Here is a 57,048-nt window from a genome sequence, read left to right as displayed (position 1 = left end):
TTGTACAGCAGACACAGAGGGTCGAGTCTGAGCATAACTGAATTGAGCGATGACCCCGAATGTGATGAGTATCCAAACACCTATTAGCACCTTATAGCGTGGTTGCATAAGTCTGGCTGTCCTTATTTTTGCGCTTAGAGCTAGAAACCTACTTTCACTACGTTTGCACAGCTACTTCTAGCCGTAAAATCCTATCATTTAAGCTCAAACTATTTAACAATAATTTTTCGTAACCAATTAAACACATTAAACACAAGGAAAGCGATCGTATCTTAATAATTTTTTAAGGTACAAAATAAAAAGATCATGTTAACGTTCTTATCGCAGCGGAGTGATTTATCTCTGCTGCTATTCTATTGTTGCAATTACAAAACCAAAAAACACAGCAAGTATAAAAGGAAACAAATGCTGTTACAGAATCGCCGAGTTGCGGCAATGAATCAGAGCTTTGATCAATGTGTAAAGAGCCATTCTTTGAAGCGACTCCTTCTGCGTTGCTGTGGTCTATCATTTGTTGCGATCGCACTTTCAATCACTCCAGTACAAGCAGCCGATCAAGTCGATCGCGTCGATTCTGAAATTGAGACTCCTTCCAATTTAGAGACACCGAAGATTCTCAACAAAGCGGAATTTGCTCAAAAAGAGGTGCGTTCAGTACAGTCGAGTGATTTACTTCCTGAAGTATTGACTCAGCCAAAACAGATTGCTCAAACTGATAGTTCGATCGCTCAATCTGTTTCTCAACCTGAACAGAGCGATCGCTGGCAATTTTCAGTAGAACCTTACTTTTTTGTCCCTCTGAATGTGAAAGCGGACATCACAGCCGCAGGACGAGGTGCAAGCATCCGCGCCGGACTGGGATCGATTTTGAATCTCGATCGAGCTTTTGATATTGGTGCACGATTGGAAGCGCGGAAAAACAAATTTGGCGTAACCCTGGACGCTTTCTACCTCTCGGCAGGACAGAGCGGCAATTTGGGCGTGACATTTCCAGCCGGAAGTTTGCAAAGTCTTGGCATCCCAACTGCGGCGAGGGTGAGTGCGGATGGCAATGTTTCACTACGGCAGGGCACGATCGACTTAGCTGCCTTTTATCGTGTGGTGGATACTCCTTTGAACCGTTCAGCGAGTGTTTATCCTCGATTAGTCGTTGAACCAACAGTAGGGCTGCGAACCAATATTTTTAGGCAAAAGCTAGAAGTCGATACGATTCGCATCGCTAACATTCCTATACCGTTCAATCGGGAATTTAGTGTGTCTAGAACAACGGTCGAACCGTTAATTGGCGCACGCATTGGAGTGGATCTCTCCTATCGCTGGACAGTGGGAGTTCGTGGGGATGTGTCAGGGTTTAATCTCAATGCTGATCGAGATATTACCTGGAATCTCCTGGTAGGAGCGCGATACCGTTTATCTCCCAAGACATCCCTTCAGCTTGCTTATAGTTTGAGCAATTTCCTGTTTGAGGAGGAAGGAAGACTAACACGCGCCAGACTGAACCTACGCCAAGAAGGATTATGGTTAAGTGCTTTGTTTGAATTTTGAGAGTGCGATCGCTGATCGTGTAGGTCGGGTGGAGCAGAACGAAACCCAACACAAGCTCTGAAGCCAACGCTCTGCTCTCCAGACTAAAGTGGAGGGGTCAAGTTGCAACGAGGTCAAACCTGTAGCAATTCGTCAACGACGCTACAGCGAAGAAGAGTTGGCTCGGCGCGGGCAGGCACTCTACAAATCTCAGATTCGACAGCAAGTTGAAACTGGCAGCGAAGGCAAAATCGTGGCGATCGACTACGTTTAATTTCACTCAGCTACTTATGGATGTATAGCCGAATGGCACGGACTTAAGGAAAGTGCTGTCGGAGTCGCCCCCTAAATCCCCCAATTCTGGGGGACTTTGAAGGTTTTACTCCCCCAGAATTGGGGGTCGGGGGGCAGGTTGGATCGTTATTTCAGTGCCATTCATGTATAGCCATATTTCCAAATTGTTGTCAAAACCAGCGTTTGGAACGTATCTATCCCGTAGTAAATAGACTTTCAGAACATAAAAAACAATCCTCCGGATGCCGCCGTAGATGAGCTGCAAAAGTATCTACGTTAGATGGTTTTTGGTCATGAGTTCTCTTTTCACCTTGACTGCCCCTCAAAAACTGACGCTTGGCGTATTAGGTGCTGTTTTTCTTGGTCTCAGTACCGGAAACGCTACTCAAGCAGCAGTTCTTTTTAACAACAATGCACCAGATTTACAAAATGCAGTTAGGAGCGACTTTAGCTTTCCGGTAGAAGCTGGTGATGACTTCAGGTTCACCACCAGCAATGACATCAGAAGCATTACCTGGAGTGGCACTTACGCTACTAACAGCGAATTTCCACTGCCAGCAAATGCGCCAGCCGCAGATAATTTCTCTATTCGCATTTTTTCGTTCATACAAGATCCGCGAGGGCTTGAAACGCCAGCGATCAACCCATTGCTTGCGTTCAACCCAAGTGCTATCAACCGAAATATCTCAGGGACACAAATCCAGAGTCAAGGGAATAGGTACGATGTCTATAACTACGCTTTTAACTTAGCAACACCGTCCACGCTTGGGGCTGGAAATTATTTCTTATCGATCGTGAACAACACCAGCGCACCTGGTATTAACTGGTTCTGGGCAACGAGTAGTCAAAATGGCGACGGCTTTGGTCGTGAACGTCCCGGTGATGACTGGTTTCGAGACGGGAACAATGTCGGACTGTCTTTTACAATTAGAGACGATACTACACCCGCTCCGCCAACCTCACAGCCTGCACCAGTGCCACCAGAAGCAGTGCCAACACCTGCATTGTTGCCAGGGCTGATTGCTTTTGGCTTAAGCGTGTGGCGAAAGCGTCGATCGACTGACACTGTGCGATCGACCGAGGCGAATTAAGTACATAAGCTACTGATTTATCAAAGAGCAGGGAGAAGACGATCGTCCTCCCCCTGCTCTTTGCCTATTCAAGGATATCAGAATTTACTTGAGTGAAACCAAACGTTGCTTTAACGAGGGCGAGATTAAAACGCGATTAATGGCATGAACAACGCCATTTGAGGCTTTGATATCTGGTTGAATCACGCTTGCATCATTCACAACGACTTTACCCGCACTAACATTTACAGCTAGCCCACCACCTAATGTTTTCACTAAACCAGTTTTAAGCTCACTGGACGGTAGATTGCTGGGAACAACGTGATAAGCCAAAAGTTGTCTCAGGAGTGCTTTATTTTCTGGCTTCAGCAATTTTTCAAGTGTGCCTGCAGGTAAGGCAGCAAAGGCTGCATCGGTGGGTGCAAAGACCGTGAAGCTGCCGCTGCTTTCTTGCATCGTTTGCGCTAGTCCGGCTGCCTGCACTGCTTTAGCAAGGGTTTTGAAAGAGCCAGCGCTAGCGCCTCGTTGCAATAGTTCTGAGAGCGTCAGATTGCTGGTAGATGGTGTGGCAGGTGCCTCCGTTGCAGGAACCTGAGCAGGAGGGGATTGCATCGTGCCAGAAGGAGCCTGCATGGGGGGAGTCGGTTGCACTTCAACCGGAGCTTGACTCGGTGACGTTGGCATTACATCCGCTGGAGTCCGCGTTGGGCTGGGAGACATCTGAGCGATCGCAGGAACGATAGCAACTCCTAATCCAGCGACACTTGCTAGAACAGATAACGCTTGGAGTAGCGCTGGACGATAACCGCTTTTCATCTTGACCATTCCTTGGAGTGCTAACAAATATGAACAATGTTTACACTAACGATGCTATGCAAGTAAACGCTCTACCTTGGGACAGATTCTAATGCAGTGAAATTGGATTGATAAAATTGATTTCTTACTTTGATGGTGCAATCTAATTTCTGTGAAGCCAGATAGTTAACTATTGTTGTATGGCTGCTGTTTAACGCCAAAAATGTTGAAGTCACTTCTAATGGTGTCTATATACTTGCGTCACCCGATGCGCCCTCACCCTAGCCCTCTCCCACAGGAGAGGGAACCGGAAGCTCCTTCTCCCCGGGGAGAAAGGGTTGGGGGACGAGGGCAAGTAACACGGTGCGTTAAGTATATAAATGCCCTTCTAATCACAGTAAAAGTTTTAGCGTTTGCTACGCTTCTTAGCTATCTTTCAGGTGCGATCGCTTTTGCCAGTAGAGACATTATTTACTTCTCAAGTAAGGCTTTTTCTGAAGTGTTGCGACCCTCGATATTTTGCTCATACCACTTCATGAGAGGAGTTGCACTGATCCCATGTAGTACAACCGACAGCACAATTGTGATGAATGTAATCCAGGCAATTAATTCGCCTATATTGCCACTGAGTCCATGTCCAAAAGCGTAAGTCAGGTAATAGAGAGAACCAACACCACGAATTCCAAACCAACCAAAGAGCCAGCGGGTAGCGGGATGAATAGGGGCACCGATCGTGCTTAGCCAGCTTCCTAACGGACGAATAATAAAGAGCAGTAACCCCGCGATTAGTAGACCCGGAGCAGCAAACCGCACGATCGGCTCCAGGCGCAGTAGGGAGCCTAGCAGCAAAATTGCGCCCACCTCAGTCAGTTTTTCGAGACGTGCAATAAAGCGAAGCTGCGAGTTGGACTTGTCAGGATTGTCCACGCGGCGCTGCATGGCGATGCCAGAAACAAAGACGGCTGCAAAGCCATAACCATGAATCAGCTCAGTTAGCGAGTACGTGATCAGAATCGTGGCAAGAGCAACGAAGTCTTCAATCAGATCGTCGGCTGGGCGATAGCGTTGCAGCCGTTGATCAATCCACGCGATCGCCCGCGCGACCCCAATACCCATCGCAACACCAGCAGCGATCGCCCAGATTAGATCGACGGCTGCCCACTGCACAAACCAGGTTTGCCAATTGTCATTTTCAAGCCACCGTAACCCAAAGTAGACGAACGGGAATGCCAGTGCGTCGTTCAAACCGCCTTCGGATGTTAAGCCAAAGCGTAATTCGTCTTGATCGCGAAGACCATCCAACTGCACTTCTGATGCCAGCACCGGATCAGTGGGTGCCAGAATTGCGCCTAGCAAAACAGCAGCGCCCCAATTCAACTGTAAAAACCAGTGCGCGATCGCGGCTACGGCTATGATTGAAAACGGCATCAAAAAGCCAATCAGCCGAATCGTTGAACCCCACGCCCGCGCCTTAAACGGACGATTCATCTTCAATCCGCAGCCGAAGAGCGAAATTAACACGGCGAATTCTGTCAGACGCTCTAGAAACCTCGCATCAGGACGTAATTGAATCAGATTGAAGCCATACGGACTGAGCGCGATACCAACAACCAAGTAAATGAGAGCGTAAGAGAGCGGCAGACGAGCGATCCATCCCGACCCCAGCGTGATTAGCAGCAACAGTAAGCCAATGACCAACAGGTCAAGAATGTAAATATCCACACACGTTTTATAAGCGAGCTTCTCAACTTTAGAGAGCGGCTGAGCGATCGTTATGTAACCTGTGGTGGATTTTGTCGGTTGCTACGACGATCGTGTCACAGCCTTTTATGGAAGCAGTAGTAAGGTCTGTGTTATACCATTTCACTCAACTGTGGCTACACAGGCAAGCTTCGGCTGGCAGTCAGCGGTCAGCGGTCAGCGGTCAGCGGTCAGCGGTCAGCTTGAAGAATTAGCGGTCAGCGGTCAGCGGTCAGTAGCAAAAACGAACTGTAGGGCGATTTAGTAGAATTGGTATTACTAGTTTGTCGCACTCAAGATTGATTGATGGCACGTATTCCAAAAAAGGCATACATCGCATCATTCGTCTCGGCTGAAAAGCTTACCCATCTTGTCAGCGAACCAGTTTGCTCATGTAGGTGCCCCAGATGCGGGCTGCCTCACCACTACTGCCCGATGTGGGTGAATTGTTGTCGTTGCCTAACCAGATGCCAGTTACCAAACCATTAGGGATATAGCCAACAAACCAGAGGTCTACGTTGTCGTTGGTGGTGCCCGTTTTGCCCGCTTCGCCCTGCCCGATCGCAGCCGCTTGTCCAGTGCCACCACGCACGACACCCTGGAGCAGCGTTGTCATGGTTTCTGCTACTTCAGGTTTGAGCACAGGCTGATTGAGTCGTGGATCGCGATCGGCGCTGTAGATTACTCGACAGGTCTTTAAGTCCTTCGGGTTTTTGCAGTCGCCCCCATCCAAAATCTGTCGAATGGCACGGGGTGGATTACTCACTCCTCCATTAGCAAAGATGCTGAATGCGCCTGTTAACTCTAACGGCGTGACTTCGCTTTCACCAAGCACTAATCCCGGTGTCGCTTTCAAGGTTGAGTTAATGCCCATGCGTTGAGCGGTGCGAATCACGTTGTTCAAACCAACTGCTTGAGCAATCCGTAGAGCGACGACATTCTCCGATTGCGCTAAGCCCGTGTACATATCTAGACTGCCGCCACCTGACCGACAACCTGCAAACGACTGCCCGTCCCAGTTAAGCGAGGCACAGGAGTAGGCGCTGCTGGGTGGAATGCCTTGCTCGATCGCCGTCGTATAAGCAAACACCTTAAACGTCGATCCAGGTTGCCGCATTGCCTGCGAAGCCCGATTGAACTGGCTTTTCTTGTAATCCACACCACCAACTAGCGCAAGCAGCTCGCCTGTTTTGGCATCCATTGTGACGATCGCCCCTTGCGAAAAGCCAGCGCTGATGCCAGCACTGCTCACCCCATCGCGTAGAGTCGCCTCGGCTTTGGACTGCATTTGCGGATCGAGTCCTGTTTTGATAATAAAGTTGCCTTCTTCGGCAAGCTCTGCGCCCAGTAGCTGCTGAAGTTCGGTGAAAACGTAGCTGTAATAATAGGGTGCGATGACGTTATCCAACTCGGCTTTTGCCTTGGGGTTCACGTCAATCCGCGATCGCCGCGCCCGTTGAAGGTCGTCTGCACTTGCCATGTTCAGCGCTGCCATGCGGTCTAACACGCCATTGCGAAGCTCGATCGCCTTGTCATAGTTTCGCACCGGGTTAAAGCTGTTCGGTGCAGGCAGAATACCGACCAACATTGCCGCTTCCGAAAGGGTTAAGTCCTTCGCCGATTTATTCAGATAAAGCTGAGCCGCGTCTTCAAAACCGTATGCCTCGTTGCCTAAATACACTCGATTCAGGTACGTGAGCATTAAAAAATCTTTGCTGTAGACCGTTTCTAACTTCAGGGCAACCGCTGCTTCGCGCAGTTTACGTCCCGCTGAATCTTGTGTGCCCACATACTGACGTAACACACTGCGGGCAAGCTGCTGAGTGAGCGTACTGCCACCTTCCCGAATGCCACCTCCCCGAACGTTCGCAACGAGTGCTCGCAAGGTGCCGATCGGGTCTACGCCCAAATGCCAGTAGTAGCGAGAGTCTTCAGAGGCGATCGCTGCCTTTGCTAGAAAGGGCGAAAACTCTGACAGGTTCTTAAACTCAGTATGGGTGCGGTTCGTCACTGGGCTGAGTGGCGTTTGCTCGTCACGCGCATAGACCACAAACGGACCCTGCACCGACGCAGGCAACGGCTGCACGGAAAACTTCTGCCACTCAATCAGCACACCCACCACTGCCAGAGCCGTTACGCCACCAAGTCCATACATGCCGTAGCGAACCGCACGTACATACCAGGGTGGCGGATCGATGAACTGAATGCGAACAGCCGCTGCCAGTTCTGGTGGACCAAGGGTATAGACAGCGTTGTGCCGCAGTTGGGTCGATCGCACCCGCCGCTTGCCCCGATAGATGCCGTTGGTCGAGTTTTCGTCTTTGAGAAAGAACGGCGGACGAAAGAGTGCTCCCAGAAGGCGCGATCGCTGGCTATCGCGGTTCAGTGACAGATGCACCTGGCTCACGACTGGATTCCGCACCACGATGTCACATGTTCTAGAACTACGCCCCAGCATATAGCGATCGCCCAATAGCGGATACACATCTGCCTGATCGGCTCCAGCATCTTGTACCCGCAGTTCTGGCACCCGTGCATTCGGCTTCAGCTTCAACTTAGAAAAATTGATTTTTGCCTGAACAGTTTGCACTGCCTGAGTAATAGCACCGACAAGCGTTTGCGATCGACGGGGAGGCTGGGGCGGAGTCATTGAGTCGTCCAATCAAAGAATGGCTGAGTTCAGAATCACAACCTTTTTGGTGCGTTCCGGTCAGCTTCAGCCTTATTCTAGACAACGACTGCCGGATCAGCTATTAGCTATCAGCTATCAGCTATCAGCTATCAGCTTTCATTCTGATTACTGACCGCTAACCACTGACGGCTGACGGCTGACGGCTGACGGCTGACGGCTGACCGCTGACCGCTGATTACTGACCGCTGACCGCTGACCGCTGACCGCTAATTTAGTGGATTTGCTTGCACTAGGATAGATCATTGGCAGCATACGCTATAAACTTTAAAATAGAGAGCAATAGGTATAGTTGCTTACTGTTTGTCATTTATCTTATCGTTGATGCCGATCGCTCGTCCCTTGCCGTCTGCCCACACCCACGCCGTTATTAAGTAGAAGAAGTTATGGCTGTCGCAACCACCCAAACCCTCGAAGAACTCTGTATTAATTCGATTCGTTTTCTGGCAGTCGATGCCGTTGAAAAAGCGAAATCTGGTCATCCTGGTTTGCCAATGGGCGCTGCGCCGATGGCGTTTGTCCTTTGGGATCAGTTTTTGCGGTTCAATCCCAAAAATCCTAAGTGGTTCAACCGCGATCGCTTCGTGCTGTCTGCGGGTCATGGCTGCATGTTGCAGTATGCGCTGCTGTACTTGACTGGTTACGACAGCGTGAGCATTGACGACATCAAACAATTTCGCCAGTGGGAATCTAAAACACCTGGGCATCCCGAAAACTTTGAGACTCCTGGCATCGAAGTCACCACCGGACCTCTGGGTCAGGGCATTGCAAACGCCGTAGGGTTAGCGATCGCCGAAGCGCATTTAGGTGCCAAGTTCAACCAACCGGATCTGACGCTGGTAGATCACTATACCTACGCGATTCTGGGTGACGGCTGCAACATGGAAGGCGTTTCTGGTGAAGCCTGTTCTCTCGCCGGACACCTGGGTTTGGGCAAGCTGATTGCGCTCTACGACGACAACCACATTTCGATCGACGGTTCCACCGACATTGCTTTTACCGAAGATGTCTCCAAGCGCTTCGAGGCATACGGTTGGCACGTGCTACATGTTGAAAATGGCAACACCGATTTGGAAGGGCTTGCAAAAGCGATCGCCGCTGCCAAAGCCGTTACAGACAAGCCTACGATGATCAAAGTCACCACCACGATCGGCTACGGCTCTCCTAACAAGCAAGGCACCGCTGATGCTCACGGCTCGGTACTGGGTCCCGATGAAATTAAGCTGACCCGCGATAACCTGGGCTGGGAGTACGAACCCTTTGTGGTGCCTGACGATGCGCTGGCTCATCTGCGTCAAGCGGTCGATCGGGGTGCCAGCCTGGAAGCAGAATGGAACGAAACCTGGGCACAGTACAAAACCAAGTATGCGGAAAAAGCGGCAGAGTTCGATCGCCTGATCAGCGGTCAGCTACCCGACGGTTGGGAGAGCGCTTTACCGACCTACAAGCCCGAAGACAAACAGCTTGCTACACGCAAACACTCCGAAATCACCTTAAACGCACTGGCTAAAGTGCTCCCCGAAATCATCGGCGGCTCTGCTGACCTCACCCACTCCAACCTCACGGAACTGAAAGGATCGGGCAACTTCCAAAAAGGGCACTACGAAAACCGTAACGTTCACTTTGGCGTACGCGAACACGGCATGGGAGCTATCTGCAACGGTATGGCGCTGCACGGATCGGGGCTGATTCCGTATGGTGCCACGTTCCTCATCTTCACCGACTATATGCGGGGAGCCATTCGCCTCTCAGCACTGTCGCAAGCTGGCGTGATCTGGGTGATGACTCACGACTCTGTAGCGTTAGGTGAAGATGGTCCCACTCACCAACCTGTAGAAACGATCGCCTCGCTACGCGCTATTCCTGACCTCACCGTGCTCCGTCCTGCCGATGGTACGGAAACCTCTGGTGCGTACAAAGTAGCGGTGCTCAATGCCAACCAGAACCGTGCCACGCTGATTGCCTTTTCGCGTCAAGCGGTGCCCAACCTGGCAGGCTCGTCGATCGACGGTGTCGCGAAGGGTGCCTATGCGGTGATCGATGCTGACGGTACGCCTGACCTCATCCTCATTGGCACGGGGGCAGAAGTCGGTCTCTGCGTCAAAGCGGCTGAGCAACTAGCCAGCGGAGGCAAAAAAGTCCGCGTGGTTTCCATGCCGTCCTGGGAACTCTTTGAAGCTCAAGATGCCGCTTACAAAGAATCCGTGCTACCCAAAGCTGTGACCAAGCGTCTGGTTGTGGAAGCGGGTATCAGCATGGGCTGGTGTAAATATGCTGGGGCTGAAGGTGATATTCTCGCGGTCGATCGCTTTGGTGTTTCAGCGCCTGGCGGCACGATCATGGAAAAATTTGGCTTCACCGTTGAGAATGTGGTTGCTAAAGCGAAGGCATTGCTGGGGTAAGACGTTACGCTCTAAGGACGATACACATAGCAGTTCTGAGCTATTTGTGCAAAGTATGCAATGGTTTTAGCGGTCAGCGGTCAGCGGTCAGCGGTCAGCGGTCATCGGTCAGCCGTCAGCGGTCAGCCGTTAGCGGTCAGCTTGGAAACCTGGAGCTAAAAGCGAAGCCAGAGTAGCTTGCACCAATTAAACCGGATCGCTCGATAACGTCCCGACTCACTCTCTAAAAGGCTCTCTGGTTTTCAGGGAGCCTTTCGTTTTAGAGTTCGACAAGATCAGTTGCGGTTAGCTTCAGGCTGTGCGGGCAGACGATCGCTGCATGGAAAAAACCGCTGTGCTTGAGCGTCATAAGACCAACTCACACCATTAGGATCGCGTGTTTGAGTCCAATCAAGCAAGGTGGGCAAGTGCTTTTTACGACTGACGGTTTTTGCCGTTACACCTAGCCGTTTGGCGAGTTCAGCCTGAGTCAGTGAATCGGGGAGTGGCGGCACAGTCGTGCTATCAGGCACATCCATCACTATAGGCTCTGGCGGGAAGCGGGAAAATTGTAGCGTTGTGAAGATGTAAACGACATCACCGTGCTCTGTCACCTCAAACCGGGCAGCGAATTCTTTGGCGCGGCTGTCGAGGTAAGCACGAGCGGCGATCGCAGGTATCTCCGCTGCCATCGCAAAATCAAGCAGGGTCATACGTCCACGGTGTTCTCGCAACAGGCGGTAAAAAGTGACGTTCAAGTGCTTTTGCTGACGGTTTTGCCTCCTACAATGGCGCTGCCAAACCCACCAAACAACGAGTGCTGGTACCAATACTTGCAGCAATGGCAGCAGTGTCCGCACAAGGGTAGAAACCAACCCCACTAAACAGAGGGTAGCGCCGAAAATAGCGGCATAACGCACTAAACTACTGCTGTCTGTTTTAGCCGTGCGAAATAGTTTAGCCATCGGTGTCTGGCTCCATACAGGTAGTCTGTCAGGCTTGTGGTGAACGTTGCACGTAGTGAAGGAACGCTGACAGGGCAGCGGCTTTCTAGCCGCGATCGCGTGCTGTCTAAAAAGGGGCGCAGTGCAGTGGTTAAACTATATTTTAGTACAAAAGCACTATAGAACAATGTTGAAAACTGCTGCTGATCATCGCTTCGTGGAGTTGTTGGTCGTGAGAGAAAAGCCAACGGCTGTCGCTTGCTTTCTGAAGGATTAGCTGATGTCAACAGGTACCGACACAAGACGATCGCCACCAAAGGGCATAGTCTCCGGTAACGATCGCTTTGCAGTGTATGAAGCAGTAGAGAAACGGTTGTTCCTTCCCAGCGATCGCTCAGCCAGGAGCGCCCAGTAAAGGGCAATCGATGCCGCTCAAGGCAAGTCGTAGTGCAGCCATCAAGCGTCACGCTTGCAGCAGAAGCGCTAAGAGCTGATTGACTGACAAAAGTTCTGATGTAGGTTGGTGTTGAGCGGAGCGTAACCCAACACCAGTAACGGTTTCGTTGGGTTACGCTAACGCTAACCCAACCTACGGCAGGATAAGGGTTTCAAGAGTTTTGTCAGTCAACCAGGCGCTAAGAGTCTGGTCAAGAAGCTAAACCAAGAAACAAAGCTCTATTTCCGATTCAGCGTCTACGCTTAAGGGGCTTCACTTACTTCTAAAGAAGTGAGATCAGCAACTCTTTGCTAACTATTATCTGAAGTGTAGTACACTCTGCCTGTCGCCTATCCTCGACCTATCACCCAGATGCCTGATCCCCTGTATAACCTCATCGCTTTTCTGGTTTCTTTGGTAGTTGTCCTCCTGGCAACCCCGATCGTCAAAAAAATCGGACTGAAAAGCGGACATTTTGACAAACCAGGCGGTAGAAAGATTCATAAACACCCGATGGTTCGTCTGGGCGGCGTTTCAATCTTTTTAGGTACGTTAGCAGGGCTTTTAATTGTCTGGTGGACAGGAGGCTTTGGCGTTTTACCTCCTAACAAAGAATATGAGGTGTGGGGTGTGACGATCGGCGGCTTAGCCTTCTTTTTGATTGGGCTTGCTGATGATCTTTTCAACCTGTCTCCCATCACCCGACTGATTTTGCAAGCGATCGTCGCGGGGTTTGCCTGGAAAGTTGGCGTTCAAATCGACTTTTTAACAATTCCAACGATTGGTCTAGTGTCTTTGCCTGATTGGGTGAGTCTGCCGATTACGATCGTCTGGCTCGTCGGTATGGCAAATGCCATTAATTGGATTGATGGGCTGGACGGTCTGGCGGCGGGTGTGAGCGGTATTGCGGCTGTCGTCATGTTTATTGTCTGCCTTTTCATGAGACAGCCTGCTGCCGCGTTAATTGCAGCAGCACTTGCAGGTGGTGCATTAGGCTTCCTTCGCTATAACTTCAACCCTGCCCAGATTTTTATGGGCGATGGCGGCGCTTACTTTATGGGGTTTTCGTTAGCAGGCATTGGGATCATCGGCTTGGTGAAAGGGGTGACAACGGTAGCGTTAACAGTGGCTGTTGTGCTGCCTTATTTAATTCTGGCAGTCCCTATTCTAGATATGTCAGCAGTCATTCTGGATCGGCTGCGGCGTGGTAAATCGCCCTTTGTAGCGGACAAGCGACACTTGCACCATCGCTTGTTACAAGCTGGTTTATCGCAACGTTTGACGGTTTTGTTCATCTACTCGCTGACGCTTTGGGCAGGAACGCTGGCACTGGCGGTGTCTGGAATGCCAAGCGGCTGGGGCTACGCGATCGGAGCAACGGTAATCTTAGGCTTTATCGGCTGGCAAGTCTGGAAGACAGCACGCCAATCGCAAGCCTGAGTCAAAGCGACAACAGATGATAAAGCTGCCTTTGACTAAGCTTTCTTCGCTTTCTCTTTTTCCTTTTGCTTGGCGCGTTTGGCAGCAGCTTTTGCTTCTTTTTCAGCTTCGATCGCCGCTAAAGCTGCCTTCTCCTTCTCTTCAGCAATTTTGTCGAGATAGTAGTGATAGTCACCACGATAAAGCAAGAGTTCGCCATCACGAATTTCGACAATTTTGTTGGCAACCTGAGAGATAAAGTAGCGATCGTGCGACACAATAATCACCGTGCCGTCGTAGTTTTGGAGCGCTTCTTCCAGCATTTCTTTAGCAGGAATATCCAAATGGTTTGTCGGCTCATCCAAAATCAAAAGATTGGCAGGTTGGAGGAGCATTTTTGCCAGCGCGAGTCGTGCTTTTTCGCCACCGCTGAGTGACTCGACTTTCTTGAACGCCGAGTCACCGCTGAAAAGAAAGCGTCCTAACAGCGTACGAACTTCTTCATTTGTCCATTTGGGCACTTCGTCGTGAATGGTCTGAATGACGGTTTTCTGCAAATCGAGCGCTTCTGCCTGGTTTTGCTCAAAATAGCCAGGGAGGACGTTGTGGTCACCCATTGTCACCGTGCCTTCGGTGGGTTGCTCCATCCCCATAATCAGGTGTAGCAGCGTGGATTTGCCAGCACCGTTGGGACCGAGAAAGGCAACGCGATCGCCCCGCTCTAGCAGCAGATTGGCATCCAAAAACAGAATTTTTTCGCCATACGAGTGCGTCATATTTTTGATTTCCACCATTTCGCGTCCGCTACGGGGCGACGGTGGAAAGCGAAAGTGAAGCGTTCTCATGCCACCATCGGGTGCTGCGATGCGTTCAATCTTATCGAGCTGTTTCTCGCGGCTCTTTGCCTGAGTGCTACGAGTGGCGCTGGCGCGGAAGCGATCGACGAATGCTTGCTGCTTTTCCAGTTCTTTCTGCTGCCGCTCAAACGCACTTAATTGAGCATCCCGCATTTCTTCTTTCTGCTGTAGGTATGCAGAATAATTACCCAGGTAGGTGCTAGAAACGCCGCGCTCGGTTTCCACGATTTGAGTGCAGAGGCGATCGAGGAACTCACGATCGTGAGAGACAATCACCATCGGCGTAGATAGCCCTTTGAGGTAATTTTCCAGCCACTCGATCGTCTCTAAATCTAAATGGTTTGTCGGCTCGTCCAGCAGCAGCAGGTCGGGCTTTTGCAGCAAAATTTTGCCCAAACTCATTCGCATCTGCCAGCCGCCGCTGAAGGCACTGACGAGGCGATCGCCGTCCTCCAGGTCGAACCCCAGATCGGGCATGATCTTCTCGATCCGCGAATCTAACCCATAGCCGTCCATCGCTTCAAACTGACGCTGCAAGCGATCCATATCATGCAGCAGTTTGTCCAGCACTTCAGGCGTTGCCGTTTCCATGTCTCGGTGTACAGCACTCAGAGCCACGTGAACATCGTTTGCTTCACCGAAGGCACGCCAAAACTCTTCGCGCACCGTACGAGTAGGATCAACTTCAAATTCTTGAGTCAAATACGCAATGTGGAGACTGGCAGGACGAATAATTTCGCCTGCGGTGGGCTGCGTTTCGCCTGCGATAATTTTTAGCTGAGTCGATTTGCCAGCACCGTTCACGCCAACTAGACCAATACGATCGCCGGGTTTCACTTCCCAGTTGATGTCTTTTAGCACTTCGCCAGTGGGGTAAATTTTGCTGACGTGCTCCAATCGCAACATGGGGAATCTCCAGAAAAAGTCAGGTAAGGTGGTTCTGCGATGACTGTAACAAAATTTAATCGTACATGGTTAGTGTGAACCTTACGACGATCGCTCGGATGAGTATGCCTACACCTATTACATCCACTCAATGCTTACACGTAGCTTTTGGATGTGCTTTATATTTACCCAATGAAACACTTGAGATGCGATCGTACAAAGACTTGCTTAGACCATTGCAAGCAGCAGCAGACGTAAGGCAGAAAAGACTTTATCAGACTTCTAAGTAATTACGCTTAGAAATTTTAAGTATAAAATAGTACTTAAAATTAGTATAAAAAGCGACCTGTGTTCTAGCCAGCGCTGAGTCTCGCTCCTTAAGCTCAATGAGTGCCATCACTCCGAGCTTATTATGCCAGACCCAGGTAATACCCTTTCCACTGCTCAGTTGATCACCATTAATGCGGGGAGTCAAACCTACTCAGACACCGTTGGCACCGCTGACCCAGACGACTACTACCGCTTCACGCTGAGTGGACGCAGCAGTATCAACCTGACGTTAACGGGGTTGAGCGGCAACGCTGACTTACAGTTGCTGAATGGCGTGGGTACAGTACTGCAACAGTCCACCAATACGGGCACTGCCGCCGAGGACGTGAACCTGACCGATTTGCCCAATTGATTCAGCCGTGCCCGGATGGTTTCTTCACTGGGTAAGAACTCGCTGCGGTAGCCGTTTTGAGCAATCAGTTGCCGCCGTACTTCAGCGACACTCAAGCGTGTGTACAGGCGATTCGTCTTGAACTGGGGATCGGTCTGACCTTGGCTGTCCATGATACTTCTCAGATCGTTCAGGAAATTGGGTAAACGACTTTCGATCAGTCTACGACCACGCAACGCCAAGGCAGCCACACAAACGATGCCACTCGCCACTTCCCGTGCTCCTTGCCGAAGCAGATCACGGTGCCACCCTCATTCCCGCTCGGCTATGCGCTGTCCACCGTGCCCTAATTCCGCCACCGTTTGCGCCATGCACCGCCGACGTTCAGGACCTCTCAGACGGTCAGCAGGCTCTTGCCGTAAGCTCTTCAAGCAGTGCGTGAGTTCCAACATGGCTCAGTGCTCAGCGATGGATCACTCCTCGGCTTACTCCACCAACCTGGAATTATTTGTTTTTTGGAAGTCCCTTAGCTGACTGGTTAAACAGCAAATCCCATGCTTGTTCGGGGCTGATCGCCTGATCTTTGAAAGCATCCGCTTTGGCATAGGCGCGAGTGGTTGCAGGGCGAGACTGAATTGCCTCAAACCAGCGTTTCAGGTGAGGAAATGCTTCGAGGGTTTGTCCTTGTTTCTCATACGGCACAATCCAGGGGTAGGAGGCGATATCGGCGATCGAATACTCGCCTCCTAGAAACTCGCGATCGCTCAAGCGTTGATCCATCACCGCATACAGTCGTCCTGTTTCGTTGACGTAGCGATTGATGGCATAAGGAATTTTTTCGGGTGCGTACTGGCTGAAGTGATGGTTTTGCCCTGCCATTGGTCCCAGCCCGCCCATCTGCCAGAATAGCCATTGCAGCACTTCGACTCGCCCTTGAAGATCGGTGGGGATGAGCTTGCCAGTTTTTTCTGCCAGATACAGCAAGATTGCACCGGACTCGAAGATAGAAATGGGCGTATCGCCTGTCGCTGGCTCGTGGTCAACAAGAGCGGGAATACGGTTATTGGGCGCAATCTTGAGAAATTCGGGCTTGAACTGATCACCAGCACCAATGTTGACGGGGATCACGGTGTAGGGCAGTCCTACTTCTTCCAAGAAGATCGTAATCTTGTGACCGTTTGGCGTTGTCCAGTAGTAGAGGTCGATCATGGTTGGAGTGTCCTTGGAAATGGGCGTGGGGCAAGTTTAGAAACCGGGTTTCTCAACGAAAAACCGATCAACTATCTGAATCATCAGAAACCCGGTTTCTTGCTTTAGCGGACTAATCGTAGGCGAGACCGTTAACCAGCCGACGCTCAGGTTAGTGAGATCGGCACCTTCTAAATAGGCAACATTGATGCGATCGTTGTCTTTCATCCATGCTGACCGCTGACCGCTGACTTAGCCACCGATCGTCCCAATGACCGCTCCCTCAAACGCAGTATCAATGCTGACTTGTTTCCAGGCATCCAGTTCGGCTTTGACCGATTCGAGCTTGGCATCGATCGCGCCCACAGCATCGGCTCCTAACGCTAAGCGCAGCGGTGGCTTGTCGCTTTCCACAACCTGAATCATGGCAGCAGCAGCTTTATCGGGATCACCCGGCTGCTTGCCGTCCATGTCTTTGAGCCATTGAAGCATCGCACCGCTGATGGAAGCGTAGTCATCAATGAAGGTCTCTGGGGCTGCCAGCGATCGCCCGTTAAAATCAGTCCGAAACGCACCTGGCTCGACGATCGTTACCTTGATGCCCAACGCTTCTACTTCCTTTGCCAGCGCTTCAGAAATGGCTTCGAGGGCAAACTTGGTGGCGCAATAAATGCCAGATCCAGGAAAGGAAACCAAGCCGCCAACGGACGAAAGATTGAGGATGTGACCACTGCGTTGCTGTCGCAAGGTTGGCAGTAACGCCCGTGTCACGTTGAGCGCACCAAAAACGTTGGTGTCAAATTGGCGATGAATTGCCTCATCGCTCACTTCTTCGATCGCACCGACTGCGCCATAGCCAGCGTTGTTAACAAGCACATCAACGCGACCAAACGCATCAAGGGCAGCTTTGACCGCCGCTTGAACCGCGTTGGGATCAGTGACATCCAGACTGACGGCTTTGACAGCTTCGGGATGCTGGCGAATCAAATCATCCAACTGCTCTGGTTTGCGGGCAGTAGCGACGACCCGATCGCCATGTTTGAGCACCGCTTCGACAAGCGATCGTCCAAACCCAGTGGAACTACCTGTAATGAACCAAACTCTGGCATTGTTGTCAGACATCATGAACCTCTTTTGCTAGTAGGACGACGTTAGTTTGAATCGAAGTTACTGACGCGATCAAAAGCTGGCAAGTCCAAAAAACGGTTTTAGAGAATCGATCGCACCACACCGCCATCAACTCGCAGTGCGGTGCCGTTCGTTGCGGACGATACAGGGCTGGATATGTAGGTGACCAGAGCAGCAACTTCTTCAACAGTGGCAAAGCGTTGAATGAGCGAGGAAGGGCGAACAGTCTCGAAAAATTCCTTTTCGACTTGAGCAACAGCGATACCGCGATCGCTTGCCATCTTGCCGACAAAATCGCCCACGCCCTCAGAACGAGTGGGTCCTGGCAGCACGGAGTTCACCGTTACATTGGTGCCAACCGTCATCTCAGCGAGACCACGGGCGATCGCCAGTTGTGCCGTCTTAGTCATGCCGTAGTGGATCATCTCCACCGGAATTTGCACTGCCGATTCGCTGGAGATGAAGATCACGCGTCCCCAGTTGCACTCCAGCATTTGAGGCAGGTACTGACGGCTCAAGCGCACGCCACTCAAGACGTTTGCTTCAAAAAACCGCAGCCAATCTGCATCTGTAATGTCTCCAAAGGCTTTTGGCTCAAAGATGCCCAGGTTGTTCACCAGAATATCGACGGTGGGCACCTGTTGAAAGAGTTGAGCTGCGCCCTCGCTGGTGGCTAAGTCAGCCGCAATGCCGGACAGGTAGACATCGGGTGTCGTCGTCTTAATTTGGTCGATCGCCTGATGCACCCGTGATTCCGAGCGACCATTGACGATCACCGAGGCTCCCTCTTGGGCAAGCGCCTGAGCGATCGCAAAGCCAATGCCTCCGGTAGAGCCGCTGACTAACGCTGTTTTACCGACTAATTTCAAGTCCATCGGCAATCGTCTCCCAAAAACACTGCAATCAGCCATTTAGATCCCCGACTTTTTGAAAAAATCGGGGATCTGGGCAACCTTAGCTTGCCTGGAGTTCAAGGGCTGGGTAATCAATGTATCCCTTCTCACTGCCACCATAAAATGTGGATGGATCAGGCTTGTTCAAGGACGCATTCACTCGAAAGCGTTCTGGCAAATCGGGGTTAGCGATAAAGAGCTGACCAAAGGACACCAAATCGGCGTTGCCGTTGGCGATCGCGGTATTGGCTTTGTTGCGATCGTAATCCCAATTAGCCATCAGTACGCCCTTGAAAAGGGGACGGAAGTACGACGTGGGAATCAGCATCCCACCGTGACGTTCATCCGCTTCGCTGGGTTCCAGCAGATGTAGATACGCCAGCCCAAACTGGTTGAGTGCCTCGATCGCATAGCCAAAGGTCGCTTTAGGATCAGAATCCGACATGCTGTTAAAAGTACCGCTGGGCGAGAGGCGAACGCCTACACGGTCAGCCCCCCAAACGCTAACAACGGCTGCGGTTACCTCCAGTAACAGACGGGAACGGTTTTCGATGCTGCCGCCGTAGGCATCCGTGCGCTTGTTCGTCCCATCGCGCAAAAACTGATCGAGCAGATAGCCGTTTGCACCGTGAATCTCAACGCCATCAAAGCCAGCAGCGAGAGCATTTGCAGCACCCTGGCGATATTGCTCAACAATGCCTGGAAGTTCGTCGGTTTCCAGTGCGCGTGGCGTGACATAGGGCTTCGGTCCCTCGTAGGTGCTAGCTTCACCTTCAGCAGGCGCGATCGCGCTGGGCGCAACTGGCAGCACTCCATCCGGCTGCAATGAAGGATGCGAAATCCGCCCCACGTGCCAAAGCTGCAAGAAAATTCGTCCACCATGGGTATGAACTGCTTCTGTTACCAGTTTCCAGCCTTCCACTTGCTCTGGCGAATGGATGCCTGGAGTAGCTGGATAACCCTGTCCGTAGGGCGTTACTTGCGTTGCCTCAGAGATCAGCAGTCCAGCCGAGGCTCGTTGAGCGTAGTAGATTGCGTTTAACTCGGTGGGAACGTTGCCATCACTGGCGCGATTACGGGTTAGCGGTGCCATGACAATGCGATTGGGTAGCGTATAAGCACCCAGTTGAATTGGTGAAAAAAGATTGATCTCAGCACTCATAGTGCAGTCTCTCCATTGATGAATCGATTACAAGCAACATCAGCCTTACAGCGATGGCGGTCTTGATCTGAATGCTTTGTTCGACGTGAAGCTATCGAACCCAACGCTAGCGTTCCAGGTATACAGAATCACCTTATTTACTTGTTCGAGGTTCTTGAACTATTAAACTATACTGTGGGACATTCGATCGCGCAAGTAGCCCCATACCGCTTCTCCGCCAAATCAACCGTGAGTATGGTTTCCCTACAGGCGCTCTAGCTGCGCTGATCAACCGAATGATTTAGATCGAATGATTTAGATCGAATGATTTAGATCGAACGATTTAAACCGTGAATCGTAAGCTCAAAGCGTAGTACCCATCCTCGAAAAACAAATGACTTTAATTAGAGCAATCTGCTAATTAAGCTCATCGCCACTACTACGCTGCTCGATAGTTTGACAGACACGTTGCCACAACACCTCATCCTGTTGGTAGAGGCTAAGAGCCGCGATCGCGTCCTTTGCCTCTCTAGCAAGCCCTTTGGCAACGAGCGCGAGTAGAAATGCCAGCGGTTCATCGTGTCGCAGCATAGCGATCGCCAACAACGCCGTTTTACGTCGTTCGGGATCGCGCGATCGCTCCCACCAGCGCCGCAGTGGATCAAACGCTTCTGGTAAGCGTGATTCGCCAAGTGCCAAGGCTGTCATTTCCGCAACTTCAGTTGCCCTCAGCGGGAAGAGCGGATCGGTTGGCGGATCGAGGAACCGGATCACCAATGGTAACGATCGCGCTGGAGTTAATTTGAGCAGCGCCAGCAGACATTCTGACAAAACGTGTGGTTCGTCACCAACCTGGACTCGCAAACGCAAAAGCGGTGCGGCATCGGGATGATTGGCGTAGGCGATCGCTCGGACTGCACCAATGCGCGCTTCAGCTTTGGGATCGGCTAGTAAATCGGCAAGCTCGCTTAGCATCTGCGGATAGTTCATTCGCACTAAACCCAACGCGCAGACACTCCGCAGGGCTGGCGCTGTGTCATCCTTACCGCCCCAGACGGACTCCATTTGCACATGACGAATGCCTTGGATAAAGAGTGCTTCTTCACGATAGTCGAGGTGATACAGCGCGTCCGCGATCGCTGTTTTAGCAAGGCAACCCGGATCGGTCGCTTCAGGCTTGATCAGGCAGCGATCAAAGACAGCCACCAGATCGGGTATGAGACTGTAAAGTTCAGCCTTGTGGATCAAACGGCTTGCCTGGGCGATCGCAACACCATATTTACCCGTTAGAACCTGTCGCAGAAGCGCGATCGCAGCGTCAGATGTGGGATCAGAAATCTGGTTCAGTGCGGCGAGTGTTTCGTCTAGCTTGCGTGATTTTGCCATCGGTCAGTCTGGTAGCGAGAGTCTACGCTAACGCCTATTCATTCTACAAATGAGCCGCACTCTAAACCAGCAGGCAATAATACCAATTCTAAAAAATCGCCCTACAGATTCGTTCTTATTGCTGACCGCTGACCGCTGACCGCTGATCGCCAGCCGAAGCTTGCCTGTGTAGCCACAGTTTAGTGAAATGGTATAAGCGCGTTAGTGATCAATGGTGCTACTAAAAAGAGCCTTAGCGAACGCATCCGCAAAGGCTCTTTTTAGTTCTTTAGTCAGAATGAAGCGGATGGTTTAGCCCACGCTCACTTCAGCCGTGGTGACATCGGCAGCACCGTTCACGCTTCTAGCAACTTCGATCGCCTTATTAAGCAAGTCTTGACTGGGCACTTTGCCCTTGAGCACAACGGTTGTACCAAGCTGAGCAACCCATAGCGTTTCAATGTCATCCAAACCGGGATCTTCGTCAAAGGCGAGGGCAACTCGCTTGGCAAGTCCGCTCTGATCATATTCGCCGTTCAACCCCACACGCTCAGGTGCGATCCCACCAGATGCTGTTTTTTCCGCTTCGGGCACTTCTGCCGAAGCAGGTGCTGGCTCAGGATTCACTTGAGCGCCCGCAGGCTTTTCTTTCCCAAAAATTCGTTGTAGCCAACCCATGATTTTTCTCCAAAAAACAGTTTCTTCTCAACCAACACTCAACTGAATCTGTGTTAGATAAAGATTTTCTCTCGATCAAGCGATTCCTCCGTCACCCTACAGGGAGAAGAGTTGAATTTCAAGAAAGAAAGCATTAAGGTCGTGCGTTCAAACGGTTAGCACTGCTATAGCGATCCGATATAGCGATCCGAAATGAATCGTGAGCAGCAATATGGCTAGCAGTTCTTAGCGGTCAGCGGTCAGCGGTCAGCGGTGAGAGAAAAGCGGGTGGCTAACTGCTGCTCGCTCAATACTCAAGTGCCGCTCACAAATGATTTGAGACTGCTATGTAAGCGTCAGCTTTTGACGATCGCTCCAAAGTCTGCCAGCACTCGTGCGTGGTTTCGCAGCACGCCCAGGAGATTCAGCCGATTTTGCTTGATCGCTGGGTCAGAGTCCATCACCAGAACGCTATCAGCGCCGTCAAAGAAGCGGCTCAGTGTCGGTGTCATTTGGCTGAGAGTGGCGACCAGCTTTTGGTAATTCTGCTGTCCGTGCATCAGGCGGTGCAGTTCACTAAGGGCATCATAAAATGCCTGCTCTGAGTCTTTTTGAAATAGGTTGGGATGGACAACTGCTGAAGGGTCGAGCTGATGCGTCGCCAGATTGCCCTGTGCAGCCAAACGCGAAGCACGGTTCACGATTTCGTAGATGGTCGCCAAGGTGCCATCGTTGCGACGAGCTTGCAGAAAGAGGGCGCGATCGCGCACGTCCAGCAAGTCTTTTAGCGACCGTTCTGCGTATTCTGGGTCATTCTCGCCCAGCACTGCATTCACCAGGTCGTAGTCGATGTGCTGATCGTCCTGAAGCAGAGTGCGAAGGCGTTGCAGCATGAAATCTTGAAGCTGTTGCCGCAGGGTTGATAGGCTCAGTTTTGTGACAGAAGCAAAGGTGTCGATGAATGTAGTGGTACTTTGCTGAAGCAAAGCATCGACATTTAAGGGCAAGTTTGCTGCCCAGATAATGTTGACGATCGCGGTTGCGGCACGGCGCAAGGCGAAGGGGTCTGAAGACCCGGTCGGCAACAGACCCAACCCAAAAATGCTGACCAGCGTATCAAAACGGTCTGCCAATCCCACAACTTGACCAGCCAGTGTTTGAGGCAGGCTGTCTCCAGCTCCTTTGGGCAAATAATGCTCGAAAATAGCGGTGGCGACAGCATCCGTTTCGCCACTAGTCAACGCATATTTTTGACCCATCACGCCCTGTAGCTCTGGAAATTCGCCGACCATTTGAGTGACCAGATCGGCTTTACACAGCAAGGCGGCACGGAAAATATCTTCGCCATGCTGCATATGAAGCTGTTCAACAATGAGGGCAGCATTCTTGCAGATGCGATCGACTTTCGCACGCACTGATCCCAGACTTTCTTGAAAGGTGACGGTTTCCAGCTTGGGCAGGTAATTTTCGAGAGGAATGGCGCGATCGGCATCGAAAAAGAATTTGCCATCGGACAAACGGGCACGGATCACGCGCTCGTTGCCAGCCGCGATCATCTCCCTTTTAGCGGGGTCGCCATTAGAAATCGTGATGAAGTACGGCAGTAGTTCAGTCGCATCAGCCTGTTTAAGCACGGGAAAGTACCGCTGGTGACTCTCCATTTCGGTGGTGATGACCTCAGACGGTAGCTCTAGAAACGCTGACTCAAACTTGCCCACCACAGCGGTTGACCATTCCACCAAATTTGTCACTTCGCGCAGCAAACTAGGCGGGATGACGGCGGTGCCACCAATTTTACTGGCGGCTGCCTGTACTTGCTGCTGAATCGTCTCCTGCCGCTGCTCTGGGTCTACAGCAACAAAGGCAGACTCTAAGGCACTGACATAAGCGTCAGCGTGAGCTAGCTCGATCGGCTGAGGATGCAGGACACGATGCCCGTGAGAGTAACGATCGCTGGTGCAGGTTTCGGAGCCGCTGACGAGGGCGATCGGCAGCACCGCATCATCCAGCAGTGCCACCAGCCAGCGAATCGGGCGCGAAAACCGCAGGTCGCCGTCACCCCAGACCATAAACCGTTTGCCCTGAAGCCCAGTAATCCACTCAGGTACCAGTTGCTGCAACAGCTTAGCGGTTGGCTGTCCAGCAATAGTTTTGCGGATAAATACAAACTCTCCCTTTTCAGTCGGGCGAATTTCTAGATCAGCGACTGTCACACCTTGTTTTTGAGCAAAGCCCTCAGCCGCTTTCGTCGGTTGACCGTCCTTAAACGCAGCCTGCGCGGGTGGTCCTTTGATTTCCTCCTCTCGATCGGGCTGCTGCGAAGGCAACCCTTTAATCAGTACTGCCAGTCGTCGTGGAGTGCCATAAAACTCGATCGCCGTTGGCTGCAAGTGGCGCTCCTGCAACGTTTGGGGGATACGCGATCGCCACTGCGTCAGCGCCTCATCGACAAACCCCGCAGGCAATTCCTCCGTCCCAACTTCGAGCAAAAACGTTGCCATAACTCCCAAACCTACTGCCAGACAGCTTTTAATTCCATCAGTTTACCGTGCTGAGAGAATGTCAGGTGGTTTGCCGCTCAGAGACTGCTACGAGATAGCCGCTGCAAGTGGCTGCACCTAAACCGAGATGACTGAACGTTACCCACGTGGCTTGGTCGCGGGTAAAGGGGCTGTAGTTGACGCTGGAGATTCTGAAGCGGTTGGCGGCACGACGGCACAGGCTCCTAATTGTGACGCTTTTAGCCCCAAGTTTTGAGTCACCAATGGAGCGATCGCGTCCTGCTCAATCCAGCCAGTTTCTCCAGGTTGCAAGATCGCTGATGTGGGTGGACTTACAGAGGGTTGAGGAGTAAGGGTGGGTACAGAGCAGACTTTGAGCTTTAACCAATAGCCGCGATCGGAAATTGCCTGTCGGCTCGAAAGCTGTAACACGCTACCAGCAGGAATTGTACCCAGGCGCACACGAGCCGTTTCGGGTAAGTTAGGTAGATCAGGCTGGCTCCAAAGGACGAGCGGTTTTTCGGCTGCTGGGGGCGTTTCTGCTGTAGCTTGCCCAACCTGTAGCAGCGACCCCACGACTAACGCTTCTGTAGCGGGCAATGGACTTGTTTCGGCTGGGGTAGGCGCTGGTGCCGTGACCGTTGCTTCAGGCAGCGGGCGCGATCGCAAACCGGGTAGCGTGGCGAGCCACGGGCGTAAGCCAGGGAACAATGCATAGGCAAACACGCTACCCAACCCTAGCACCACAAGCAATGCCAACAGCGCTACAAACGGGTTAGTCGATGGCTTGCGGGTTGGTAAAATATGGGTCTTAGCTTGTGTTGCAGTCTGAGTCCTCATCGTAGAGAAATGGTCGTGCGCCGTACTGGTTGCCTGCATGCCCCCGACGTTGGGGATGTCTAGCGCCACATGCAAGGGGATAGTATCTTGCGACGGCTGTGATGACACCTGGCAGTGCAGAAGCCCGATCGTTACGTTGTCGTGCCCATTTTTGCTATTTGCGATCGCCAGCAGGCGCTGACTGGCTGTGGCAACATCCGCCTTGCCATCCAGCAGGGGTACGAGTTCGCTTTGCCAGTATTCATCGACGCGATCGTGGTCACTCAACCCATCCGAACACAGCAAGAAGACACAGTCCTCATCCAGCACAAAACGCTGTACCGTCGGATGCAACGTTGTCGAGGCGCTCATCCCCAGTGCCTGCACCAGAGAACCAGACCCCGGTTGCTGTAGTGCATCACGGTACAGGGCGTAACCCAGCCGCACTTCACGCGCCGCCAAATCATCATCCAGTGTCACCTGATGACAGCCAGCGCGAGTGATACGGTAAATGCGACTGTCGCCAACATGCGTTAGATAGAGTTCATGGGCATACGACAGTGCCAACACTAGCGTCGTGCCCATTCGTTGCCGTTCTTGCCGTTGCTCGTTGTCGTTGCGCTGACTGATAACATCATTTGCGGTCAGCGTCGCCTGCTCGAGTTGCAGCATTAAGACCGTGGGTTCAATGTCGCTACCTTGGGGCGGCAGGGTTTGTAGCTGCTGCTGTAACGTTGCGATCGCTAAATTGGAGGCAACGCTACCACCTTCGTGTCCACCGATGCCATCGCAGACGATCACCAGAGGCTGGTTTTGCCCAGGCTCAAGACTCGTCCAGACCGTTCCTCCTGGTGGATAGCAAGCATCTTCGTTGCGCTGACGGCTGGGTCCTTGGTCAGTCAGGGTGGCAATGTGCATTTGGCGCGATTGCGATCGTCCACAGGCAACCAACGCGCGATCGAGCAACATGATGAGTTGTTCAGCATTCCTGATCTGCCCCTGCTGCATCAACTGGCAAAGCTCATCTAAAAAAGCGGCAATCGCTGGCTGTGCGGTTGGCTGCCACTGCTGCCAAAGTTGACCGAGCGATGTCAGCGGTATGGCTCTCCTGCCATCAGATTGCAGCGACAATAACCGCACCAATGCATCCTCGACTCGCAGCAACTCTGGCTGAAGCAGCGTTGAAACAACCCCTTCACTGGCAAGCGGTTCCCAGAGGTGCGCTAACTGCCACAGCCAATTGAGCTGACGCAAGGCGGAACTTTGCGCCCAAACAGCCGTTAGCGCTGGCATGAGTTGCCCTTCGAGGGACTCTAATGAAGCGCTCACGACTCCTTCTGTATAAAGTGGCGCTTGCTCCAGGAGCAAAATGTCCCCCCCCTGTTTTGGCGCTGACTCTACAAGCCCATACACCTGCGGTACATGCAGTTGATACGGCACTAACCGAAGGTAGGGTTCAAGATCAGGCGAAATCTCCGCTGGCGATCGCGGCAGTCGTCCTGGCTGCGTATCCAGCACAATGCTGCCTTCTTTCACGCTGTAGCGCCCAGCCAGCAGATCGCCCGATCGATACGCATCAATACCTTTACCCACTGCCCATAGATAACGCTTTGGCAGATGGGTGCGACATTGCTGGCAAAAACGGTGGCTCTCTGGATTAGGAGCCTGACAAAGGTGGTTGGGGCAGTAGATTGTGACCGTCTCGCTGTGCATGAAAAGTCCTTGCCAGGTCTATCTGCGCTCATGAAGCCATACGTTTCCTCACCTGACATAGCTCTAACAGCAGAACGTGGCGACAGTTCTGACCTTCATACCCGCTATCGATACCAGATCTAGCATCGGCGGTAGGGTTAAAGACATTGAGCCATGCTGAACGGCTCAAGCGCTATCCAGGTTGCGGCTTTGGTGAGCAAATATTTCCTTATGTTAAACCCAGGAACAGAATCAGTGTGGCAAACCGATCGAGAAACCAGTCGGCAACTTTCAGTCAGGAACGAGTACAGGAGCCGCGATCGCTACTCATGATCAGAGGAAACTCCATCTGGTAAGGCTCCATTCTGCATCATCAATCGGGGGTAGACTAGCAAAAAAAAGCCCATCCAGGTCAGCACCGGAATCGCTACAATGACCGTCAACCAGACTATCCGCAACAGTCCCCAACTGCCGCCAATCAACGCAAAGCCCGTCAACAAAATCGACCAGGGTTGGCACCACCACGGTTTATGTGTCCATACATTGTCAGGGGGGGTCATAGTCAGGCATACGCAGAAGAGGCATGACGATCGGCGCTTTGCACCGGATCACACCTAATCCTAAACCCGATCGCGCCGATCGGTTTAGAAGCCTGAACATCAAGCTTTGGGAATCGCGTTTCATCACAGCGCTAACGGCGATCGTGATGAGTATTTCTGCTAACTTACCCTAGAATAAGGGTTGATAAGTAGATATACACAGACGAGGAATCTATGGCTGCTGGTGAATCTCAAGTGCAGGGTCCTCTTTCAGACCGAGAACTTCAGGTCATCGAACTGGTAGCTTCTGGCTTGACCAATCAGGAAATTGCCGAAAAGCTGGAAATTAGCAAACGCACCGTCGATAATCACGTCAGCAACATTTTGACAAAAACTGAAACCGATAATCGAGTGGCATTGGTGCGCTGGGCGTTGCAGTGGGGTAAGGTGTGCCTGGATGAGGTCAACTGCTGTGCCTTGCCAAACGTAAACTTGCCGAAACTTGGCAATGAGGCAGCCTCCTGATCCAATCGTGTGTGCCTCTAATAGTGTTTGCCTCTAATAGTGTTTGCCACTGTCACTGGCATGAAGCGTTAGGACTTTGAATGAGCGATCTTCTTTAAGTTAGGACTTACGCACTTGCCCCCTAATCCCCCAATTCTGTGGGACTTTGATCGCTTACTCCCCCAGAATTGGGGATCGGGGGGCAGCTTTCAACTCAATCTGCGTAAGTCCTGTAAGTGAGACCTTGACTGGGTAGGTAACACTTTGTTGAGTGACGTTTATCTTTTAGCACTGGAGAAGACAGAGTGGACGATCGCATTCGCTGCCCAGGTCTGCCGTTAGCGGTTTACCGTGAAATTGCGGCTCATCTCGGTCAAGTTGATGGAGTGGTCGTAGAACTGCTGCCGCAACAGTCTCAGCAGTTTGACTATCGCCTGAGTCAGATTGACAGCCTGTGGATCAAAAGTGAACCTGACTCAGACTTAACCTGTCGTGAGCAAGTGCAGCGAATTTTGGCGTACTATAGCGATCGCTACGGTGCCTGGGAAGCAGTCAATTCAGACAACACATGGGTTTAATTCAAGCGCAACGAGGAACGCGGGACATCCTGCCAGGAGAAATTGCTTACTGGCAGCAAGTTGAGGCAACGGCTCGGTCAATCTTAGCAAGAGCTGCCTTTGAAGAAATTCGCACTCCTCTTTTTGAGCAAACTGATCTATTTGAGCGGGGGATCGGTGAAGCAACCGACGTAGTGGGTAAAGAAATGTATACCTTTCAGGACAAAGGTGAGCGATCGCTGACGCTTCGTCCTGAAGGTACCGCTGGTGTTGTACGCGCCTTCATCGAGCATGGGCTACACGCTCAAGGCGGTGTCCAGCGGCTCTGGTACATGGGCGCAATGTTCCGCTACGAGCGTCCCGGTACTGGGCGACAGCGGCAGTTTCACCAGTTAGGTGTAGAGCTGTTGGGTAGTGGTGATGTCCGCGCGGATGCTGAAGTCATTGCGATCGCCGTTGATATTCTGCAAGCCGTTGGGTTGACCGATTTACAGCTAGAGCTAAATTCTCTGGGCACACGGGCAGATCGATCGCAGTACCGCAGCCTGCTAGTCGATTACCTCACCCCTTACAAAGCAGATCTTGATCCCGATTCACAAGATCGCCTGACGCGCAATCCTTTACGCATTCTCGACAGCAAAGACGCGAAAACACAGGTTATTTTGCAGGAGGCACCACTCTTGGGGCAAAGCCTGAGCGCAACTTCGCAAGAACGGTTTGCCAAAGTACAGCAACTTCTAACTGATTTAGGGATTGCCTACACCCTGAATCCAAAGCTCGTACGCGGGTTAGACTACTACAGCCACACTGCCTTTGAGTTTCAATCAGTGCAGTTTGGCACGGTTGGCGGTGGTGGACGCTACGACGGCTTGGTCACTGAATTGGGTGGACCAGAAACTCTGGCGATCGGTTGGGCAATTGGCTTGGAGCGGCTCATCGGGCTTTTGCAGCAACTCAAACCGATACAACCAACTACCACCGATTTTTACCTTGTATCGAGAGGCGAAGCTGCTGAGCTACAGGCGTTGAAACTGGCACAAACACTCCGTCAAGCAGGCTTCAAAGCTGAGCTAGACCTGAGCGGGAGCGCGTTTGGCAAGCAATTTAAGCGTGCCGATCGCAGTGGAGCGATCGCCTGTTTTATTCTGGGAGATGCTGAAGCGGCAAATCAAACTGTGCAGCTAAAGTGGCTGGCAAGCGGCAACCAGGAGGAGATTAAGCAAGCTAACCTACTGAACTGCTTCAACGAATTTCAGCAGAAAATAGACCGCGATCGAGAAGAACAAGCATAGCAGCATCAAGGCTGAATCTGACGTTTGTCTTTTTTGGCGTTTGTCTTTTCTGTAGGATCTACGCAAATCTCGGAGGTTTTAACCAAGACTTAAGCATCGTCACCAATGTTGTCGCTTAAACCTCGAAGGTTTTGGTCAAAATGCGTCAGTCCTGCTCTAGTTCTTATTAACTTTTCTAACGGTTCAGATGGCTTCTCTAACGAACGATCCCAACCTGGACGTAAAATTAGCCTATTCTTAGAAACCTTTAGACTAATAGGACGCATTCAGTTATGTCTGACCCTAGAAATGCTGAGCTTATTCAACCCTGGAAAGGCGATCCTTTTACAGGACACTTGTCTACCCCGATTAGCGATTCTGCCTTTACCAAAGCATTTATTGGTAATCTGCCTGCCTATCGCAAAGGGCTTGCTCCGATCGTGCGCGGTCTCGAAATTGGTCTTGCTCATGGTTACTTCCTCATTGGACCCTGGGTTAAGTTTGGACCACTGCGCGACTCTGACGTTGCCGCATTAGGTGGCTTGATTTCAGGCTTAGCGCTGATCCTGATTGCAACAGCGTGTCTCTCTATCTACGGTCTTGTGACGTTTGAAGATGAAAGCAGCGGTTCTAAAGACTCTTTACAGACGGCTGATGGCTGGAGCCAACTCACGGGTGGTTTCTTCATCGGTGCCACAGGCGGCGCTTTCGTGGCATTCTTCCTGCTTAATGAGTTCTCTACGGTGGATTCCATCTTCCGTGGTTTAGTCAACAACTAAAGCGGTCTTTAAATCGCAGAGAGCCTGGATCGACTCGATCCAGGCTCTTTTTTAAGACCTTCCTTTTTTTTAAGACCTTCCTATTGTGTCAGTCGCATTCGGTGCGATCGCAGACCTGCATCCAGCACTTAAAAACCCGACAGATCATTCTGTCGGGCTTAGGTTTCACGCGCTAAAGACTGCTGAGAGAACGATCGCTTAGCGAATGTATTCCTTTAGCACGCTATTACGGTTAGGATGGCGGAGCTTACGCAGTGCTTTCGCTTCAATTTGGCGAATGCGTTCACGCGTGACGTTGAAGATCTGACCAATTTCTTCCAACGTTTTCATGCGACCATCGTCCAAGCCGTAACGCAGTCTAAGAACATCACGTTCACGAGGGCTGAGCGTGTCCAAAACACTCTCCAGGTCTTCTCGAAGCAGGTTCTTAGAAACCTGATCTTCAGGCGTTTCGCCATCAGATTCGATAAAGTCGCCTAAGCGAGAATCTTCTTCTTTACCGATCGGTGTTTCCAAAGAAATTGGCAGTTGAGCAGACTTGGCGATAAACCGCAGCTTCTCAATGGTCATTTCCATCCGAGTAGCGATTTCTTCCTCAGTCGGCTTGCGCCCCATTTCCTGAGACAAGAGCTTGGTGGTTTTCTTGATGCGCGAAATCGTTTCGTAAAGGTGAACGGGTAGTCGAATGGTGCGAGATTGGTCAGCGATCGCCCGTGTAATCGCCTGACGAATCCACCAGGTCGCGTAAGTGGAGAACTTGTAACCTTTCTCGTGGTCAAACTTCTCTGCCGCCCGAATCAAGCCCAAGCTGCCTTCCTGAATCAAATCCTGGAACGACAAGCCCCGATTCATGTACTTTTTGGCGATCGAAACCACCAGTCTCAAGTTCGATTGCACCATTTTGTCTTTGGCACGACGACCCAAGTGCAACCGATGGCGGAATGCCGAAAGCGGCATGTTGACGGCATTCGCCCATTCCTTATCCTGAGGGTCGCGGTCTAACTGTAGCAGCAAGTCTTCTCGAATGCGCTCAAGCTCAAGTAGATCAGCAATTTTGCGTGCAAGCTCGATCTCTTCATCCGCCCGCAAAAGCCGAATACGACCAATTTCCTGCAAATACAGGCGAATGGAGTCTTCGGTGTAGTGCTTTTTCTTTACTGCTGTCCGACGGCGAGTAGACCGAGCCTTACCAGGCTTACTATCTTCCTCGTCTGTAGCGACATCAGCAGGTTCATCTCGATCTTCATCTTCAATGAAGAACCCTAATTCACCCTCGGGCAAATCGCCAGAGGCATTGCTTAAAAGCTCGATTTCGAGTACGTCGTTGGCCTGGGTCATGCCGCGTTCCTCATGCTCCTTAACTAGAAAATCGGTCTACAGAGAAATTCACACCTGAGATTCAGAGCTGAAATAATCGAAAAGAGTACACAGCCAAGCATCTTCACTAGTCAATGAAAATCAACCTCCTCACCAAAGGCATTCCCTCAGATAGAGGCACCAAACTCAAGGGTACAGTAATTGACACATTCAAGAGATGCTCTCAATTGTATCTTTTCTAACAAAAGACGTACATTTTTGCTTTGCTGGAGCAATCCAGCGAAGGCAAGCAGCGCCTGCAACAGCGATAGCATCCGCAAAACGAAACATCAAAGTTTCATCACAATTCATCGTGCTACTTGCAAAAGGGTGCCCTGCTAGCAGATGTCTTATTCTTGGGTCGCTATACATTTGAGGAATTCGTTGATGCGTTAGTTGATGCGTTAACTGAGGAATCAGTGGAACTGGAAGTTGTGTACTGGACAATCCAGGTTTCAGCAAAGAAAGCTCTGGTACCAGATTCTTACCAAATTCTAAAGTGAATGGGGCTGAAGTAGCTCTTTACCTCAATCTCTAAATGGATATGAACCTCTGATCGTTACGTTAACTCAGATATTCTAAGTTAGCAGAGCAAAGCTGAATGATCATGAGGTTCTTCCACGATACTGAAGAACGACTGAGCCTGATCCTAACAATTTACTGAAAGAATTCAGCCATTCTAACGAATTCTTAAAGCTTGATTTAATCTGGGAAACGCCTATCTAGAAGGCTAGCTAGTGATTACAGCGATGGAATTTATGCATCACTTCGACAACGATCGCTCATTTTCACAACATGCAACGTTACATATACAAGGCAATGTAACGCTTTGTGAACAGTTTGACCCTGGATTTCTGGCAGGTTGCATCAAGCAATGATTAATCCTGGTCGCCTGAGTATGCTTTGGTTTGAGGAAGAAGCATTGTCTCCAGAAGCTTAGACGTGTCAGCAGTAAGAAGAATACGTTTCATGGAGGGGTCACGCAGACTGCCCCAAAGGCTACAGGTAGCAGCAGAGCTACTTAGAACGATCGCTGTCTGCTGTTGGGTTAGCTTGCAGCCAAGCTGATACACACGAGGACGTTTCTGGATGGAAAACGATGCTAAGCGGCAGTAAAGCTCACCTTCGTGAGACATACCACTGCGAACGCTGCCGTTCAACCAAAAACTAAACGTGAAGATTTGTTCCTCATTGACCACTATAGGCAACACAACTATGACCTACCAGGAATAACGATATCGTGAGCTGTGCCTTTTATAACTCTTTGGTAATGGAAAAGCGGGCTGACCAATGCTGTGTTTGCTCACAGTGGTTAACTCAGTATGGGTTGAAGAGCTTCAGAATCTAACACGATGTCCCAAAAAAGCTGTGTCCTATAGTTGAGGCACGGTTACAGAAGTTTCAGGAGTGCGCTTGCCAGAGTTGATCAATGGTGACGAAGCGGTAGTTTTGTGCCAGGAGTAGGGGAAGTAATTGCCCTACGGTCTCGGCAACATCAATTCCGCCATGAGCGCCATCGTGAAGCACGATAATAGAGCCGTTCTTAACTTGTTGCAGGATGCGTTGAACAACCGTAGTCACGCCTGGTCTAACCCAATCTTCAGGGACCACGCTCCACATCACGGGGCGATACTGCCATTGTTGAAGTAGGGTCAGGGTTTGAGGTGTAAAAAGTCCATTAGGAGGACGGACATCACGTACGGCGGTTGGTGGGAGCTGACAGGCAAGTGTAATTTCAGACTGCGTTTCTGCCAGGGTTTGCTTAAGTGCAGACGCTGAAAGGAGGGGAAACGATCGATGGTCGTAGCCATGCAGCCCAATCCAGTGTCCCTGTGCGTAAACAGCACGCGCGATCGCGGGCGATCGATGGACACAGGCTCCTAACCAAAAGAAGCTGGCAGTCACACCGTGGCGCTCTAACTGCTCCAGGAGTTGCGGTGTATAGCGCGGATGCGGTCCATCGTCAAAGGTTAGCGCGATCGTGCGAGAGGAACGATTGCCAGACCACAAGCAATTTGGAAACAGCGGCTTGAGTGCTTCATAAAGCAGTGGATAAGCAGGTGCAAAGGACAACATTGATTTGTGGGATGTAGACTATACGGCGAGGCAAAAAGCTTGCCGTGTCTGCGCTGACTGTACCAGTGCTAACAGCACTTCGCTGCTGAGTGGAGAAACCAGAAAACCATCAAACCCAGGGTTCTCTTCCTGATGCATCCAGCGCGGCGCATGAAAATCGGTCAAGGCGACAAAGGTCGTGCGATGCTTGTTAGCAAACACTCGTAGTTCCTGAAGCAGTGTTTGAGACCAGTTTTGATGATCACCAGCCAGAATCATCAGAAAGGGTGGTTGCTGAGTCATTCGGGCAAGTGCTTGCTCTTCTGAGCTAACGCTCACTATGGAGTAGCTGGAATAGTGCAGCACTGATGCCAGCGCACTCATCCTATGGGGCTGTTTTGCCAGTAGAAGAATATCACTTGATGGTAGTTGCATAGCGCAAAACAGCGGGCGGTTCGCCAATGTCTAAAAAGGAGTTTAGGTCTGCTTGTTACTATACCGTCTGCAAAAGGGGTAGTTTTTACGAACAAAAGCGCTCAAAGCTTTTTGCTAATTCCTTTTGGCGCTCTTTTGCCTGACCGAAACGCTTCCGCTTTTCTTCGCTTTTACGTTAGCTCTTAAGAAAGATTTTGCAATACTTCTTAGAAGTAACCTAACGATTAGAATTAAGTCCAGCTTTACTTAAACATGCATACCAACATGCTCTGTAACAAGGGCTTGAGTCCCTCGTTCTGGGCGAACTCACCTCGAAATCGTTCCAAAGCAAACTTGCATTTGCCTAGAGTCGAACCTCTACCAAAAAGCAAGATCTTCGTAGATCGATCGCAGCACTGAATTCAACGATCGTCTTTCGGATGACATACAAATTCTGCTTCTTTCTAGCCAGCGAAAATTAAGCATGATGATGAATGATGTTTCTGCATCACTCATTTCTGCATCACTCAGGAGTTGTACAGAAAGAACAGCATGGTCTGTAGCCGTCAGCCGTCAGCGAAAAGCTGATAGCTGATAGCTGATCCAAAAGTGTGCAGTGATTTTTTAGCAAGCTCTAAGTCCACTGGGTTTGAACTGCCGAGCTTACGGAGCGTTTATGGAGACAACCGGGCTTTTTTGAGGCGATTGGCTTCGTACCACTCGGCGATCGCAGGTACCCAGGCTTGAAAGTGGGGCCAAATTACTTCACACAGCTTTTGCGCCTCTAACTGCGCATCCAGTTTCCAGCGCAGGTCTAGCAGGTGCATCAGCGATCGCACATTTGCAGACATGACCCAATGCTGCCGCACGTCAAACGGAATCAAGCCTCTAGCGTGTTCTTCTGAAAAGCCTTGCTGAATGCGATCGGCGTAGCGCTGACAGGCTATTAGACACCAGTCTAAATCTTGCTGGCGTTGTTCAAGGGTGTAGTCATACCGCTTACCCTGGCGATCGGTATAAGTTCCTAAAGGGCGCAGGTAGAACACGGCATCTGCCTCTTGCTTCCCGGCTGCGACATCTAAAAGGCGCTGTCCTGTATAGCGGAACGACTGTACGTCAAAGCTAACGCCAACTCGATGCGTTCGCATCTGTTGCATCGTGCTGTGGGGAAACCAGCCGCAGTTGAGAATGATTTGGGGATGCTCTAGCGGTCCATAGTGACCCCGATTGCCTGCCAGCAGATTTTTGACGACAATTTCGCCGCATTTAGCTTCATCGGGCCAGTCGGCGCGATCGTCCCAGACAAACCCTTCGGCATAGTCCTGATGCATTGCAGCGTAGATCGCTTGCTGAGGGTTCGGCGTTTGAGAAATGACAGCAACAGTAAAGCGATCCATAAGTCAGGGCGATAAAACAGCAGGCTATCTAGGATAAGGGTTCTCGTCATTGATGTGAGCTTAATTGGAATTTCTTAATGCCTTTGAACGTCGCTAGACGATTGCCTTGTGGGGCATGTGGAGTCGAGGGCATTTGGATAGCAGGACGTGTCCTTTGAGTCATGAGCCGAATCTGCACCGAAGCCAAACGCTGATAGCTGACCGCTAATTGCTGACTGCTGATAGCTTCCACTTTTCCAAGCATTTTTGCAGTTTTGTGCCACCATAGACAGCAGATGAATCAAGCCATCTGTCAATCCACTACAACGTTTCAAAGGCTGTCCCGTGCCCAATCGCAATTCTTTCGTTTCGTTCCTGTTTCTTCTTGGTTTATGGAGTGCTGCCCAACCTGCTGCGGCGCAGCTATTGGTGCCCCATACTGTCCAGTTGGATCAAACAAAGTTAGAGCGACAGGGTTTGAGCTTGGCTCAAGAGGCAGCACAGTTGGCTCAATTTCAACAGTATGAGCTTGCTTTGCCGAGAGCGCGTTTAGCAACCCAGCTTGCACCTAAAAGTCCAGAAATCTGGTCACTTTTAGGTGGTTTGTATTTGCAAACAAATGACCTGGACAATGGCATTACAGCACTCAAAAAGGCACAGGGTTTAGACCAGAAAAATTCAGCCGTGCTGTTTGCGCTAGGTTCAGCGTATTTCCAGAAGAACAGCTATGCAACCGCGATCGACTATCTCAAATCGGGCTTGAAGATTAAACCAAATGTACCGGGTGCCTTGTTTGATCTAGGAAATGCGTATCTGATGCTACGCCAATTTGCCGAGGCGCTGACTCAATACGAAAAAGCAGTGGCTCAAGACAAAACGTTTTGGCCCGCGATTAATAATATCGGGCTGATTAAGTACGAAAATGGTGATACTGATGAAGCCATTCGGCGCTGGCGATCGGCTGTGGCGATCGATGCAAAGGCAGCAGAACCACAGCTAGCAATGGCAGTTGCACTTTACTCTAAAGGCGATCGTGAACAGGGGTTGACTCTAGGCGAAGCAGCCATTCAGATCGACAGTCGTTATAGCGATTTGAAATTTCTGAAAGAAAATCTTTGGGGCAATCGACTGTTGGCTGATACCAAGAAATTTTTAGAAACCCCTCGCATTAGAGCGTCGATCGCTCAGGCGCAAGATCGTGGAGTGCCACAACGCCTGTCTGCACCGCAGTAGGATCAACGAAACGGGTAACTTGAGCAGATTGTCTGCATTCTAAAAAATAGCGTTATTTTTGACAGGGACACGATCAAAAACGTGGTAGCTTGCCCCAAGCAGCGTTTGACGCATTCATTATGGGACTGAGAGGACTGCTCTACTTGAATCATGCACGCGCCAGGGTTAATCAGCCCGGACGTTTTAAGGTGCGATCGGTGCTTTGGCTGCTGATTCTTGCGCCAATGCTATGGCTGGGCTACCGCGAACTCAAACGTTACTTCGTAGAGCCGCAGGCGATTCTAGTGCTAGGCGGCACTCCGAAACGAGAAAATTTTGCGGCTGAGTTTGCACGTCGGCACCCGGAGATTCCAATCTGGGTTTCTGGTGGCAGCCCGCAAGCCTATACCGAAGGCGTTTTTGCTGACGCTGGGATCAGCCCGACACGCCTTCACGTCGATCGCCATGCGGTTGATACCGTTAGCAATTTTACGACCCTGGTTGACACGTTTCGAGCCAGAGGCATTAATAGCGTTTATCTGATTACATCCGACTATCACATGCGCCGCGCCCGCGTGATCGGTGAACTGGTTTTTGGCAGTCGGGGGATTGATCTTAAGCCAGTCTCCATGCCATCTGATCAGGCAACGGAACCGATGTCTAAAGCCGTTCGAGATGGAGCCAGAGCGATTCTGTGGCTCACAACTGGGCATACAGGTTCAACGCTGGTGCGTCGTTCAGACGATCGCTAACTATCAGCAATGATGCCTGTCTAGAAGTCTCAAGTCATTTGTGAGCGGTACTTAATGATTGAGCGGTCAGCGGTCAGCGGTCAGCGGTTAGCGGTTAGCGGTCAGCGGTTAGCGGTTAGCGGTTAGCGGTTAGCGGTTAGAGAAAAGCTGACATCAAGATGCTTCTCACAACTCAAACAGGATCACTATAGAAACGAATTTTGACCAGGAACCATTTCTGGCGATCGCGGTCGATCAACCTGTGGAGACTGCTGCACGCGATCGCACCATTGAGCCACCATTAGAGACAGCAGTCCTGAGCCTGTGATCCTGTTGAACCTACGGCTAAAGTACCCTTTCGTTCAATCAACCATCAGGGCTTCAACGGTTCTTACTATGAATATCAAAGCCTCACCATTGACGCATTCCCCCACCTTCACTGCGCTCACGGTAGACATTCCTCCCAGTCCTACACCGCAGTGGAATCCGCTTGATCCTGCCTGGATCAAAGTTTGGGAGCAAGTCGGTCCGATCGGCTACCTGGCACTTCTTTGCGTACTTGTCTGGCTGCTCACTCGGTTTGTGGAAACTGTGAAGGGGAAGTAAGACAGCTTTGACGTGATTTCGCATACTTCGATTTTTAGGGGACGTGATCTGTAAGGGCTTTGCGGTTTAACAATCGACCAATGAACCAGGTTTCGACGGCGCTCAACCTTCAGTCCTAGCGGGTTGAGTGTAGCCGAAACCCAAACCACTGGTATCTTCTTTTCTTGCAATCCCCTAACGTCCCTTTTCTGTCTCTGCGATCGCCTCTTTTTCGCCACCAGCAAACCATTTTGGGTTGTTTTACTCATGCTGTAATCGTTTTGAGCGATCGTTTATACCCATAGGGCAGGTTGCGCATCTGCCAGAAATTCTATAATTTGTGAGCGTGGAGCTTAGTTATCCCCTCAGCGAGGAGTAAGCATGTATATCGTACAGATTGCCTCTGAGTGTGCCCCAGTGATTAAAGCTGGAGGGTTAGGGGATGTTGTCTATGGACTGAGCCGGGAGTTAGAAATCCGTGGTCATACCGTCGAGCTGATTTTGCCGATGTATGACTGTATGCGCTACGACCATATTTGGGGTTTGCATGTTGCGTATGAGAACCTGTCAGTACCCTGGTATGGCGGCATCATTCGCTGCTCTGTTTATTGTGGCTGGGTGTATGGACGGCTGTGTTTTTTCATTCAGCCGCATTCACAGGATAAGTTTTTTAATCAAGGTCGCTACTACGGCTGCGTGGATGACAATATTCGCTTTGCGTTTTTCAGCAAAGCCGCGCTAGAGTTTCTGCTGCAAAGTAACAAGCGTCCGGATGTGATCCACTGTCACGACTGGCAGACAGGCTTGGTGCCCGTAATGCTGTTTGAAATCTACCAGTATCAGGGGATGGAAAATCAGCGTGTTTGCTACACCATCCACAACTTCAAGCATCAGGGGATGGGTGGCAGTGATGTGCTGTGGGCAACCGGGCTAAATCGAGAAGACCATTACTTCCACATCGATCGCCTGCGCGACAACTTCAATCCGTTTGCGCTTAATTTCATGAAAGGCGGCATTGTTTACTCAAACTATGTCACCACCGTCTCGCCGCATCATGCCTGGGAAGCCCGCTGTACTGAGATTGGCTATGGCTTGGGTCACACACTGCATCTGTATCAGGACAAGTTCTCTGGTGTGCTCAATGGCATTGACTACGATGTCTGGAACCCAGAGAGCGATCGCTACATTCCCCACGCTTACACCAAAGACGATCTGGCAGGCAAGGCGAAAAACAAACAGGCACTGCGAGAACGTTTGCTGCTGCGTGATGTTGACCGACCGCTGGTTTGCTTTATCGGTCGTTTAGATGAACAAAAAGGGGTACATCTGGTTCACCATGCGATTTATCATGCGCTGCAACGGAGCGCTCAGTTCGTTTTGCTGGGATCTGCTACTGAAGCAGGTATTAACGATCATTTCTGGCACGAAAAGAATTTTCTGAACGACAACCCCGATGTGCATTTGGAGCTTGGCTTTAATGAAGAACTTTCTCACCTCATCTATGCAGGAGCCGATTTCATCGTGGTGCCCAGTAATTATGAGCCGTGTGGCTTGACCCAGATGATTGGTCTGCGCTATGGCACAATCCCTGTCGTGCGCGGTGTGGGTGGACTGGTGAATACGGTCTTCGATCGCGATTACGATGAAAAGCACCTGCCCGAAGAGCGCAATGGTTATGTCTTCTATGAAACCGATGATTCAGCACTCGAATCAGCGATGGATCGGGCACTCGATTTGTGGTACGACAACCCCGATGAGTTTCGTAAGTTCCAGCTACAGGGCATGAACTACGACTATTCGTGGAATTATCCAGGCAAAGACTACCTGGAAATTTACGATCGCATTCGCCACCAGTAATACAGGCAGCGGACACCATGCCCTTTTCTCCAACTCTTGTCACGCTGGCTCACTATATAGCAGGCGAATTCGACAACCGCGAACAGGCGATCGCTGAGCCTGTCTGGTATGTCCATTTGCGCTTATGGCTACGACCCGTGCCACTCTTCAGCGAAGACAGTTTGACCTTTTTTGCAGAACAAGCAAACGTGCTCACCCTCGATCAACCCTACCGTCAGCGACTTATCCGGTTGATGCAAACCAATGATGCCGAAGCCCCGCTGCAAGCGCAGTTTTATGCTTTTAAAGACCCAATCGCTGCCAAAGGTGCAGGGTTAAAGCCAGAGTTTCTCCAGGCAATCACGCTAGAGCAGATTGAATTTTTACCTGGCTGTCTGCTCAAAATTACCCAGCAGCCTGATTCAGAGAGCATTTCAGCGCATCCAGTGTCCGGCTATCAGTGCTTTTTCTCCTATCAAGGTAAACAATCTCAAGTACAGCTTGGGTTTGCAGCACGCTCAAACACCTTTGAAAGCTACGACAAAGGCATTGATCTTGAAACCCAAACTGCGACATGGGGAGCAGTCATGGGTCCCTATCGCTACACGAAGCGACGGGATTTTGCGGCTGAGCTAGGGGCTGCCAGCAATTACAACTACACATGACTTGCAGCAAGGGTTCCAGCCCCTAGCCTGGTGTGTTGGGGCGGGCGCGATCATTTTGATACCGCAAGGTTTTGTTGGAGCTAATTGATGACGCGCCCTAGCCTGGTGTGTTGAGGCGGGCGCGATCAGGCTGATACCGCAAGGTTTTGGAACTAATTGATGACGCGCCCTAGCGATCGGAGACGGCTAAAGGGTCGCTACCAAAGACCATCAGGGTATACAAAAATAAAAAGATTAGGATGCTATTGAGCTGCACAATGAATTGACGCTAACGTAAACTCTAGATAAGGCACTGATAAGATGCACAGAGTTGTCTGAGGCAGATTGACAGTCGTCAGCACGAAGGCTCGTTGTCCATCTCCTCGTTTAGCGCTCACTCACGCGATTGTACGGAAAGTTATATGACCACCACCACCACAGCCGCTTCCCAGCAAGACCGATCGGATGACGAAGCAGCCAGTCAGCAGTCCGATAACACCACTGCGTCAACCATCGTAGATGTGATCGAAACGGTCATTGACAGCCTGGACAGTGACAACACCGCAATGGTAAGCGATACCGATGGAGGCTACATTTGGAAATTTAAGTACGGCACGGTAGAGGTGTTTGTACAGCTGACAGGTCTATCGGACGACGATACCATCAGCGCTTGGGCAGCAGTCTTAAAACTCCCAGCTAAGGATGAAGCTAAGCTCACCCGTAAGTTGCTTGAATTGAACTGGTCAGGAACGTTAGAAGCTCGCTTTGCCATCCTGGGCAGTGAGGTTGTGGTGCTTTCTACCCGATCGCTGGCTGACCTCTCTCCTGGTGAAATCTCGCGTGCTATTACCCTGGTTGCCACGATCGCTGACGATCAGGATGAACCACTTCAGGCTGAATTCGGGGCAAGCTAGTCTGGAGAAGTTTTTGGCTTTTAGTTTTTAGAAGGAATAAGACGGCAGGAAGCGGGGGAATAGCATCAACTCAACCGTCAGCGTATCGTCGCCTTACCCAATCAACCCCTCAGCCCCACGCCCTTATGCAAACCTGGCGATTAATTCCATTGCTGGACGCGCCAGGTAACGTTCAAATGGCGCTGGACTCCTGGTTGCTAACACAACACCTTCAGGGCAAGCAGCCACCAACCTTGCGCTTTTACACCTGGAAGCCTGCCGCAATCTCGTTGGGTTACCACCAGCATCACTGGTCACAACACTGGCAGCATGTAACATGGCAGGGTGAGCCGCTGGCTTTGGTACGGCGACCGACTGGAGGACGGGCAGTACTGCATCAAGGTGATTTAACCTACGCTGTCGTGACATCAGGGCTGCCGACCAATCGCCTACAGGCATACGAAACCATTTGTGAGTTCTTAGTTCAGGGCTGGCGATCGCTCGGCGTAGAGCTGCACTATGGACAGATGAAGCGAGGCTATCTTCGCAATCCCAACTGTTTTGGAACGGCGACAGGAGCCGATTTACTCTTGGCGAATGGTGCCAAGCTCATTGGCAGCGCTCAGTTGCGTCGAGGTTCGGGAGTGTTGCAGCATGGTTCAATGCCGTTGTTCGCCGATCCAGACTTGTTTCAACAGGTTTTTGGTGCCTTACCTGAGCGCTCATCATTGCCTTTAGCATTGCCGCCAGAGGCTCTCGTTGAAACGGTGATGAAGGCGCTCACAATTGCTGCTGAAGCATGTTTTGCAGCCAATTTACAGGTGCAACCACTGTCGGACGAAGAGTGGGAAGCTGTTTTGACGCATGACTGTGTAGAGGGCAATGAAAGGAGTCAGGAGTCGGACTTTGACATGAGCACTCAGCCGAACGGAGCCAGAAGTCAGGAGTCAGGAGCTAGTAATAATCGTACGGCTGATCGCTGATCAACTCAAAACTCATGCCTCATTCTTTCCTATTTGTTTGCTGGTGAAGCTTCAGCCGCCGCTTGCGCGATCGCTCCCAGTTGGAAGCCGGGTGGATAGATCCCCTCTTCTTTGATTTGCTTAATGAGCACCTCTGAGATGGGGATCTTCATTTTCTGCGTGAGTGCGCGTACCACATCCCCACGATCGATTACGCCCGCAACCGCACCAGCCGGAGAAAGTACTGTGATGCGCTTGAGTTGTTGCGATTCCAACACCTGGATCACTTGCACCAGAGGCGATGCTTCTTCCACGGTGGGAATATCTGTCAGGGGTTGAACCAGGCGAGACAACGGTTGCGTTTCCCATTCGCTGCGCTCAATAGTGTGCAAATCTGCGGCGTTGACCAGACCTCTGTAGCGCCCATTGGAGGCGGCAAAGTACACCATCGCACGAGCAGTATCCAGCAAGTAGGTGTCAGTGAACTGACGCAAGGTCATGTCGGCATCCACGACTCGAAAGTCCCGCGTCATTGCGTCGGATGCCGTAATCTGCAACAAGGTTTCCTGAAGATCCGTCATGCGATCGTAACTCGTGGCATTGCGGATACCAAACCACCCCAGGAAGGCAATCCATAGACCGCTGTAGTCACCTCTTACCAGACTGAACGTGCCCCAGAGAATCGCCAGCCAACCGAGAACTTTCCCCGTTCGAGCTGCCCAGTGAATGCCCTTAAAGCGACTGCCTGTGAACTTCCAGACGGCTGCTTTTAACACTTGTCCACCGTCCAGCGGTAAACCTGGAATCAGGTTGAACAGAGCCAGTATGAGGTTAGTCCATGCCAGGTCAGTTGCCAGCACATTGACTGCATTCGTCGAACTAGGGATGGCATAAGCGATCGTACCTAAAAGGGCAGCCAAGCACAAACTCACGGCAGGTCCTGCGATCGCCACCTGAAACGCTTTTCCTGGCGTTTTTGATTCTTGCTCGATCGCGGCAATGCCACCAAACAAAAATAGAGTGATGGAGTTCACTTTAATGCCCTGTGCCCTGGCTACCAGGCTGTGCCCTAACTCATGCAGCACCACCGAGCTAAATAGCAGGAGCGCCATCACAACGCCCATCCCATAAGCAAAAGCAGTACCCCACTGCGGAAAACTTTGCTGCCAGCGCAGCCCTGCCGGAATCGCGATTAAAAACAGCACACCCACCCACGATGGATCGATGAAAAACGGAATACCAAACAGGGAACCGACCCGCCAACCAGACTGCATAACAGACCTCTACATACGATGTGGGAACAGGATACCTGAGCGATCGACACCAGGCTCACTCTCAATTCAATCCTGCCCTCTCTCTCCAGAATAAAGGATGTGATCGTAGACGGACGGCTGAGGTAGCACGGTTAACCGAACGCGATCGCCGCAATGTAGCTAAAAGTCAGAATTGTCTCTCTAAGACTTACGTGTGTTGACCAAAACCTCTGAGGTTTAAGCGACTACAGTTGGTAACGATGCTGATTTTTGGTAAGACCTCAAGCCGAGTCAAACTAAACCACTGTATGCTCAAACAAAAACCCCAGCACGAGGCTGGGGTGTACTTCTTCGAGGTCGTTTTGACGGCATGTCTGGGAAGAAGCTTGAGTGCGAGGGCTGGAGCCATATCCAGGCTCTCATCGCTGATGATAAGAAAGCCCCAGGGATGGGTCTGGGGCGAATTTTGGCTAACTGTTGCAGAGCGATCGCAGTGATGAAGGGTAGAGTAAAAGCGATCTGGAAAGCAGCCTTGCAAGGCAGTCATGAAATCAGTAGACGCAGTTGAAATCGCCAACCTAAAGACTTGATCGCTGCCGAGCAGTTTCATGGGGGCGCTAAAGAGAGTGGCATCTGTCTTTAGGGATAACTACAGATTAGGGCGATCGCTCCACAAATACTTTCCTTTGTCGTGCAAGCTACTTTCCACATTTGGAAAGTAGGTTTGGTACTCAAGAATTACGCCTTTTGACCAAAACCGCTGAGGTTGAAGCACTCCACTGGTTACGGTAGGTGGTTCTTGACTGAAACTTCTGAGGTTGGCGTCAGTCCTGTTTTAAAGAGGGTGACACGATCGTCCCAAGACTACTGCTCCACTCGTCAGCTGATAAATGCCGTCAATTTCGACTATGTGAGCGTGTGGAGAAGCAGGCACATCATCTGGATTCTCGATCGTTCCCGCTCCCTGATTGTCAGCACTCAGTTTTACTGCTTCACGATTCACCATTTCACCAGCCGTTATGGCATACGTAGGGAAGGGTGACGCTGCCAGATCATCTGGCTGGTTTGACAACCCACCGGTGCCTGTGACAAGAAAGCTACCCTGACGAGAATTGCGTGCGATGCAGCTATGGGCAATTAACTGGCTGGTATCGACAACCTCCGTCGGTAGTGGTGCCAGGTTAGATTGCAGCGTTACATCCGGTAGCGTAATCTTGCCAGACCGAAGTTTGCCGCTGGCATTGACATCAACTCGACCGTTCCCGCTTAGCGTCTCAGTATTGGCGTTAGCATCCTTGGGTTTATAGCGAAAACCGAAAAAGGCAGGAGTGTTTAGTGTGATCGCACCGCCACTGCCAGCGCGAGAAAATGCCAGAATGTCGCTGTCATTGAGGGCAACGATCGCTCGTGCATTGAGCGTAATATTGCCACCACTGCCAGTCCCGCTGAGGACACTCGTTGTTAGATCGCTATTGCCGCGTAGAGCGATTAAGCGAGCGGCGATCGCAATGTCACCACCAGCTCCTTGAGTAGAGGTTGTTAGAATCTGGCTGTCTTGGGCTTGCAGAAAGTTCCGCAGGCGAATCGCAATATTCCCGGCATTGCCTGTTCCTCGACTTGGGGCAGAAATGACTGCGCCATCTTGTAAAAACAATGAGCGCGCATCGACCTTGATATTTCCCCCATCGCCGCTACTTTGGGGTTTGATCGTCCCGTTAGCCATGATGGTTTGAGGTGTCGTGTCGCTAAACAAGCCGCTTGAGCGTCCAGTGGTGGCATTTTTACCCACAATGTAGATATCATCTACGGCATTGATGGTAATGGTGCCTGCGGGAAGCTGTCCGAGTGTGCTGATTTGAAACTGCGCTCCATTCGTCAGCGTGAGTGAACGAGCTGTAAGGTTGATGGCATTCGTCCCGCTTTCGCCTCCAACTGCACCAATATCGACACGACTGAAGATACCACTGGGGAAGCCATCCAAGCCAACGCCATCGAAGGAAGCCGCGCCTGCCACGTTGATGTTGATACCAGCAGTTCTACCGTTTCCAAGCGCACTGGCGGCGATCGCAGCGCCATTTGTGACAGTGAGTGAGTCAGCAGTGAGGCTAATCTGTCCGCTATTGCCTCGACCAATGCGGCTCACGCTGCTAAAAATGCCGCTAGAGAATTTGGGTGTCTGTCCGTCTAAGGTAACTGATCCAGTGATTTGTAGATTAATGTCGCCAGCATTGCCCTGACCAAAGGTGCTGGCAACTAAAGCCGCTCCATTTTCTACCGACAGCGATCGAGCGGTGAGGCTGATCCCGCTACTGTTACCGATCGCGTTTTCGCCAATAAAGCTATAGATGCCGCCAGGATCAGCAAAGTTGCCTGATGGATCGCCTTTGAGCTGAACACCGTTGAGCACCTGGATGGTGATTCTGCCCGCATTCCCTCGGCTAAAGGTGCTGGCATCCAGTTGCGCGCCCTGCTCCAGCAACAGTCTAGCAGCCGTAATGTTGATCCCGCTGCTGCTGCCAACTGCTTTACTCTGCACACTGCTATAGGCTCCACTGGGAAATTGATCAACCGCGCCTACGCCAGCAAAACGAACGTCGCCACGAGCCTCAATATTGATGCTGCCAGCGTTGCCCTGCCCTAGTGTACTCGCGGTCAAAAGCGCACCATTGGTCACTGCAACTGAAGCAGCGCTGATGCTAATGCCGCCGCTGTTGCCGATAGCATTTGCATTCACCTGGCTATAGGTACCTCCCGATCGCCCATCACGATCCTCGCCATCGAAGGTAACGGTACCCTGCGATCGGATCGTGACCATACCACCATTGCCGTTACCAAACGTGCTGGCATTCACCTGTGAGCCATCTTTTAGCAGCACCGAGCCAGCCGTGATATTGACATCGCCGCTATTGCCATCGCCAAGCGTTGAATTAGCCATAAAGCTGCCATCGGTAAGGGCGACAGCACCCAGAACGTGAAGGTCAATATCACCCGCCTTGCTTCCTGGTGTTCCCTCACCTGCGGCAATGCCACCTCGGAGAATGCTGCCGTTAGCCATACTGAAGTTTTGAGCATTGATGCCAATGCTGCCGCCCGTGCGGACGTTGACCTCTGACTGATTGATGAGCGTTACGTCTGCCAGCGATCGCTCGATCGCTGCAAAGCTTAAGTGCAACTTGCTGCCGCTGCCGTCCAGTTCGACGATGCCTTTACCCGCCAGTCCTCCTAGCTCCACTCGTCCACCTTGTGCCAGCAGCACACCTCGATTGAGCAGGATATTACCGCCTACCAGCGCTAAACTTTGACCCGTTGGTACCTGTAGCCTTGCCTGACTGGCGATCGGTTGATTCGCCAGTTGATTGAAGAGTAACGCAGACGGGTTGACCGTTAGCAACGGCGGTGCTGTAGGATTCGTAGCGCTATAGATACCCTGATTGCCAAACTGAATCGCACTCGCAGTTGTGACTAAAAAGGTACCCCCCAAATTGAGGGAGGCATTCGAACCAAAGAGAACGCCACTGGGATTAATTAAAAAGAGGTTGGCATTGCCGTTTGCTTGCAGCACACCATCAATTTGGGACGGTCGCCCACCTGTAACACGGCTGATGATATTCGTGATGTTGGCAGCATTATTGAAAAAGGCAGTTTCGCCCTGCCTCAGAGAAAATTGCCCAAAGCTATGGAAAAGGTTGCGATCGCGGACTGCCCCTCCGTTGATTTGAAACAACGGTCCTGTAGAAACCTGCGATCGCTCTCCACTGGGGAGTGTCGTGTCTGCTGCCACCTGTGCCCACGCCCGATCGCTCACATTCATGCTAGCAAGCAGTATGAGTGTGCAGCTAAACGTCTGGCACGCTGAGAGTAACCACTGCGATCGTCCAGAAACCACTAAATTTGCCTCGAATTGGAACAGTTTGAGTGTACGAGCGGTGATCCGATTCAGTGAGAGCAGCAGCATTATGGCTAAACAACCATTGCCGCAGTTATTGAGCCATGCTGTTCCCTTACCGCTAACGTTAAGTCGATTCTCGCCAGACCTCTATTTTGATCAAATTCGTCACAAAAAGCGTGTGGTTTAGTAAGTGGTTTTGTAGAGAGAAGCGCGCTTTTGGTATGTAAAAGGTGCGTTACCCATACTGCAAAGAACTGGGGCAGAAGGCAGAAGGCAGGAGGCAGGAGGCAGAAGGCAGAAGGTAACGTTGTTGGCTCCACAGGCGAAGCAGGAGTCAATGACGTTAGAAGAAGGCAGGAGGCAGAAGCTAATACACCTCACACCTCACACCTCTCTTCCGCGAAGAGGCAGAAGGCAGAAGGCAGAAGGCAGAAGGCAGACTATGACCGTCCTGCGGCATGAATGCTTAGGAGTTGTACAGAAATAACAGCATGATCTGTAGCCGTCAGCCGTCAGCGAAAAGCTGATAGCTGATAGCTGATAGCTGATAGCTGATAGCTGATAGCTGATAGCTGATCCAAAAGTGTGCAGTGATTTTTTAGCAAGCCCTTAGCACAACCCTGTGAGCAACTAGGCTTTAGTGACTTTGCTGTTGGGTCGCTGAATGATTGTTTCTACCACTCTGCGCCGATTCTCTGGGTCGATGCCCACAAGTCGCACATAGTCTCCTGTATGTTCGTCGAGGCAAGCCTCTAGAGCCGCGATCGCCTCCGACGGTTGCCCCTGAAACGAACCGTAGGAATGCCAGGAGTTTGTGCGGAAGCGGCGCTCGTCCACATACTCAATGCCCAGACGATGCCCCTGTTTCAGAATTTGGTTCACCTGGGTCACCATGTCTGGGGTAAGCTTTGTGCTGGAAGGCTGACCGCTATAGCTGGATGATGCTGGCTGCTGGTCGTGTCCGCTACCATTACCGATCGGATTGCTGGCAGGATTACCAGACTCGTACTTGTGATAGTACTGAGTATTGGCTGGCGTTTCTGCTTTAGAGGCTGTCTGTTCAGCCGTATTGCCTAGCTTGCGATTAAAGTACAGCGCTTTGTTGTATTCCTCTGCCAGTCCCATCTCTTGCACCCGGCGCTGTTCTTCGACCAATTGCTTACCAACTTCCAACAGGTGCGGCAGGCTGAAATTGGGCTTACGGAAGGTGGGTGACGCTTTCTCACTGTTGACGACCCGCTGGGAAATTTGATCGATCCCAACTTCGTCAATCAGCGCTTTCACCTGTTCATCATATAAACGCGATCGCACGGCTCCATAGAAGTCGATCGACTGATTGGAAAAGGTATCCACCAGCGTTTCGACTGCCTGTCGCTCCACACCGTCTGCCTGAAAAATGCCGCTGACAATGCCAAGGCGATCGGCGCGATCGGGTTCCCAAAAAAACTTCTCCATCCGTCCATCTCGCACCAGCGGAGCGTAGAGCGTGGAGAAATCATTGCCCGTCACAATAATAGGAACACGCCGATTCGGCTCTAGCTCATAGCTACCCGGAAGCTGCACGCTTGTAGGATTGTCGGCAATATTCATCAACGTGCCGTTCACGTTTTGGGTATTCACTGTGTACTGCGTGTACTGATCCACCCGTCCAGCACCTGCGTCAATGTCATTAATCATCAGCACTGCCATGTTGCCGCGCACTTTTACCAGTTCCGCCGCCTCGCGGTAGCGCAAACGTACCAAACGACCTGGATCGCCTGCATCAGGGCTTTCCAGTTCGCCAGCCGACATATAAACGACATTGACACCCATGCGCTCAAACGCCAACTCGCACTGAAACGACTTTCCTTCACCTTTGCGCCCATGTACGCCCAGGATCAAGGGCACTTTAACGCTGGGAATGTCCAGATAATTCTTGGTCAAGTGAATCGCAAGCTTGTCGAGAAAGCGGGGGGAAATGTAATAGCTCATAGGTTCTGGCGGTTAGCAGTTAGAAATGACTGTTTAACAGAGTTTGAGAGAAAGCAGTGTGTTTCCCAAAAAAGTAGGGTGAGGCGAACATGGCTCACCTCACCCTACTTTTTCACTGCATTAATGACGAATTAAGTGCCGTTAGCGGGGCTTTTGTACGATGAAGCTCATTACCTGACACTGTTTGATGTTGTCAAACGCCACAACGCGGATGTAGCTGTTGGGGTACTCAGACTTGCACTGTTGCACTTCATTCAGCACTTCCTGGGGAGAGCGCGCGCTGAACATGGGCAACTTCCACAGTGTCCAGTAGTGAGCTTCAGCGCTAGGGTCATTCGTAAACTCAACGCCAGGGAAAAAGCCCTGATCCAGCGTGTACTGAATCTGGCGAGAGATCTGAGCGTTATCCATCAGCGGCAGGTAGGAAAACGTCTCATAGCGACGCTCAAAGGGTAAGGTCTTCATGGTTTCCTTGATTGGTAATAGTTGCTAGTTGATTGTTTGTTGCTAGCGGTTGACGTGAGGCGATCAGCTCACTGCTAACCATTAACGACGTTCGTCAGGGTTTTCAGCGTTTGGCTCTTGCTCTGGCTGGGCGCTAGGCACAGTGAGATCTAACTGTGTCATCCGCTCTAGCTGCTGACGGCGCAACCCCATGTTTGCTTGCTGCGTACCGGTGAGCAGCAGTTCTGGCAGCACATCTGCAATATTTTCTGCTAGATGTTCTCTCACGGTCAGGATGCGAAACGCAAGGTCTTGCCGCTCCTGGAAGAGGGCTTGCAGATACGCATCCCCATCCTGAATCTTTTCTTTAGACGAAAAGTTTTGCAGCCAGAACGCACGCGGCGGATCAGTTTCACTCAACTGAGCAATCACCGTCCTTACAGCCTGATACGTCAAGTAGCTGATAAGCGTCTTGGCAGTATCTTTGGCAATTTGCTTTAGATCCATGGCAAACAGAATGAGTGAAGAGGGATGAGGGATAAAGTAAGAATCGGTATTCGTGGTTTATCCTTCATCCTTCATTCATGACGATTAAATGGTATCCATTGCGTCAAACTCAAACTTGATTTCCTTCCACAGTTCGCAAGCAACCGCCAACTCAGGCGACCACTTCGCTGCGGCGCGGATGATGTCGCCACCTTCGCGCATCAAGTCACGACCTTCGTTACGAGCCTGAACGCAAGCTTCCAGCGCCACGCGGTTTGCAGTTGCACCCGGTGCATTACCCCAGGGATGACCCAGCGTACCGCCACCAAATTGCAGTACAGAGTCATCGCCGAAGATTTCGACTAGAGCAGGCATGTGCCATACGTGGATACCACCAGACGCAACTGCCATGACACCGGGCATAGATGCCCAGTCTTGCGTGAAGTAGATGCCACGAGAGCGATCTTTTTCGATGTAGTTTTCGCGCAAGAGGTCGATGAAGCCAAGAGTGATGGCTTTGTCGCCTTCGAGCTTACCAACGACGGTGCCTGTGTGGATGTGGTCGCCACCAGACATCCGCAAGCACTTCGCCAAGACGCGGAAGTGAATGCCGTGATTTTTTTGACGATCGATCACAGCGTGCATGGCGCGGTGAATGTGGAGCAGCAGACCATTGTCGCGGCACCACTTAGCAAGTGTCGTGTTAGCGGTGAAACCTGCGGTCAAGTAATCATGCATCACGATCGGCATCTTGAGTTCTTTAGCGTACTCAGCCCGCTTCAGCATTTCTTCGCAGGTAGGAGCCGTCACGTTCAGGTAGTGACCCTTGATTTCGCCCGTTTCAGCCTGTGCTTTATAAATTGCCTCAGCCACGAAGGTGAAGCGATCGCGCCAACGCTGGAACGGAGCCGAGTTGATGTTTTCATCGTCTTTGGTGAAGTCGAGACCACCACGCAGACATTCGTACACTGCACGACCGTAGTTCTTTGCTGACAGACCCAGTTTGGGCTTAATGGTGCAACCCAGTAACGGACGACCATACTTGTTCAGCTTGTCGCGCTCAACCTGGATACCGTGAGGCGGACCCTGGAAGGTTTTCAGGTAAGCAACAGGAATCCGTAGATCTTCTAACCGCAATGCCTTCAGCGCCTTGAAGCCAAATACGTTGCCCACGATCGAGGTCAACATATTGGTAACGGAGCCTTCCTCAAACAGATCCAGAGGATAGGCAACATAGCAAATGTACTGGTTGTCTTCGCCGGGAACCGGTTCGATATCGTAGCAACGACCTTTGTAGCGATCGAGGTCGGTCAGAAGGTCAGTCCACACAGTCGTCCAGGTGCCAGTAGAAGACTCAGCCGCTACCGCAGCGCCTGCTTCTTCAGGGGGTACACCGGGTTGCGGGGTCATACGGAAGGCTGCTAACAGATCCGTATCTTTTGGTGTGTAGTCTGGGGTGTAGTACGTTAATTTGTACTCTTTAACTCCAGCCTCATACCCAGACTTCGCCTGGGTTCTCGTTTGCGCGTAAGACATAAATCTCCCTTCCTGTGAACTCTACAAAACTTTCCCGAACGCTATCGCCGGAGGCAAAACAGGCTTACACCTGGTAGACATCCGAAATTCAGCAAACATCCTATATCAATGAAGGATTTATTGGCATCCTAGCCTTTGCAATCCGGGGTGGGCGTATGAACGAGTTGCTCACCCTTCCATCAGATTGCTCTCATAGTATCAGCTAATGGGGAGCCAGCAATAAGCAGAACTTCAAACATTCTGTATCGTTTAATAACAAAAGATTATGAATTGAGTTTGAAGCTAAACCTTGCTGTCGAACGTAAACAAAGCTAACGATTTGTGTGATTAGCTGTTGCATGTGCGATCGTAGAAGCACCAAAATCTCTTCTGAATAAACGTTTCAGGCAAGCAACGCTTATACGTTGCAGACAACCTGATTGGAAAGCAGCAGATGCTAAAGAGCGGTTGAAGAGGGGCAACTATAGAGGTAAGAAGAGGTAAGAGTTAAATCTGTTTTTTGTTACATTTCGCAACGATCGCTTCACCTTTGCCAGCAGAGTATTGATCGACCAGAATGTGCCAATGTAGAGCGTCATTGCAACTGGCAACAACACAATTAAGTTTTGGACATCCACAGTCTATGAGTGCGTTTCGAGTTGGAGTAGCGGGTCCAGTCGGATCGGGGAAGACGGCGTTGGTCGAGGCGTTGTGTAAGGCATTGCGCGATCGTTACAATCTTGCGGTTGTCACTAACGATATTTATACCCAGGAAGACGCGCAGTTTTTGGTGAAGAGTCAAGCACTGGAGAGCGATCGCATTCGTGGGGTAGAAACAGGCGGCTGTCCGCATACGGCAATACGGGAAGATGCGTCGATGAACTTGGCGGCGATCGAAGACTTAGAACAGCAGTTTCTGGATCTGGAGCTGGTGTTTGTGGAAAGCGGTGGCGACAACCTGGCAGCCACGTTTAGCCCGGAGCTAGTCGATCTCACGATTTACGTGATTGATGTAGCAGGCGGCGACAAAATTCCTCGTAAAGGTGGACCCGGAATCACCAAGTCTGATCTGCTAGTGATCAACAAGATCGATCTGGCGACCCATGTTGGTGCCGATCTGGACGTAATGGAGCGAGATGCCAAGAAAATGCGGTGCAAGAAACCCTTTGTGTTTTCTAATCTCAAAACGCAACAAGGTTTGGAGGCAGTGATTAACTTTCTGACAGATCACCTACCGCCGAGCCTTCACAAGGCTTTGGTGCAGAAGACATCTTAGAGGTTGTTTGAAAAGTCTGGCGGTTAAAACCGCGACTACGTAAACAAAGTCCGCCTGCGCGGACTACCGAAACGTGAAGGCTTGGGAACCTGCGAAGGCAGGTTTTGTCCGTGTAGCCGCGACTTCAGTCGCCAGGGCTACAAAAATCTGGACTTTTAAAACATCCTCTTAAAGAAAATTGGTTGAAGATTGGTTAATGAATCGCGCAAGGTTGAGGCTTAGGAGTTGTACAGAAATAACAGCATGGTCTATAGCCATCAGCCGTCAGCCGTCAGCTAAAAGCTAAAAGCTGATAGCTGATAGCTAAAAGCTGATAGCTGATAGCTGATCCAAAAGTGTGCCGTTATTTCTTGGCAAGCTCTTAGCGGTCAATCGTCAACAGTCATTTGCTGTCAAGACAACGAAGCGGTGGTTTCTGTAAGCCCTTAAGCCCAACAGTGCTCAAGCACGATCGCCGCTTGAGAGATGAATCCTTGCATAACCTTATTATCGGCTTTTGTCAGTGACTTCTGAGCCTACGCACAGGCGTTTGTATATCCTGATACAAATACTGTGCAAGCCTAACTCTAATATCACACAGTATTGCAGCACGCCTCTATACACAGGATGACTTAATCACAATCGAGTTCAGCGGTGGTGCTAACTTGGCGTGCTTCTAGCTGTCATACGTCCGACTGTGCATATGAGATTTTTACAGGTAAGGAGAATTGCTTAATGAAGTCGCGTCAGCCCCTGATCATACTGGGTGGTATGAATCGTCGTCGGTTTATCCAGTATGGTTCGCTTGCACTTGGCTCTAGTATTGTTGCCGCTTGTTCCAATGGCGGTGCACCCACGGCTGAGACCTCTGCCTCTCCCGGTGCCAGCCCTGTTGCATCGACAGCAGGCGGGGGAGATGGCATTAAAGTTGGTGTGATGTATTCAACTACGGGTTCGATCGCCATTGTGGAGAAATCGCTGCAAGACGCGACGTTCTTGGCGATCGAGCAAATCAACGAAGGCAAAGGTCCTTGGTCTGGTAAGCAAGGGATTAAGGGCAAGAAAATTGAGCAAGTGGTTGTCAACCCAGACTCCAACTGGGATTTATACAACCAGATGTCAAAGCGGTTGATCGACGAAGATAAAGTAGTTTGCGTCCTGGGTTGTTATACATCTGCCAGCCGCAAGTCAGTGCTGCCAGTCTTTGAAGAGAAAGACAAAATGCTGTACTATCCCGTTTACTACGAAGGCAACGAGTGTAGCTCCAACGTCATCTACACGGGTGCAGCACCAAACCAGCAAATTACCGACTCGATCCCCTACTGCGCTAAGAACTTCGGTAAGAAAGGCTTCTTCATCGGGTCTGACTACATTTATCCCAAAGAAAGCAACCGGATTGCCAAAGCTGAGCTGGTGAAAGCTGGTGGACAGGTTGTGGGTGATGAATATGCCGCGCTGGGAACTACTGAATTTATCACCATTATCAACAAGATCAAGCAGGCAAAGCCCGACTTTGTGTTGAGCAATCTGGTGGGTGACAGTATTCCTGCGTTCTACAAGCAGTATAAGGATGCTGGCTTGACATCGGCAGACACGCCCATCATGGCGTACCCCACCACTGAAGAAGAAATTCAGGCAATGGGAGCCGAATTTGCTGAGGGACACTACAGCAGTTTCAATTACTTCCAAACCGTAGATACGCCTGAAAATAAAGCGTTTGTGGAACAGTTCAAAGCAAAATTTGGACCCGATCGCGTCACCAATGGCGTGATGGAAGCTGCCTATCTGCAAACCTTCTTTATGGCGCAGGCAATGGAGAAGTGTGCAGAGCAGGGTAAGGAACTGACGACTGCCAATCTGCGTGAAGCTACACGTGGACAAGAGTTTAAGGCACCACAGGGCACTGTGAAAGTTGACCCGGATAACTACCACACCTATCTGTACTCCAGAATCGGTAAGTGGAAAGAAGATGGGCAGGCAGAAATCGTCTTCTCGACGAAAGCAGCGGTGAAGCCCATTCCCTGGAGTCAGGCTCTCTACAAGGGTCGGATTTGCAAGCACAAATCGCCTGACGATCGCAGCAACCCCAATGTGGAAACCAAGAAAGACATCCCAGCCGAGTTTCTAAAGCAGGCTTAACGCGTTCAAATCTCAGCCTGACCGGACACGATTGTGTCTGTCAGGCTGCTTTCTCTAAGACTAATTTTGCAGATGCCGTTCTGGTTGAGTAAGGGGATTCATGAATTTTATTTCGTCTCTGGTCTATCTGGCGCAGTCCTCTCCACCAGCGAAAAGTATCGACCCGATCGCCTTTGCCAATCAGCTTTTGAATGGTATCGGGATCGTCGGTATTTTGCTACTGACGGGCTTGGGCTTGGCGATTACGTTTGGTGTCATGCGAATCATCAACCTGGCACATGGTGAATTCATCATGCTGGGCGCATACACCACGTTTGTGCTGCAAAAGAACTTCAAGATGGATTTGTTGCTGACGATTCCCTTCGCCTTTATCGTGACAGCGGTGATTGGGGCGATCGTGGAAATCACCATCATCCGCAAGCTCTACGGGCGACCGTTGGAAACCCTGCTGGCAACGTGGGGCTTGAGTATTGTGCTGCAAGGCGTTGTCAAACTGATCTTTACAGCACAGCTAAAGTATGTGAAAGCGCCGCCATATATTAAAGGCAACCTTTCACTCTTTGAAGCAGGCGGACAGTCCGTTGAAATCTCGTACTATCGGTTATTCATCTTTTTTGTGGCACTGGCACTACTCGCATTGACTGCTTTCTTGCTTTACCAAACATCGTTGGGTCGCCAAATTCGTGCCGTGACGCAAAACCGGGATATGACGCGCTGCCTGGGCGTGAATACAAGCCTGGTAGACATGGTGACGTTTGCCTACGGCTGTGGTCTGGCAGGCATTGCTGGTTCGGTCATTTCATCGTTGAAGAGCGTGGCACCACCGATGGGACAAGATTATTTAGTGGATGCGTGGATGACGGTTGTAACGGGTGGCGTGGATAAATTGATTGGTGTGTTGGCAGGTTCAGTGCTGATTGGATCGGCTAACTCAGCGATCGCTTACCTACTCAATGATCCTGCCGCACGAGTCATTGTGCTGTTTGCGGTCATTGTCCTGATCCGTTACCGTCCAGAAGGTCTGTTTACAGTGCAGAAGCGGGCGTAGAAAAGTTTTTAGGTTTTAGTTTTTAGCTGTTAGTTCAGGACAAAGATTAGTCTAAAAACTAGCAGCTGACAACTTCGCAGAATGCGATTGGGTTTGATGGTTGACGATCGACATAAGGGGGATTGCACGTGACAGAGGTAATGGGTCGGCTGCGACAATCAATGGTACCAGTCAAGCTACTGGCGATCGGTGGCATCGCTTTTTTGATTCTCGCCATTCTGCCGTTTGTTGCGGGCGAGTTTCAAGCAAATCTGA

Annotated in this window: 58 protein-coding genes and 1 pseudogene (2 of these 59 running past the window's edge); 26 read left to right on the top strand and 33 right to left on the bottom strand. The window is 51.0% G+C overall.

Translation table 11 applies throughout. The features are described 5' to 3' along the window. A protein-coding gene (locus AC5JO6_RS27610; protein WP_496084258.1) for a metal-dependent hydrolase family protein crosses the window boundary here: on the bottom strand, positions 1–108 show its start. The gene continues 1,278 nt to the left of window position 1, outside the view; 108 of the gene's 1,386 nt are visible here — the first part of the coding sequence; it begins with the start codon at positions 106–108; the stop codon falls past the left edge of the window. A gap of 366 nt (positions 109–474) precedes the next feature. Between AC5JO6_RS27610 and AC5JO6_RS27605 the strand changes: the two genes are divergently transcribed. From AC5JO6_RS27605 to AC5JO6_RS27595, 3 genes are all read left to right on the top strand, one after another. Beyond that, positions 475–1,545 carry a hypothetical protein gene (locus AC5JO6_RS27605; protein WP_496084257.1) on the top strand — a complete coding sequence of 357 codons (1,071 nt, stop codon included), beginning with the start codon at positions 475–477 and terminating at the stop codon, positions 1,543–1,545. Positions 1,546–1,633: 88 nt separating this feature from the next. Further along, positions 1,634–1,798, top strand: a complete 165-nt coding sequence (locus AC5JO6_RS27600) for a hypothetical protein (protein WP_496084256.1) — start codon at positions 1,634–1,636, stop codon at positions 1,796–1,798. A 313-nt stretch (positions 1,799–2,111) separates the two neighbouring features. Further along, positions 2,112–2,909 carry a PTPA-CTERM sorting domain-containing protein gene (locus tag AC5JO6_RS27595; RefSeq protein WP_496084255.1) on the top strand — a complete coding sequence of 266 codons (798 nt, stop codon included), beginning with the start codon at positions 2,112–2,114 and terminating at the stop codon, positions 2,907–2,909. Positions 2,910–2,993: 84 nt separating this feature from the next. Here the strand turns inward: AC5JO6_RS27595 and AC5JO6_RS27590 are convergent, their stop codons facing one another. Both AC5JO6_RS27590 and AC5JO6_RS27585 read right to left on the bottom strand, forming a co-directional pair. Continuing rightward, complete coding sequence (locus tag AC5JO6_RS27590) at positions 2,994–3,713, bottom strand: fasciclin domain-containing protein (RefSeq protein WP_496084254.1); 720 nt, start codon at positions 3,711–3,713, stop codon at positions 2,994–2,996. Between the two features lie 441 nt (positions 3,714–4,154). Further along, positions 4,155–5,405 carry a cation:proton antiporter gene (locus AC5JO6_RS27585; protein ID WP_496084253.1) on the bottom strand — a complete coding sequence of 417 codons (1,251 nt, stop codon included), beginning with the start codon at positions 5,403–5,405 and terminating at the stop codon, positions 4,155–4,157. Between the two features lie 151 nt (positions 5,406–5,556). Between AC5JO6_RS27585 and AC5JO6_RS27580 the strand changes: the two genes are divergently transcribed. After that, entirely contained in the window at positions 5,557–5,688 is a 132-nt protein-coding gene (locus tag AC5JO6_RS27580) for a hypothetical protein (RefSeq protein WP_496084252.1), read from the top strand. Positions 5,689–5,796: 108 nt separating this feature from the next. On the opposite strand, the gene AC5JO6_RS27575 is transcribed toward AC5JO6_RS27580, so the two are convergent. Then, a complete protein-coding gene (locus AC5JO6_RS27575; RefSeq protein ID WP_496084251.1) occupies positions 5,797–8,073 on the bottom strand; it encodes a transglycosylase domain-containing protein in 2,277 nt (758 codons plus the stop codon). 147 nt (positions 8,074–8,220) lie between these two features. Next, a complete protein-coding gene (locus AC5JO6_RS27570) occupies positions 8,221–8,367 on the bottom strand; it encodes a hypothetical protein (RefSeq protein WP_496084250.1) in 147 nt (48 codons plus the stop codon). Positions 8,368–8,498: 131 nt separating this feature from the next. Here AC5JO6_RS27570 and tkt point away from each other — a divergent pair, with 131 nt between their 5' ends. Together tkt and AC5JO6_RS27560 are read left to right on the top strand one after the other, a co-directional pair. After that, positions 8,499–10,514 carry a transketolase gene (gene tkt / locus AC5JO6_RS27565; RefSeq protein WP_496084249.1) on the top strand — a complete coding sequence of 672 codons (2,016 nt, stop codon included), beginning with the start codon at positions 8,499–8,501 and terminating at the stop codon, positions 10,512–10,514. Between the two features lie 44 nt (positions 10,515–10,558). Then, on the top strand, positions 10,559–10,690 hold the full coding sequence (locus tag AC5JO6_RS27560; protein WP_496084248.1) for a hypothetical protein: 132 nt from the start codon (positions 10,559–10,561) through the stop codon (positions 10,688–10,690). A 99-nt stretch (positions 10,691–10,789) separates the two neighbouring features. Here the strand turns inward: AC5JO6_RS27560 and AC5JO6_RS27555 are convergent, their stop codons facing one another. Continuing rightward, on the bottom strand, positions 10,790–11,458 hold the full coding sequence (locus AC5JO6_RS27555) for a hypothetical protein (RefSeq protein ID WP_496084247.1): 669 nt from the start codon (positions 11,456–11,458) through the stop codon (positions 10,790–10,792). 259 nt (positions 11,459–11,717) lie between these two features. Between AC5JO6_RS27555 and AC5JO6_RS27550 the strand changes: the two genes are divergently transcribed. Further along, positions 11,718–11,852: a hypothetical protein gene (locus AC5JO6_RS27550; protein ID WP_496084246.1), complete on the top strand. Its 135-nt coding sequence runs from the start codon at positions 11,718–11,720 to the stop codon at positions 11,850–11,852. Between the two features lie 393 nt (positions 11,853–12,245). Continuing rightward, on the top strand, positions 12,246–13,313 hold the full coding sequence (locus AC5JO6_RS27545) for an MraY family glycosyltransferase (protein WP_496084245.1): 1,068 nt from the start codon (positions 12,246–12,248) through the stop codon (positions 13,311–13,313). A 35-nt stretch (positions 13,314–13,348) separates the two neighbouring features. Here AC5JO6_RS27545 and AC5JO6_RS27540 read toward each other — a convergent pair whose 3' ends face one another. Next, positions 13,349–15,055 (bottom strand): ABC-F family ATP-binding cassette domain-containing protein, encoded by a 1,707-nt coding sequence (locus AC5JO6_RS27540; RefSeq protein ID WP_496084244.1) that lies wholly within the window; start codon positions 15,053–15,055, stop codon positions 13,349–13,351. 391 nt (positions 15,056–15,446) lie between these two features. Here AC5JO6_RS27540 and AC5JO6_RS27535 point away from each other — a divergent pair, with 391 nt between their 5' ends. Continuing rightward, on the top strand, positions 15,447–15,716 hold the full coding sequence (locus AC5JO6_RS27535; RefSeq protein WP_496084243.1) for a PPC domain-containing protein: 270 nt from the start codon (positions 15,447–15,449) through the stop codon (positions 15,714–15,716). 38 nt (positions 15,717–15,754) lie between these two features. On the opposite strand, the pseudogene AC5JO6_RS27530 reads toward AC5JO6_RS27535, so the two are convergent. From AC5JO6_RS27530 to AC5JO6_RS27475, 12 genes and pseudogenes are all read right to left on the bottom strand, one after another. Next, a pseudogene (locus AC5JO6_RS27530) lies at positions 15,755–15,868 on the bottom strand (hypothetical protein); the annotation flags it as partial. A gap of 138 nt (positions 15,869–16,006) precedes the next feature. Beyond that, complete coding sequence (locus AC5JO6_RS27525) at positions 16,007–16,147, bottom strand: hypothetical protein (RefSeq protein WP_496084242.1); 141 nt, start codon at positions 16,145–16,147, stop codon at positions 16,007–16,009. 52 nt (positions 16,148–16,199) lie between these two features. Beyond that, a complete protein-coding gene (locus AC5JO6_RS27520) occupies positions 16,200–16,904 on the bottom strand; it encodes a glutathione S-transferase N-terminal domain-containing protein (RefSeq protein ID WP_496084241.1) in 705 nt (234 codons plus the stop codon). Between the two features lie 36 nt (positions 16,905–16,940). After that, complete coding sequence (locus AC5JO6_RS27515; protein WP_496084240.1) at positions 16,941–17,111, bottom strand: hypothetical protein; 171 nt, start codon at positions 17,109–17,111, stop codon at positions 16,941–16,943. A gap of 24 nt (positions 17,112–17,135) precedes the next feature. Further along, entirely contained in the window at positions 17,136–18,005 is an 870-nt protein-coding gene (locus AC5JO6_RS27510) for an oxidoreductase (protein ID WP_496084322.1), read from the bottom strand. Positions 18,006–18,091: 86 nt separating this feature from the next. After that, the gene (locus AC5JO6_RS27505) at positions 18,092–18,886 is read right to left on the bottom strand and encodes an SDR family NAD(P)-dependent oxidoreductase (RefSeq protein ID WP_496084239.1); all 795 of its coding nucleotides are present in this window, start codon (positions 18,884–18,886) and stop codon (positions 18,092–18,094) included. Positions 18,887–18,965: 79 nt separating this feature from the next. Beyond that, the gene (locus AC5JO6_RS27500; protein WP_496084238.1) at positions 18,966–20,066 is read right to left on the bottom strand and encodes an alkene reductase; all 1,101 of its coding nucleotides are present in this window, start codon (positions 20,064–20,066) and stop codon (positions 18,966–18,968) included. A 396-nt stretch (positions 20,067–20,462) separates the two neighbouring features. Continuing rightward, positions 20,463–21,431 (bottom strand): HEAT repeat domain-containing protein, encoded by a 969-nt coding sequence (locus AC5JO6_RS27495; RefSeq protein WP_496084237.1) that lies wholly within the window; start codon positions 21,429–21,431, stop codon positions 20,463–20,465. Positions 21,432–21,722: 291 nt separating this feature from the next. Beyond that, positions 21,723–22,088 (bottom strand): BON domain-containing protein, encoded by a 366-nt coding sequence (locus AC5JO6_RS27490; RefSeq protein ID WP_496084236.1) that lies wholly within the window; start codon positions 22,086–22,088, stop codon positions 21,723–21,725. Positions 22,089–22,423: 335 nt separating this feature from the next. Next, positions 22,424–24,568, bottom strand: coding sequence for a glycine--tRNA ligase subunit beta (gene glyS / locus AC5JO6_RS27485; RefSeq protein WP_496084235.1), 2,145 nt, complete (start codon positions 24,566–24,568; stop codon positions 22,424–22,426). 138 nt (positions 24,569–24,706) lie between these two features. After that, a complete protein-coding gene (locus AC5JO6_RS27480; RefSeq protein WP_496084234.1) occupies positions 24,707–27,100 on the bottom strand; it encodes a protein phosphatase 2C domain-containing protein in 2,394 nt (797 codons plus the stop codon). A 302-nt stretch (positions 27,101–27,402) separates the two neighbouring features. Then, complete coding sequence (locus AC5JO6_RS27475; RefSeq protein WP_496084233.1) at positions 27,403–27,639, bottom strand: DUF6737 family protein; 237 nt, start codon at positions 27,637–27,639, stop codon at positions 27,403–27,405. 23 nt (positions 27,640–27,662) lie between these two features. On the opposite strand from AC5JO6_RS27475, the gene AC5JO6_RS27470 reads away from it, so the two are divergent. The 5 genes from AC5JO6_RS27470 to AC5JO6_RS27450 all read left to right on the top strand — a co-directional run bounded on the left by AC5JO6_RS27470 (position 27,663) and on the right by AC5JO6_RS27450 (position 30,729). Next, positions 27,663–27,812, top strand: coding sequence for a hypothetical protein (locus AC5JO6_RS27470; RefSeq protein WP_496084232.1), 150 nt, complete (start codon positions 27,663–27,665; stop codon positions 27,810–27,812). A 40-nt stretch (positions 27,813–27,852) separates the two neighbouring features. Then, positions 27,853–28,143, top strand: a complete 291-nt coding sequence (pedR, locus tag AC5JO6_RS27465; RefSeq protein WP_496084231.1) for a photosynthetic electron transport-dependent transcriptional regulator PedR — start codon at positions 27,853–27,855, stop codon at positions 28,141–28,143. Positions 28,144–28,427: 284 nt separating this feature from the next. After that, positions 28,428–28,700, top strand: a complete 273-nt coding sequence (locus tag AC5JO6_RS27460; protein ID WP_496084230.1) for a hypothetical protein — start codon at positions 28,428–28,430, stop codon at positions 28,698–28,700. Then, positions 28,691–29,971 (top strand): histidine--tRNA ligase, encoded by a 1,281-nt coding sequence (gene hisS / locus AC5JO6_RS27455; RefSeq protein WP_496084229.1) that lies wholly within the window; start codon positions 28,691–28,693, stop codon positions 29,969–29,971. The genes AC5JO6_RS27460 and hisS overlap by 10 nt, the downstream gene beginning before the upstream one ends. Before the next feature lie 272 nt (positions 29,972–30,243). Continuing rightward, the gene (locus AC5JO6_RS27450; protein ID WP_496084228.1) at positions 30,244–30,729 is read left to right on the top strand and encodes a photosystem I reaction center protein subunit XI; all 486 of its coding nucleotides are present in this window, start codon (positions 30,244–30,246) and stop codon (positions 30,727–30,729) included. Between the two features lie 198 nt (positions 30,730–30,927). Here the strand turns inward: AC5JO6_RS27450 and rpoD are convergent, their stop codons facing one another. From rpoD to thyX, 6 genes are all read right to left on the bottom strand, one after another. Further along, entirely contained in the window at positions 30,928–32,067 is a 1,140-nt protein-coding gene (rpoD, locus tag AC5JO6_RS27445) for an RNA polymerase sigma factor RpoD (RefSeq protein WP_496084227.1), read from the bottom strand. A 189-nt stretch (positions 32,068–32,256) separates the two neighbouring features. Beyond that, a complete protein-coding gene (locus AC5JO6_RS27440) occupies positions 32,257–32,397 on the bottom strand; it encodes a hypothetical protein (RefSeq protein WP_496084226.1) in 141 nt (46 codons plus the stop codon). 566 nt (positions 32,398–32,963) lie between these two features. Then, on the bottom strand, positions 32,964–33,296 hold the full coding sequence (locus AC5JO6_RS27435; protein WP_496084225.1) for a hypothetical protein: 333 nt from the start codon (positions 33,294–33,296) through the stop codon (positions 32,964–32,966). A 190-nt stretch (positions 33,297–33,486) separates the two neighbouring features. Next, positions 33,487–34,158, bottom strand: a complete 672-nt coding sequence (locus tag AC5JO6_RS27430; protein ID WP_496084321.1) for a polysaccharide deacetylase family protein — start codon at positions 34,156–34,158, stop codon at positions 33,487–33,489. Between the two features lie 21 nt (positions 34,159–34,179). After that, on the bottom strand, positions 34,180–34,575 hold the full coding sequence (locus AC5JO6_RS27425; protein ID WP_496084224.1) for a response regulator: 396 nt from the start codon (positions 34,573–34,575) through the stop codon (positions 34,180–34,182). 653 nt (positions 34,576–35,228) lie between these two features. After that, entirely contained in the window at positions 35,229–35,951 is a 723-nt protein-coding gene (gene thyX / locus AC5JO6_RS27420; RefSeq protein WP_496084223.1) for an FAD-dependent thymidylate synthase, read from the bottom strand. Between the two features lie 324 nt (positions 35,952–36,275). Here thyX and AC5JO6_RS27415 point away from each other — a divergent pair, with 324 nt between their 5' ends. From AC5JO6_RS27415 to AC5JO6_RS27385, 7 genes are all read left to right on the top strand, one after another. Beyond that, on the top strand, positions 36,276–37,163 hold the full coding sequence (locus AC5JO6_RS27415) for a tetratricopeptide repeat protein (protein ID WP_496084222.1): 888 nt from the start codon (positions 36,276–36,278) through the stop codon (positions 37,161–37,163). Between the two features lie 119 nt (positions 37,164–37,282). Next, positions 37,283–37,894, top strand: coding sequence for a YdcF family protein (locus AC5JO6_RS27410; RefSeq protein ID WP_496084221.1), 612 nt, complete (start codon positions 37,283–37,285; stop codon positions 37,892–37,894). 375 nt (positions 37,895–38,269) lie between these two features. Beyond that, entirely contained in the window at positions 38,270–38,479 is a 210-nt protein-coding gene (locus AC5JO6_RS27405) for a hypothetical protein (RefSeq protein ID WP_496084220.1), read from the top strand. Between the two features lie 360 nt (positions 38,480–38,839). Continuing rightward, positions 38,840–40,315, top strand: coding sequence for a glycogen synthase GlgA (gene glgA / locus AC5JO6_RS27400; protein ID WP_496084219.1), 1,476 nt, complete (start codon positions 38,840–38,842; stop codon positions 40,313–40,315). Positions 40,316–40,332: 17 nt separating this feature from the next. Beyond that, positions 40,333–40,959, top strand: a complete 627-nt coding sequence (locus AC5JO6_RS27395) for a chromophore lyase CpcT/CpeT (RefSeq protein WP_496084218.1) — start codon at positions 40,333–40,335, stop codon at positions 40,957–40,959. A gap of 401 nt (positions 40,960–41,360) precedes the next feature. Then, positions 41,361–41,852, top strand: coding sequence for a YbjN domain-containing protein (locus tag AC5JO6_RS27390; RefSeq protein ID WP_496084217.1), 492 nt, complete (start codon positions 41,361–41,363; stop codon positions 41,850–41,852). Between the two features lie 125 nt (positions 41,853–41,977). Further along, entirely contained in the window at positions 41,978–42,814 is an 837-nt protein-coding gene (locus tag AC5JO6_RS27385; RefSeq protein ID WP_496084216.1) for a lipoate--protein ligase family protein, read from the top strand. A gap of 29 nt (positions 42,815–42,843) precedes the next feature. On the opposite strand, the gene AC5JO6_RS27380 is transcribed toward AC5JO6_RS27385, so the two are convergent. The 4 genes from AC5JO6_RS27380 to AC5JO6_RS27365 all read right to left on the bottom strand — a co-directional run bounded on the left by AC5JO6_RS27380 (position 42,844) and on the right by AC5JO6_RS27365 (position 48,001). Then, positions 42,844–44,067: a site-2 protease family protein gene (locus AC5JO6_RS27380; RefSeq protein ID WP_496084215.1), complete on the bottom strand. Its 1,224-nt coding sequence runs from the start codon at positions 44,065–44,067 to the stop codon at positions 42,844–42,846. Between the two features lie 187 nt (positions 44,068–44,254). Beyond that, positions 44,255–44,656, bottom strand: coding sequence for a hypothetical protein (locus AC5JO6_RS27375; RefSeq protein WP_496084214.1), 402 nt, complete (start codon positions 44,654–44,656; stop codon positions 44,255–44,257). Between the two features lie 39 nt (positions 44,657–44,695). Continuing rightward, positions 44,696–44,821 (bottom strand): hypothetical protein, encoded by a 126-nt coding sequence (locus AC5JO6_RS27370; RefSeq protein ID WP_496084213.1) that lies wholly within the window; start codon positions 44,819–44,821, stop codon positions 44,696–44,698. A 60-nt stretch (positions 44,822–44,881) separates the two neighbouring features. Then, positions 44,882–48,001: a two-partner secretion domain-containing protein gene (locus tag AC5JO6_RS27365; RefSeq protein WP_496084212.1), complete on the bottom strand. Its 3,120-nt coding sequence runs from the start codon at positions 47,999–48,001 to the stop codon at positions 44,882–44,884. A 150-nt stretch (positions 48,002–48,151) separates the two neighbouring features. Here AC5JO6_RS27365 and AC5JO6_RS27360 point away from each other — a divergent pair, with 150 nt between their 5' ends. After that, positions 48,152–48,397, top strand: a complete 246-nt coding sequence (locus AC5JO6_RS27360) for a hypothetical protein (protein ID WP_496084211.1) — start codon at positions 48,152–48,154, stop codon at positions 48,395–48,397. 168 nt (positions 48,398–48,565) lie between these two features. Here AC5JO6_RS27360 and AC5JO6_RS27355 read toward each other — a convergent pair whose 3' ends face one another. The 4 genes from AC5JO6_RS27355 to AC5JO6_RS27340 all read right to left on the bottom strand — a co-directional run bounded on the left by AC5JO6_RS27355 (position 48,566) and on the right by AC5JO6_RS27340 (position 52,372). Beyond that, positions 48,566–49,906, bottom strand: a complete 1,341-nt coding sequence (locus tag AC5JO6_RS27355) for a RuBisCO small subunit-like domain-containing protein (RefSeq protein WP_496084210.1) — start codon at positions 49,904–49,906, stop codon at positions 48,566–48,568. Positions 49,907–50,047: 141 nt separating this feature from the next. Beyond that, positions 50,048–50,371: a ribulose bisphosphate carboxylase small subunit gene (locus AC5JO6_RS27350; protein ID WP_106254623.1), complete on the bottom strand. Its 324-nt coding sequence runs from the start codon at positions 50,369–50,371 to the stop codon at positions 50,048–50,050. Between the two features lie 81 nt (positions 50,372–50,452). Then, positions 50,453–50,857, bottom strand: coding sequence for a RuBisCO chaperone RbcX (rcbX, locus tag AC5JO6_RS27345; RefSeq protein ID WP_496084209.1), 405 nt, complete (start codon positions 50,855–50,857; stop codon positions 50,453–50,455). Positions 50,858–50,941: 84 nt separating this feature from the next. Next, entirely contained in the window at positions 50,942–52,372 is a 1,431-nt protein-coding gene (locus tag AC5JO6_RS27340; protein WP_496084208.1) for a form I ribulose bisphosphate carboxylase large subunit, read from the bottom strand. Positions 52,373–52,994: 622 nt separating this feature from the next. Between AC5JO6_RS27340 and ureG the strand changes: the two genes are divergently transcribed. From ureG to urtC, 4 genes are all read left to right on the top strand, one after another. Further along, the gene (gene ureG / locus AC5JO6_RS27335; protein WP_496084207.1) at positions 52,995–53,627 is read left to right on the top strand and encodes an urease accessory protein UreG; all 633 of its coding nucleotides are present in this window, start codon (positions 52,995–52,997) and stop codon (positions 53,625–53,627) included. A gap of 714 nt (positions 53,628–54,341) precedes the next feature. Continuing rightward, positions 54,342–55,745, top strand: coding sequence for an ABC transporter substrate-binding protein (locus tag AC5JO6_RS27330; protein WP_496084206.1), 1,404 nt, complete (start codon positions 54,342–54,344; stop codon positions 55,743–55,745). Between the two features lie 100 nt (positions 55,746–55,845). Further along, a complete protein-coding gene (gene urtB, locus AC5JO6_RS27325) occupies positions 55,846–56,793 on the top strand; it encodes an urea ABC transporter permease subunit UrtB (protein WP_496084205.1) in 948 nt (315 codons plus the stop codon). A 128-nt stretch (positions 56,794–56,921) separates the two neighbouring features. After that, positions 56,922–57,048 carry the 5' portion of an urea ABC transporter permease subunit UrtC gene (gene urtC, locus AC5JO6_RS27320; RefSeq protein WP_496084204.1) on the top strand. It continues 1,130 nt past the right edge of the window, so 127 of the gene's 1,257 nt are visible here — the first part of the coding sequence; its start codon is at positions 56,922–56,924; its stop codon lies off the right edge, out of view.

The sequence above is a fragment of the Tildeniella sp. genome, assembly GCF_059505325.1.
This window is presented reverse-complemented; position numbering and strand designations above follow the sequence as displayed.

Excerpts from the sequence above, each read along its gene's own strand:
- AC5JO6_RS27595 (WP_496084255.1), top strand. The coding sequence starts at position 2,112 with ATGAGTTCTCTTTTCACCTTGACTGCCCCTCAAAAACTGACGCTTGGC.
- AC5JO6_RS27590 (WP_496084254.1), bottom strand. The coding sequence starts at position 3,713 with ATGGTCAAGATGAAAAGCGGTTATCGTCCAGCGCTACTCCAAGCGTTA.
- AC5JO6_RS27575 (WP_496084251.1), bottom strand. The coding sequence starts at position 8,073 with ATGACTCCGCCCCAGCCTCCCCGTCGATCGCAAACGCTTGTCGGTGCT.
- AC5JO6_RS27570 (WP_496084250.1), bottom strand. The coding sequence starts at position 8,367 with ATGCTGCCAATGATCTATCCTAGTGCAAGCAAATCCACTAAATTAGCG.
- tkt (WP_496084249.1), top strand. The coding sequence starts at position 8,499 with ATGGCTGTCGCAACCACCCAAACCCTCGAAGAACTCTGTATTAATTCG.
- AC5JO6_RS27555 (WP_496084247.1), bottom strand. The coding sequence starts at position 11,458 with ATGGCTAAACTATTTCGCACGGCTAAAACAGACAGCAGTAGTTTAGTG.
- AC5JO6_RS27550 (WP_496084246.1), top strand. The coding sequence starts at position 11,718 with ATGTCAACAGGTACCGACACAAGACGATCGCCACCAAAGGGCATAGTC.
- AC5JO6_RS27545 (WP_496084245.1), top strand. The coding sequence starts at position 12,246 with ATGCCTGATCCCCTGTATAACCTCATCGCTTTTCTGGTTTCTTTGGTA.
- AC5JO6_RS27540 (WP_496084244.1), bottom strand. The coding sequence starts at position 15,055 with ATGTTGCGATTGGAGCACGTCAGCAAAATTTACCCCACTGGCGAAGTG.
- AC5JO6_RS27535 (WP_496084243.1), top strand. The coding sequence starts at position 15,447 with ATGCCAGACCCAGGTAATACCCTTTCCACTGCTCAGTTGATCACCATT.
- AC5JO6_RS27525 (WP_496084242.1), bottom strand. The coding sequence starts at position 16,147 with ATGTTGGAACTCACGCACTGCTTGAAGAGCTTACGGCAAGAGCCTGCT.
- AC5JO6_RS27520 (WP_496084241.1), bottom strand. The coding sequence starts at position 16,904 with ATGATCGACCTCTACTACTGGACAACGCCAAACGGTCACAAGATTACG.
- AC5JO6_RS27515 (WP_496084240.1), bottom strand. The coding sequence starts at position 17,111 with ATGAAAGACAACGATCGCATCAATGTTGCCTATTTAGAAGGTGCCGAT.
- AC5JO6_RS27510 (WP_496084322.1), bottom strand. The coding sequence starts at position 18,005 with ATGTCTGACAACAATGCCAGAGTTTGGTTCATTACAGGTAGTTCCACT.
- AC5JO6_RS27505 (WP_496084239.1), bottom strand. The coding sequence starts at position 18,886 with ATGGACTTGAAATTAGTCGGTAAAACAGCGTTAGTCAGCGGCTCTACC.
- AC5JO6_RS27500 (WP_496084238.1), bottom strand. The coding sequence starts at position 20,066 with ATGAGTGCTGAGATCAATCTTTTTTCACCAATTCAACTGGGTGCTTAT.
- AC5JO6_RS27495 (WP_496084237.1), bottom strand. The coding sequence starts at position 21,431 with ATGGCAAAATCACGCAAGCTAGACGAAACACTCGCCGCACTGAACCAG.
- AC5JO6_RS27490 (WP_496084236.1), bottom strand. The coding sequence starts at position 22,088 with ATGGGTTGGCTACAACGAATTTTTGGGAAAGAAAAGCCTGCGGGCGCT.
- glyS (WP_496084235.1), bottom strand. The coding sequence starts at position 24,568 with ATGGCAACGTTTTTGCTCGAAGTTGGGACGGAGGAATTGCCTGCGGGG.
- AC5JO6_RS27480 (WP_496084234.1), bottom strand. The coding sequence starts at position 27,100 with ATGCACAGCGAGACGGTCACAATCTACTGCCCCAACCACCTTTGTCAG.
- AC5JO6_RS27475 (WP_496084233.1), bottom strand. The coding sequence starts at position 27,639 with ATGACCCCCCCTGACAATGTATGGACACATAAACCGTGGTGGTGCCAA.
- AC5JO6_RS27470 (WP_496084232.1), top strand. The coding sequence starts at position 27,663 with ATGACGATCGGCGCTTTGCACCGGATCACACCTAATCCTAAACCCGAT.
- pedR (WP_496084231.1), top strand. The coding sequence starts at position 27,853 with ATGGCTGCTGGTGAATCTCAAGTGCAGGGTCCTCTTTCAGACCGAGAA.
- hisS (WP_496084229.1), top strand. The coding sequence starts at position 28,691 with ATGGGTTTAATTCAAGCGCAACGAGGAACGCGGGACATCCTGCCAGGA.
- AC5JO6_RS27450 (WP_496084228.1), top strand. The coding sequence starts at position 30,244 with ATGTCTGACCCTAGAAATGCTGAGCTTATTCAACCCTGGAAAGGCGAT.
- rpoD (WP_496084227.1), bottom strand. The coding sequence starts at position 32,067 with ATGACCCAGGCCAACGACGTACTCGAAATCGAGCTTTTAAGCAATGCC.
- AC5JO6_RS27440 (WP_496084226.1), bottom strand. The coding sequence starts at position 32,397 with ATGAATTGTGATGAAACTTTGATGTTTCGTTTTGCGGATGCTATCGCT.
- AC5JO6_RS27425 (WP_496084224.1), bottom strand. The coding sequence starts at position 34,575 with ATGCAACTACCATCAAGTGATATTCTTCTACTGGCAAAACAGCCCCAT.
- thyX (WP_496084223.1), bottom strand. The coding sequence starts at position 35,951 with ATGGATCGCTTTACTGTTGCTGTCATTTCTCAAACGCCGAACCCTCAG.
- AC5JO6_RS27410 (WP_496084221.1), top strand. The coding sequence starts at position 37,283 with ATGGGACTGAGAGGACTGCTCTACTTGAATCATGCACGCGCCAGGGTT.
- AC5JO6_RS27405 (WP_496084220.1), top strand. The coding sequence starts at position 38,270 with ATGAATATCAAAGCCTCACCATTGACGCATTCCCCCACCTTCACTGCG.
- glgA (WP_496084219.1), top strand. The coding sequence starts at position 38,840 with ATGTATATCGTACAGATTGCCTCTGAGTGTGCCCCAGTGATTAAAGCT.
- AC5JO6_RS27395 (WP_496084218.1), top strand. The coding sequence starts at position 40,333 with ATGCCCTTTTCTCCAACTCTTGTCACGCTGGCTCACTATATAGCAGGC.
- AC5JO6_RS27390 (WP_496084217.1), top strand. The coding sequence starts at position 41,361 with ATGACCACCACCACCACAGCCGCTTCCCAGCAAGACCGATCGGATGAC.
- AC5JO6_RS27385 (WP_496084216.1), top strand. The coding sequence starts at position 41,978 with ATGCAAACCTGGCGATTAATTCCATTGCTGGACGCGCCAGGTAACGTT.
- AC5JO6_RS27380 (WP_496084215.1), bottom strand. The coding sequence starts at position 44,067 with ATGCAGTCTGGTTGGCGGGTCGGTTCCCTGTTTGGTATTCCGTTTTTC.
- AC5JO6_RS27375 (WP_496084214.1), bottom strand. The coding sequence starts at position 44,656 with ATGAAACTGCTCGGCAGCGATCAAGTCTTTAGGTTGGCGATTTCAACT.
- AC5JO6_RS27365 (WP_496084212.1), bottom strand. The coding sequence starts at position 48,001 with ATGCTGCTGCTCTCACTGAATCGGATCACCGCTCGTACACTCAAACTG.
- AC5JO6_RS27355 (WP_496084210.1), bottom strand. The coding sequence starts at position 49,906 with ATGAGCTATTACATTTCCCCCCGCTTTCTCGACAAGCTTGCGATTCAC.
- AC5JO6_RS27350 (WP_106254623.1), bottom strand. The coding sequence starts at position 50,371 with ATGAAGACCTTACCCTTTGAGCGTCGCTATGAGACGTTTTCCTACCTG.
- rcbX (WP_496084209.1), bottom strand. The coding sequence starts at position 50,857 with ATGGATCTAAAGCAAATTGCCAAAGATACTGCCAAGACGCTTATCAGC.
- AC5JO6_RS27340 (WP_496084208.1), bottom strand. The coding sequence starts at position 52,372 with ATGTCTTACGCGCAAACGAGAACCCAGGCGAAGTCTGGGTATGAGGCT.
- ureG (WP_496084207.1), top strand. The coding sequence starts at position 52,995 with ATGAGTGCGTTTCGAGTTGGAGTAGCGGGTCCAGTCGGATCGGGGAAG.
- AC5JO6_RS27330 (WP_496084206.1), top strand. The coding sequence starts at position 54,342 with ATGAAGTCGCGTCAGCCCCTGATCATACTGGGTGGTATGAATCGTCGT.
- urtB (WP_496084205.1), top strand. The coding sequence starts at position 55,846 with ATGAATTTTATTTCGTCTCTGGTCTATCTGGCGCAGTCCTCTCCACCA.